Origin of the sequence: Bacillus sp. AFS002410, assembly GCF_002556365.1 — a bacterium.
GTDB lineage: Bacteria > Bacillota > Bacilli > Bacillales > Bacillaceae_G > Gottfriedia.
In genome coordinates this window covers 114159-171829 of record NZ_NUEU01000009.1, presented here as the reverse complement: position 1 = coordinate 171829, position 57671 = coordinate 114159, and the positions used below count along the sequence as shown (strand labels likewise).

The window sequence follows — 57671 nt, the reverse complement described above, 5'->3', positions numbered from 1 at the left end:
AATCCTGCTACTTATACTGGCGTATTTGATGATATTCGTGATGTGTACGCAGCTACGAATGAGTCGAAGGTACGTGGTTATAAAAAAGGTCGCTTTAGCTTTAACGTTAAAGGCGGTAGATGTGAAGCTTGTCGTGGCGATGGGATTATTAAAATAGAAATGCATTTCTTACCTGATGTATATGTACCATGTGAAATTTGTCATGGTAAACGATATAATAGAGAAACTTTAGAAGTTAAATATAAAGATAAATCAATCTCAGAAGTTTTAAATATGACTGTTGAGGATGCAGTTTCATTCTTTGAAAATATTCCAAAGATTAAACGTAAACTTCAAACGTTATTTGATGTAGGTTTAGGATATATTACATTAGGTCAACCTGCTACGACTTTATCAGGTGGGGAAGCTCAGCGTGTAAAACTAGCTTCTGAGCTTCATAAACGTACAAACGGAAAGACTTTATATATATTAGATGAACCTACAACTGGGCTTCATGTTGATGATATCGCTCGATTATTAGTTGTTTTACAAAGACTAGTAGATAATGGAGATACTGTGCTTGTAATCGAACATAATTTAGATGTTATTAAAGCGGGTGACTATCTTATTGATTTAGGTCCAGAAGGCGGAGACAAAGGTGGAACGATTGTAGCAACTGGAACACCTGAACAATTATGTAAAGTCGAAGCGTCTCATACAGGTAAGTATTTAAAGGTTGTATTAGAACGTGACAAAGCTAGAATGGAAAAACGAATGGCTTTGATGGAATCCTGAAGACAAAATTAAAGTAAAAACGTGATACAAAGAATGGGAGGAAACTCCTTTTTCTTTGTATTTGTTTTTAGTTAGGTTTTTTTAAGTAGTTGCTTTTACTTGAAAAGTAGTCCACATTTCTTTAATGTTTTAACATAGAATAAATAATGAAATAGAAAAATTTGTGAATATAAAAATGAGGACTTATCGATAGAGAGGAGATTTCCCGTGAAAAAACTATATCGATCTTCAAAAGATTCTATGCTTGCAGGAGTATGTGGCGGATTAGGAAAGTATTTTAATCTAGATAGTACATTAATAAGGTTACTTTTTGTTATATTATTTTTTATAGGATTTGGAGCACTTCTATTTGTATATTTAATTTGGATATTTGTTGTTCCAAAAGAAGGTGACGTGATTTAAATGAGATGGTTATTTTCACTAGCTATTAATAGCTTAGTTTTTATTGTAGTAGCCGGATTTCTACAACCAGATTTTTATGTGAAGAATGTTGCAACAGCTATAATTGCAGCGTTAGTATTATCAATCTTAAATACAATCATTCGTCCGGTCTTAATTTTAATAACTTTACCAGTGACCATTTTTACAATGGGCTTATTCCTATTTATAATTAATGCTTTTACGCTAGAGATTACTGATTATTTACTAGGGGATGCACTTAGGGTAAATGGTTTTGGAACAGCTATTATTGCATCAATTTTAATTAGTACATTCAGTATGTTAATTCAATACTTTATATTTGGCTCAAAAAACAAAAATAAGAATAGTCAACGCTAAAAATGGGAGTCTCTTAAGTTCAATTACTTTTGAGAGTCTCTTTTTTGCATTTATTAAATGTGTCAGAAATATGAACAAAAATACGGTTAGAAATCCTAAAATTCTCATTACGGTAAGACGAACAAAATGTGAATAATTTTGAAAAAATTTTGAACTCCGTTGATAAATGACTGGTTTTTGTTGATATAATGCTAAAACTGATTTGTAATTTGTTAAATCCCGCTGATCACAGTTTCATTTTTAAATTAATAATTTTTAATTTTTTGCGTGCAGTTATTAGCTTATCGACATTTTCCCACAAAGTTTAAAAATGGTACAATATGAAAGATAGTACATAATTATTAATCCTTAGGAGGCTTGTATGGCTAAATTACGTACAAAGAATTTAGTTGAGTATTTTAAATTAGAGGTTATTAGTGGAAGTGCGGGTTTGAATAAATCGATTAACACTACTGATTTATCTCGCCCTGGAATAGAGGTTGCTGGTTTTTTTACTTACTATCCATCGGATAGAGTGCAAATACTAGGGAAAACGGAATTAACTTTTTATCATAGTTTAACTGATGAAGAAAAGCATGATCGATTAAGAAAGCTTTGTGCTGACGATACACCTTGTATAATTGTTACACGAGGATTAGAGATACCAGCGGAACTAATTGAAGCAGGTGAAGAAACTGGTGTACCTATATTACTATCAAATAGTAAAACGACTAAGATGTATAGTAGACTAACGAGCTATTTAGAGGCGAAACTTGCTCCAACTACAGCATTGCATGGTGTACTAGTTGATATTTATGGGGTAGGGGTATTAATTACTGGTAAAAGTGGAGTTGGTAAAAGTGAGACTGCTCTTGAACTAGTAAAGCGTGGCCATCGATTAGTAGCGGATGATTCAGTTGAGATTCGTCAAACTGATGAAGATACGCTTATCGGTTCTTCGCCCGAATTGATTGAGCATTTATTGGAAATTCGCGGATTAGGAATTATCAATGTAATGACTCTTTTTGGAGCAGGATCTGTAAGAAATTACAAACGTATTACGCTAAACATCGACTTAGAGACATGGGACTCACAAAAAGTCTATGATCGAGTTGGTCTTGATGATGAAAAACTAAAAATATTAGATACAAGTATTTCGAAAATTACATTGCCGGTTCGTCCTGGACGAAATTTAGCAGTTATTATTGAAGTAGCAGCTATGAATTTCCGTTTGAAAAATATGGGTGTAAATGCGGCACAGCAATTTGCGGACCGTTTGGAAAAGGTAATTCAAGGTGGTAATAACGTAAGTGATTTAATTTAAAGATAAAGTGGGGAAATTGGAATGGAATCAAATATTCAGCCATTAAATAAAGTTTTTTTACATTTAGGTCCACTTTCAATAAAGTGGTATGGGGTATTGATTGGACTAGGTGTTGTTTTAGGGTTATGGTTGGCAATTCGTGAAAGTAAACGACGCGGTATACCAGATGATACATTCTTAGATTTAATTTTAGTAGCTCTACCTTCAGCAATTATAGGGGCTAGAATATACTATGTACTCTTTGAGTTAGACTATTATTCTAAGCATGTAAGTGAAATTCCAGCAATTTGGCATGGTGGATTAGCAATTCATGGTGGTTTAATTGGTGCATTTATTGCTAGTTATTTCTTTGCAAAGAAAAGAGGGATTTCATTTTGGAAGCTTGCAGATATTGCAGCACCAAGTATTTTAGTAGGACAAATGTTAGGACGCTGGGGAAATTTTATGAACCAAGAGGCTCATGGTGGACCAGTAACTAGATCGTTTTTAGAAAGTCTTCATTTACCTACATGGATTATTAATCAAATGTATATTGATGGAACATATTATCATCCAACATTTTTATATGAATCACTGTGGAGCTTACTAGGAATTATCTTCTTACTTATTTTAAGAAGAGTGAATTTAAGACGTGGAGAAATGTTTTTAACTTATTTAATTTGGTACTCAGTTGGACGTTTCTTTATTGAAGGTTTAAGAACAGACAGCTTAATGTTAACACATAATATTAGAATGGCTCAGTTTATATCAGTAGTCATAATTATCGTCTCAATTATCATTCTTGTTTATCGTAGAGCTAAAGGATTATCAAATGAACGATATTTAGATGCTTAAGTTTGTAAAGCAGGAGTGGTGAACACGGTGGAAACTTTAAAGAGAGGCTTACTAGTTGGTTTACAAACTTCTTGGAAAATAGGGAAAATCATTTTCCCTATTTCTTTCATTTTAACGATTATTAAGGAAACAGCACTAATGGACTGGTTTGTTAATTTGCTTGAACCATTAATGAGTTTTATTGGTTTAAAGGGAGATGCAGCATTAGTATTAGTGTTAGGTAATGTTTTAAACTTATATGCTGCACTTGGGGCTATGCTACCTATGGATTTAACTGTTAAGGAAGCATTGATCCTTGCTGTTATGTTAAGTTTTTCTCATAATCTATTTGTTGAAACGACTGTAGCAACTGCTGTAGGGGTTAGAGCATCATTTGTTGTTTTAGTAAGGATAGGATTTGCAATATTATCTGCTATTTGTATCCATTTTCTTTGGTCTGGTGGAACAGAAATTGTTCATAAAGGTATTGAAGTTGCAGAAGCGGCTAATCAATCAGAGTGGGAAATAATTTATACTGCATTCGTTTCGTCATTAATGGGTGTGTTAAACCTTGTTAAAATAGTTATTCCATTAATGCTAGTGATTCAAATAGCAAAAGATTTTGGATGGATGAATTATATAACTAAAGCATTATCGCCTTTTACTAAACTTATTGGTGTTGAAGCAAAAGCTGGAGTTACTTTAGCTGCGGGATTGTTTTTTGGATTAGCTTTTGGAGCTGGTGTTATGATTCAAGCTGTAAAAGAAGATGGTGTTTCGAAACGTGATTTATATCTCGTTTTCTTATTTTTAGTAGCTTGTCATGCTGTGGTAGAAGATACGCTTATCTTTATTCCTTTAGGTATTCCTGTTTTATATTTATTCTTAATCCGTTTCTTAGTCGCTCTAATTGTTACGTGTATAGTTGCAAGAGTAGTAGGCAAAGTAGGAAGGAAAACTGAATCAAGTTTAAACGTTGATGTGAAATAGAAAGGAAATATCTATGAAAATAAATACGATATTATTTGATTTAGACGGTACTTTAATCAATACAAATGAATTAATTATTGCTTCATTTTTGCATACTTTAAATAAATATTATCCTGACCAATATAAACGTGAACACGTTATTCCTTTTATGGGACCGACATTAACTGAGTCTTTTTCTACAGTAGATGAAGGAAGAGTTGATGAGTTAATTTCTGAATACCGCCGTTTTAATATGGAAATGCATGATGAATTTGTTGAAGAGTATGAAACAGTTTATGAAACGATTGAGACTTTACACAGATTAGGCTACAAAATTGGAATTGTAACTACAAAAGCGAGAAATGTAGTTGAGATGGGCTTAAGCTTCGGCCGGTTAAAGCAATTTTTTGACATAGTTGTTACAATTGATGATGTCCAAAATGCAAAGCCACATCCAGAGCCAATTCAATTAGCTCTAAAAAAACTTAATTCGATCCCTGAAGAGAGTTTAATGGTAGGTGATAATTACCATGATATTGAAGGTGGTAAAAATGCGGGAACGGAAACAGCGGGTGTTGCTTGGTCATTAAAGGGGAAAGAATTTTTAGCAACGTATAAACCTGATTTTATGCTTGAGAAGATGAGTGATATCTTATCGATTCTGGGAATTGAAGAGCATTGAGAAAAACGAAACGCTATCCAATTGAGGGTGAGAATTCACTTTGGCAATTGTACAAGACCGTTTCGTTTTGGAAAACATTTCGAAATGTTTTTGTAATTGAATTAGCCCGATACGTCCCATTCTTTAGATTGAAAAACTGGATGTATAGGAATCTAATAGGAATGAAGGTTGGAGATTTTACATCCTTTGCATTTAAAGTGACACCGGATTTAATGTTCCCTGAGTTAATCTCGGTAGGTAGAAATTCGATAATAGGCTATAATACGACAATCTTAGCGCATGAATATTTAATTAATGAATACCGATTAGGGAAAGTCATTATTGGTAATAATGTGTTAGTTGGTGCAAATACGACGATCTTGCCTGGTGTCACAATTGGCGACGGCGCAAAAATTTCAGCCGCAACACTAGTGAATAAAGATGTTCCAGCTGGTGCTTTTGTTGGAGGTAATCCAATGGTTGTTATTTCTTTGTCACAATCTGAAACTCTTTAAAAAAGTGGTTTCCATTATTTTTTTTTTCGGTTAGAATAATACTTTGACAACTTTATTTAGATAATGTGGAAATTGTACGTTCGTTTAAAATTCTTATAATTTGGACGGCGACTATTTCCTCTTTTTGTGTGATATACTGTGATAAGCTGGAAAAACTGGAGGATCGAATGTCAGAAAATTTGGGGAATCAAACAAATCAATTTCATAATGTCGTTTCGTTCTCGTTACCGAAAGATTATTTCTACGAAAAGGGTATGAAAGCTTATAATAGTAACGATACTGAGCAAGCGATTTATTACTTGAAAAAAGCTGCTGAAAATGAAGAAAATCAAACTGTTCTTGTTGATATTTCTAGGAAGCTTTTATCATTACATCAATATCAAACTACGATTACTATTTTAGAATATATTTTAGATAAATATCCAACTAATGAGGATGTATATTATTTATTAGCATTTGCATTTTTTGAGTTAGGGTTATTTCAAAAAGCAAATCTTTATGCTCAAAAGTATTTAGAAATTGGAACAGATGAAGAACAATTAGAAGAGCTAGAAGATTATTTAGACATCATTCATAGTGAAGAGGATGATGATTTAAGTATTAATGATGATTTACTAGTACTTCAAGAGAGAGTTACTAGCTATTTAGCAAATCATGATTGGAAATCAGCTAAATCCACTTTACTGAGCATTGTTGATAAATATCAAGAATTTTGGCCAGCATACAATAATTTAGCTTTAGTAGAGCTTCATTTAGGACATCACGATGAAGCTGAAAGAGTATTGGAGTATGTTTTAGAACAAAATCCAGGCAATTTATCAGCGTTAATTCATTTAACGATGCTAAAAAGGATCTTAAATGAACAAGAAGCTGCTCATGTTTATCTTGAAGGCTTATCAAATATCGTTCCGATCTCTGAAGAGCACCGTCATAAGCTTGGAGTACTTTTTTATCAATTCAAAAAGTATGAAGAAGCATATAAATTATTTAACTTACTTTATATGGAAAGACCTGATCGTGAAATTCAATTTTATTATATGTTATGTGATGCAGCTTATCGTTCAGGACGAATTGCGATTGCCGAGCGCATTTGGAATCAAGAAATGTCAAATGAGTTTGAAGAGCATGAAGAATTAGCACCATGGGCTGATAAAAAGCATTCATCGAACGAAATCGAGCAGTTAATGGCGGAAACTGAGTATCAAGCAAAACACTCTAATTCCAATAGTGAAAGATGGGGATTAATCTATTTCATGAAGGAGTATTATTACGAACAAAAGTTTAGTTCAATCCTTCAAGATATCGAACCGTTAGAAAATATTGGAATCGATGAGCAACTAGAACAAGTTCTTCTGAATAATATGTGCTATTTGGAGCCTCATCCATCATTAAATATTGCGATTAATGGAGCGAAAAAAGTTCAAGCAACTTGGGAAGAAGAATATATCATTCTTCGTAATCATCTTCAGTTATGGTTTTTCTCGATTTGTGAACTTACTTTAAAATATAAAGAGTTACCTGTAAATGAAGAAGTTTTATTAGCTGCTACACATTATCTTGTTGAAAATGAAGTAAAACGTGTATCACAAAAGAAAATTGCAGCAAACTATAATATCTCTACCTATTTATTAAATAAAGGCATCAGCGCCATTCGAAGCTTGTTTTAATACCAGATGGTGTTAAGCAAGCTTTCTTTATTTCACAAGAGATTAAGTATAAAGGCTCGTCAATCAACGAGTTTTCTATATTATGAGCATATGATTTGTTGTTTTATGTTGTCGCGTATTAGGATAGTGGTAGTTAAATGAACTAGGGCAATTAGCCATAAAAGTACAAGGAGTGATTAAGAAATGGAAGAAAAAATTTATGATGTTATAATCATTGGAGCTGGTCCTGCAGGGATGACTGCAGCTGTATATACATCTCGTGCTAATCTTTCTACATTAATGATGGAACGTGGTATTCCTGGTGGACAAATGGCAAATACTGAAGAAATTGAAAATTATCCAGGGTTTGATAGTATTTTAGGTCCTGATTTATCAAATAAAATGTTTGACCACGCGAAAAAATTTGGTGCTGAATACGCTTATGGAGACATAAAAGAAATTATCGACGGCAAAGAATACAAAACGATCGTTGCTGGTAAAAAAGAATATAAAACACGTGCAGTTATTATTACTACTGGTGCAGAGTACAAGAAAATTGGCGTTCCGGGTGAACAAGAACTAGGCGGACGCGGTGTATCTTACTGTGCTGTTTGTGATGGAGCATTCTTTAAAGATAAAGAATTAGTTGTCATTGGTGGAGGAGACTCAGCGGTTGAAGAAGGCGTATATTTAACTCGCTACGCTTCTAAAGTTACAATCGTACACCGCCGTGATCAATTACGTGCTCAAAAAATTCTTCAAGACCGTGCATTTGCAAATGAAAAAATTTCATTCGTTTGGAATTCAACAATCAAGGAGGTTAACGGAACTGACGGTAAAGTTAGTAGCGTAACACTTGTTGATACTCAAAATGGAGAAGAATCTGAATTTAAAACAGATGGAGTATTTATTTATATCGGAATGCTTCCATTAACAAAACCATTCTTAAGCTTAGGCATTACGAATGAAAATGGATATATCGAAACAAATGATGTAATGGAAACAAAAGTAGCAGGAATCTTTGCTGCAGGTGATGTTCGTGAAAAAACATTACGTCAAGTTGTAACAGCTACAGGAGACGGAAGTATTGCTGCTCAAGCAGTACAACATTATATTGAAGAATTAATGGAAGAGTTAGCTAAAACGAAGTAATCTACCATTAAAATATGATTGTTGCCAATTTATTTGAATTGTGTATACAATTGTAATATTCTGAAACTTACATGTAATTAGGGTGTAACTATACTGAAACATAGATACTGTAATATATTTAATAACCAGAGAGCCCCCTAATATATATAGGAACATGGATATGCGCTTGTCCATGTTCCCTTTTTTTGTGTAAATTTAGTTCCCCAACAGTATATCCAATTCTTGAAATTATTTCCAAATCCTAGAGCTTTTCCACCCCTAATTCCTGCTCCTAACAAGTTGTTGTTAGACAGGTTTAACGGTATAATATAGATTGGGCAGTTTCAACCAACTGCAAGTCGAAATTGTAAGTGAGGTATAAAAAATGCAAAGAGTTACACATTGTGTTTTGTTAAATGAAAATAATATCCTCTTGCTACAAAAACCTAGAAGAAACTGGTGGGTTGCACCCGGCGGCAAGATGGAGCCAGGTGAAAATATTAGAGAAGCAGTTGTACGAGAATATCGTGAAGAAACAGGTGTTTACTTAAAAAACCCAAAATTAAAAGGTGTTTTTACAATTATTATAGAAGAAGATGCTAAGGTAGTGAATGAGTGGATGATGTTCTCATTTTTGGCTACCGAGTATGATGGTCAAAATCAAGATGAATGTGAAGAAGGCATTCTTCGCTGGCATGCAATAGATGAAGTGAAGAAACTTCCTATGGCTGAAGGTGATTATCACATTATTGATTATTTACTTCAGGGTACAGAAATCTTGCATGGTACCTTTGTATATACGCCAGATTTTGAATTATTAAGATATCGATTAAATCCTAGTTAACCTAAATTCATAGAAAGGGTTGAATTAAATGCCTGCAAAATCACATGTGAAAATGGTTATAATAACTGGAATGTCAGGTGCTGGAAAGACTGTTGTTGTTCAAGCGTTAGAAGATATCGGTTATTTCTGTGTTGACAATCTTCCTCCGGCTTTACTTCCAAAATTTGTAGAGCTATTAAAGGACCCAGATCATAATACAACGGATAAAGTTGCTCTTGTAATGGATTTACGAGGAAGAGAATTCTTTGATCAATTAGGGAATTCGTTAGATCAATTAATGTCTACTCCTTCGATCATCCCTCAAATATTATTTTTAGATGCAACGAATGCTGCTCTTGTTACTCGCTATAAAGAAACGCGTCGTTCACATCCACTTTCTCCAACTGGTTCTCCGTTAAAAGGAATTGAGATGGAACGCACACTTTTAGCGGAAGTAAAAGGACGTGCACAATTAATTTATGATACTTCAGATTTAAAACCTAAAACATTAAGAGAAAAAATAATAAAACAGTTTAGAGAAAATGAGCAAGAAGGTTTTTCAGTAAATATTCAGTCATTCGGTTTTAAGTATGGCATACCGATTGATGCGGATTTAGTTTTTGATGTACGCTTTTTACCAAACCCATTTTATATTGAATCAATGCGTCCACTAACAGGCTTAGATGAAGAGGTCTCCTCTTATGTACTTAAATTTAATGAGACAACTGAGTTCATGCTGAAATTAATTGACTTAATTAGTTTTATGTTACCCCAATACAAAAGAGAAGGTAAACGTCAGTTAATAATTGCGATTGGATGTACAGGTGGACAGCATCGCTCTGTTACTCTAGCGGAGTATTTAGCTAACTACTATAAGGACCAATATGATACGAATATTAGCCATCGAGATGTTGAAAAAAGGAGCCATAAGTAATGGTTAGCCAACGTTCGAAAATAGTAATAATTGGAGGCGGAACGGGTTTATCTGTTTTAGTTCGTGGGTTGAAAAAACATCCCGTTGATATTACCGCAATTGTAACTGTCGCAGATGACGGTGGAAGTTCTGGACGATTACGTGATGAATTAAAAATTCCACCCCCTGGTGATGTAAGAAATGTATTGGCCGCATTATCTGATGTGGAACCGATGTTGGAAGAATTATTCCAGCATCGATTTGCTACATCTGGAGACCTTTCTGGACACTCACTTGGGAATTTAATGTTAAGTGCAATGACTGCCATTACAGGCGATTTTTATCGTGCAATCATTGAAATGAGAAGAGTATTAAATGTAAGAGGGAAAGTTATTCCAGCTGCTAACCAAAGTGTTGTATTAAAAGCGGAACTAGAAGATGGCACAATTGTTTCGGGTGAATCTAAAATCCCGTATTCAGGTAAAAAAATTAAAAGAGTATTTTTAGCTCCAAGCAATGTTGAACCTTTAAAAGAAGCCATTGATGAAATAGAACGAGCAGATTTAATTGTAATTGGACCAGGTAGCTTATACACGAGTATTCTACCAAATCTATTAGTTACTAAAATTGGGAAGGCAGTTGTAGCCTCAAAAGCTAAAAAAGTATATGTATGTAATGTTATGACTCAAGCTGGTGAGACATTGTATTATACGGCTAGTGATCACGTAAAAGCTTTGTATGAACACTTAGACTCAAGCTTTATCGATACAATTATTGTAAATGAAGGTACAATGCCAAAGAACATTTTAGAACTTTATAAAGAAGAACATGCTCAACAAGTAAAACCGGATTTGGATGAGCTAAATGCTTTAAAACTAGAAGTCGTTCATAAGTCAATCGTTAAATATGATGATAATGTAATCAGGCATGATACTGTAAAGTTAGCAGAAATTTTATGTGACCTTATCCCGACTAAAATAAAAGAATAATGAAAAATATTTAGTGTTCGAAGGAGGGGGTGATTCAAATGTCCTTTGCATCAGAAACGAAAAAAGAGTTAACAACAATAGAAATTAAAGATTGTTGTTCAAAATCGGAACTGTCTTCTTTAATTCGTATGAACGGTTCATTATCATTTGCAAATCGCCAATTTATTGTAGATGTAGTTACTGAAAATGCAGCTATTGCTAGAAGAATATATGTATTAATTAAACGTGTTTATGATGTGGACGTTGAATTACTCGTTCGTAAAAAAATGCGTCTTAAAAAGAACAATGTCTATATTGTTCGAATAAAAGAAGAAGCTAAGCATATTTTAAATGATCTTTATATAACAGGCGAAGGGTTTACTTTTACGAATGAAATAGCAAAAGAACTAATTGAAAAGAAGTGTTGCAAACGCTCCTACTTAAGAGGTGCTTTTCTAGCTGGTGGTTCAGTGAATAATCCAGAAACATCCTCATATCACTTAGAAATTTTTTCGCTTTATAAAGAGCATACAGAAGAAATTTGCCGTCTAATGAATGAATTCGGGTTAAATGCGAAGACATTAGAGAGACGAAAAGGCTATATCACTTATTTAAAGGAAGCAGAAAAAATCACTGAGTTTTTAAACATTGCTGGTGCTCATTCAGCCTTATTAAGGTTTGAAGATATCCGTATTGTAAGAGATATGAGAAACAGTGTTAATCGTCTAGTAAATTGTGAAACTGCGAACTTAAATAAAACAATTAGCGCAGCCTTCAGACAAATCGAAAATATTCGTTATATCCAAAGCTCCGTCGGTTTAGATATATTACCACCAAAACTCCGTGAAATTGCTGAGCTTAGAGTAGCGTATGAGGATGTAACATTAAAAGAATTAGGAGAAATGGTTTCTAGCGGTGCAATTAGCAAATCCGGAATTAATCATCGTTTACGTAAAATTGATGAAATTGCTGATAAGCTAAGAGCTGGGGAACCAATAAAAATAAAATAAATAAGTTAAGAGGTAAAAAAATGATTGAGAAAAAAGGGAGAGTACTATTAGAAACTGGAATACAGGCTCGTCCAGCGGCACAATTTGTTCAAGTCGCTACAAGATTTCGTTCAGAAGTATTACTAGCATATAAAGGTAAACAAGTGAACGTAAAAAGTATTATGGGCGTTATGAGTCTTGCTGTACCACATGGAGAAGAAATAGTAATTACTGTTACTGGTGACGATGAAGTTGAAGCAATGGAAGCAGTAATGGACTTTATTGGAGAAGAAATTTAATGATATTGGACATTCACTTAGGTGGATGTCCAATTTTTTTATACAAAAAAACTAGCCGGAAAATCACGACTAGTTTTTTAATTATTATTTAATAGCTGCAGTATTAGAAATTACTTTATCGATTAATCCGTATTCTAAAGCACGGTCTGCAGTCATAAAGTTATCACGCTCAGTATCACGCTCAATCGTATCTAATGGTTGACCAGTACGATCAGCAAGAATTTTGTTTAATTTATCGCGTAAGAACAAGATCCGTTTAGCTGCAATTTCGATTTCAGTAGCTTGACCTTGAGCACCACCTAATGGTTGGTGAATCATAACTTCTGCATTCGGAAGAGCATATCTCTTACCTTTTTCACCAGCAGATAATAAGAAAGCACCCATTGAAGCTGCCATACCAATACAAATTGTAGATACTTGAGGCTTAATGAAATTCATCGTATCATAAATAGCCATACCAGCAGTAATACTTCCTCCTGGGCTATTAATGTATAATGAAATATCCTTATCTGGATCTTCTGCTGCTAAAAATAAAAGTTGTGACACGATCGAGTTAGCTACGTTATCATCGATTGCACTACCTAACATGATGATGCGGTCTTTTAAAAGACGAGAGTAAATATCATACGCACGCTCACCACGACTTGTTTGTTCAATAACTGTAGGGATTAAATTCATTTTTTCTCCTCCTTGTTTAAAACAAAAGATTGATTAATACAATAATACCTTTAAGGTCAGAAAAGGTCAAATAAAAGAGATGCTTTATTTATGTATTCTTTTACCTAAAAACAATTGACCTTTTATAACATACTGATTATCTAATACTTCAACATCATTAACGACTTTTCCTATTATTAAACGTAACTTTATTTAGTTTTTCTTTTGAGTAGTATAAATTCTAATAAACTACGAAGAGCAGGAGAGGTAGGACTAGATATAGAAATGATTCTAAAAGGATTTTTTTAAGTATAATTCAATTTCTTCAGGAATGCTTCTTAGAAAATACGATCGAGTTAAAGTAGACAAAGTTACTAGAGGAGGAGAGCCAAATTGAATAAGTTACATTCCGCATTTCCAACAAATTTTCTTTGGGGTGGTGCAATTGCAGCAAACCAAGCAGAGGGTGCTTACTTAAAAGGTGGTAAAGGGTTAACGACTGTAGATTTATTACCGACTGGTAAAGAACGATTTTCGTTTATGTTAGGGAATATAGACTCTTTAACATTAAAAGAGGGAGTATACTATCCTTCACATGAAGCAATTGATTTTTACCATCGTTATAAAGAAGATATTGCACTGTTTGCGGAAATGGGATTTAAATGTTTAAGGTTATCAATTGCATGGGCAAGGATTTTTCCTAACGGAGATGAAGAATTACCAAATGCAGAGGGTCTCCAATTCTATGATGATGTTTTTGATGAGCTATTAAAATATAATATTGAACCAGTTGTCACGACTTGCCATTTTGATGTGCCAGTCCATTTAGTAGAGAAATACGGTAGTTGGAAAAATAGAGAAATGATCAACTTTTATGAGAAGTATACAAGAACAATCTTTGATAGATATAAAAACAAAGTTAAGTATTGGATGACATTTAATGAAATAAACATGCTATTACATGCACCTTTTATTGGAGCAGGGATTATTCTTAAAGAAGGTGAGGATAAAGACCAAGTTCTTTACCAAGCGGCACATCATCAACTTGTAGCTAGTGCTTTAGCTGTAAAAGCATGTCATGAAATTATTCCAAATAGCCAAATTGGCTGTATGCTAGCAGCAGGTGCAACCTATCCTTATACTTGTCATCCAAACGATGTTTGGAACTCAATCGAAAAAGACCGAGAATCCTACTTTTTCATTGATGTTCAATCAAGAGGGGAATACCCTGGGTATGCTAAACGATATTTCAGAGAAAATGATTTACATATAGTAATGGAAAAAGATGATGAAGAGCTATTAAAAAATAACACGGTGGACTATATCGGTTTCAGTTATTATGCAAGTCGTTGCACTAGTACTGATCCGGAAGTATTAAGTCAATTAACTGAAGGAAATATCTTTGCCTCCATAAAAAATCCATATTTAAAAGCCTCAGAGTGGGGATGGCAAATCGATCCTAAAGGATTACGAATAACATGTAATCAATTATACGACCGTTACCAAAAACCATTATTTATTGTGGAAAATGGCCTAGGAGCAATTGATGTAATTGAAGACAACGACACAATTAATGATGACTACCGAATCGAATATTTAAACTCACACTTTAAAGAAATGTCCGAAGCAATCCAAGACGGCGTCGAAATCATTGGCTACACAAGCTGGGGACCAATCGATCTAGTAAGTGCAGGAACCGGTGAAATGAAAAAACGCTACGGATATATATACGTAGACAAAGACAACGAAGGAAAAGGTACATTAAAAAGACTCAAGAAAAAAAGCTTTTACTGGTACCAACAAGTTATCAAAACAAACGGTGAAAACCTATAAAATAGTAACCAAAGAAGAGGAGGCACCAAAAGCACATCTTCTTCTTTTCATATTCTTAGAATATTTTCATACCCGAAAACAGACCTAAAACATTGCAGTCAGAACTTTCTAAAGATATAATTGACCTATATTGATTATGCGTTCCTAGCTCAGTGGATAGAGCGCGTCCGAATAAGCTTCGTAGCGAAACATCAGCGCACCAATCGAGCCACTACTTGCATAAGCTTTCTGAGATTGGGGCGACCTATACAATATACTTATCTACCCTTATAAAATATGCGTTCGTAGCTCAGTGGATAGAGCGTCGGTTTCCGGTACCGTGTGTCGCAGGTTCGAATCCTGTCGAGCGCGCTAAAAAGTAAAAAGCCGATTGATATTATCTGTTTAAAAACAGAAGTAATATCAATCGGTTTTTATTTTTTTCTACTGATAATCCTCCTCCTTCTAACCTACAACTAAAGATGTATCAAAACTCCATCCAATGAAGAATGGGTTCCCTTACCTTACTGTCATATATTTAAAGTAAGAAAAAGGAGGCCTTCAAAATGGATATAAATTCATGGTTTTTTGAGGAACTAGCAAAATTCAATAAAGAAGAAATGGAAAGAGAACTAAAATTCACAGAAACATATAAACTATACTCAACAACTAAGAAGAAAAAATACTTTATCGACCTAAAAATCATTAAATTCTGTATATAAAATTGAGGATGTTTAAAGCCAAAACAATACTAAGGATAATAGTGTCGCGTGATTCTAAAAGATTTGGCATGGGGTTTTTAATAGCTTGAATTTTTTTCCTCTACCATTTTTCAAAAATATATGTTATATTACTTATTGCGATGAGCTAATTTGAGTAAGACGAGAGATATGCGCAAGCTAAACGCGCGGATGTGGCCGCCCGGTCTCTCGCCTCAAACGCATCAAGACGTCTGCTGCGGCAGGCGTCTTTCTTTTTGTTCATTTCTTTGTGTATAATAGTACATATTAATATTGAAGGGAATGTTTTTGTGTTAACTATTGCAGAATACACTGTAGAAGAAATAAAAGATCCATTTGGCATCATTGAAGGGGAGCGATATGAATTTATTCTTTATATTGATGTACCAGAAGATGATGAATTATATAATGAAAAAGGAATATACATAAAAGCACTTTTTGGTGTAAATGGTGAAGAGTCTAGATTAATAAAATATGACTTGTTTGAGGTTGAATCAAATAGTTATTTAGATTTTGATTTGGAAGAAGATGAAGAGAAAGAAGTATTTGAATTTTGTAAGTCTCATTTAACAGTTGAAGAATAATTTTAATGTGTTGTAGTATAACACACTTTCGGTTTAATTAGGGTGTTTCGCATTAATTCGCCAACACACTACTATCTTTTAGCTAACACAGTACGATTTATGGCTACACACAAATGAAACACTAAAATTTAATAAAAATGATTAGTTTTAAAAACCTTGATTTCTCAAGGTTTTTTTATTGGGTTTTAAAATAAATAGATTTTTTAGAAAATTGGCACAGATTTTGCAATATTTAAATTGATTAAAAAACTTGTCCTTGTATCGCGTAATTCTTTTGTCATTATTTGTAAAAATGTAAGCGCTACAATGGCTGGGTAAATTTTGTAGGAGGTGGAGAATGAATATTCTATTAGTATGTTCAGCAGGTATGTCAACTAGTTTACTGGTCACGAAGATGGAACAAGCAGCAAAGGCAAAAGGGATTCAGGCCAACATATGGGCTGTTGCTGGTGATGAAGCGAAAGAAAATTTAGCTAAAGCGGATGTATTACTACTTGGACCACAGGTTCGTTATCTTGCCTCAGAGATGAAGAAGCTGGCTGAACCTAAGGGGATTCCAGTAGATACTATTAATCCGGTACATTATGGATTGATGAATGGTGAAGCTGTGTTAGAAATGGCTTTAAATTTGAAAAAATAAAACGGGGTATTAAAAATTTAGAGAGAAAAGAAGGTGTATCAGAATGATGCGTTTTGCTGAAAAGTATATAATGCCTGCAGCAGCGAAGTTTGGAAATCAACGTCATTTGCTAGCTATCCGTGATGCGTTAATTGGTATGATTGCAATTACGATGATCGGAGCATTTGCGACTTTAATTAATAATCTAGGTGGAGCAATCCACGGCTACGATCACATGATGGAAACTGTCTTCGGTGCTAACTGGAAAACATTAGGCGGCGATATTTGGTGGGGAACTTTTGCATTTATGACCGTGTTTGCAGTTGTAGGGATTGCCTATAAATTAGCACGTTCTTATGGCGATGAAGGTTTTGAAGCTATGCTTGTTGCATTAGCATGTTATTTTGTACTTGTTCCACAATCATTAGCTGCAGTTTCTGTTACATTAGACGGAGGCAAAACAGCTACAGGTAGTGCTTGGGGATTTATTAGCTGGAATTCATTAAACTCAACAGCTTTATTTACAGGTATTATCGTAGCGATTGTTGCAACTGAAATTTTTGTACGATTAGCTAGAGTAAAGCAATTAGTTATTAAATTACCTGATGGTGTTCCACCAGCAGTATCGAAAGCGTTTGCAAAACTATTACCAGGTATGCTAACAATCTTCATTGTAGCTTTAGTTGGTTTATTATTCAGATTGTATTTATCTGATGGAGTATACTTTAATGATTGGTTAAACTCAGTTCTTGTAAAACCATTAACTGATGCAGCTGATTCATTAGGATTTGCAGTTGCAATTGCATTCTTTGTTCATTTCTTCTGGGCACTAGGACTACATGGTCCGAATATTTTAGGTGGTATTACGACACCATTATTAACAAGTTTAGGAAATCATAATATTGACTTATACGCAAAAGGAGTTACTGATTTAGATAAGTACTCAGTTTTAGCAGGACCATTCTTAGATGCATTCGTGTATATGGGCGGATCAGGAACAACAATTGGTTTAATTATTGCAATGTTTATCGTTAACCGTAGACGTTATAAACAGATGATTGCTTTAGGCACACCTCCTGGATTATTTAATATTAATGAACCAATCATTTTCGGTTTACCGATTGTATTAAATCCAGTATGGTTAGTACCATTTATCCTTACTCCAATTGTATTAACAATTATTTCTTATTTAGCTGTTCAATCGCATATCGTATTCCCAGTTGTTTCAACTATTCCATGGGTAACTCCACCGGTTATTGGCGGATATTTAGCAACAGGTGGTCATTGGAGCGGAGCAGCTTTATCGTTAGTTAACGCCGTAATCTCTGTTATTATTTACTTGCCATTCGTAGTAGTTGCAGAAAGAATGGAAGCTAAAAGATCAACGGAAACTACGAGCAGTAACTCATTAAATGTTTAATAGAATGTAAAGGAGAAGAGTGCAGATGCCTACCGACACAAACAATGAACAAATTGCATTTCAGCTTATATTACATTCAGGTAATGCTAAAAGTTTATTAATGGAAGCGATGTATAAAGCTCGAGAGGGGGAGTTTGAGGAAGCTCGTAAGAAAGTAAGCGAAGCAAATGCTGAACTTAGGCTGGCTCATCATTCCCAAACTTCACTTATACAAAGTGAAGCGGGCGGGCAACACTATCAAATTAATATTCTTTTAGTGCATGCACAAGATCATTTAATGAACACTCTTACAACGAGGGACTTAGTGGAAGAGATTATATACTTGCATGAGAAAATCTCATAATAAACAAAAAGTGGTGTAGACAAGCTCTACATCACTTTTTTGTTCTATAAAAGTATATAATTTAAGAGGAATTCAATAGAGTTTTAAAACACTAAATTATTTGTGTGTCTATTCTGCAACACACTAGCGTGTAGTTAACACACTAATTCATTTTTAGAAAAATTATCAATTCTATACAACACACTAAGAAAATTAAGCTGCAGCCTTGAAAGGTTTAGAAAAAACCATTAATATTTTAAATCCTTGTAGGACAAGGACTTTAAGTTGAAAATAAATATTTTTAAAGCAATGATAAAAAGTTGGCACGCCATTTGCTATATAAAGAGTGTACAAAATAAAAAAATTGGTAGTTCCTTACTAAAGATTGTAAGCGCTACACATTAACTGATACTGGAGGAATTATAATGAATATTTTATTAGCTTGTTCAGCAGGGATGTCTACTAGTTTACTAGTAACTAAAATGGAGGATGCAGCAAAAGCAAAAGGAATTGAAGCAAAAATTTGGGCAGTATCAGGTGATGCTGCAAAAGAAAATTTAGATAAAGCCGATGTTCTTTTATTAGGGCCACAAGTAAGATATTTAGCTTCAGAGATGAAAAAAGTTGCAGAGCCAAAAGGAATCCCAGTTGATGTGATCAATCCAGTACATTATGGACTGATGAACGGTGAAGCTGTTTTAGAATTAGCTCTTAGCTTAAAAAAATAGCATTTATTGTTGCATGAATTATTAACAAAAAGGAGCCTTAAAAAATGATAAATTTTGTAGAAAGATATATAATGCCAGCTGCAGCAAAGTTCGGTAACCAACGTCATTTGTTAGCAATACGTGATGCGTTAATCGGTATGATTGCCATTACAATGGTAGGTTCGTTTGCAGTTTTATTTAATAATCTAGGCGGAGCGATAAAAGGCTACGACAAGATGATGGAAGCACTTTTTGGACTAAATTGGAAGACACTAGGTGGAGACATTTGGTGGGGAACATTCGCATTTATGACTGTGTTTGCAGTTGTAGGGATTGCATATAAATTGGCTCGCTCATATGGAGATGAGGGATTCGAAGCAATGCTTGTAGCATTAGCATCATATTTTGTGCTAGTGCCACAAACTTTAAATACAGTGACAGTTACATTAGAAAATGGAAAAACAGCTACTGGTAGTGTTTGGGGATTAGTAAACTCAACATATACTAATTCAACTGCACTATTTACTGGAATAATCGTCGCAATTATCGCAACAGAAATTTTTGTCCGCTTATCTAAAGTGAAAAAATTAGTCATTAAATTACCTGATGGTGTACCACCAGCGGTTTCTAAAGCATTTGCGAAACTGTTACCAGGTATGTTAACAATTTTGGTAATCGCAATTGTTGGTTTGTTATTCCGATTATATTTATCTGATGGAGTATATTTTAATGATTGGTTAAGCTCAGTGCTTGTTAAACCATTAACAAATGCTGCTGACTCATTACCATTTGCAATCGGTATCGCATTCTTCATTCATTTCTTCTGGATGCTTGGCCTACATGGACCAAATATTTTAGGTGGAATTACAACACCATTATTTACAGCTTTAGGGAATGAAAATATTGATTTAGCAGCAAAAGGTGTTACTAAGTGGAGCGAATACAATGTAATGGCTGGCCAATTCTTTGATGCATTTGTTTTCTTAGGTGGATCAGGTGCTACGATAGGGTTAATCATTTCAATGATCTTAATTAATAGAAAACGTAATAAACAAATGATTGCATTAGGAGGAGCACCAGGTTTATTCCAAATCAATGAACCAGTTCTTTTCGGATTGCCAATCGTATTAAATCCAATGTGGTTAATTCCATTTATAGGTACACCAATTATCTTAACAGTTATATCATATTCAGCGATTTCCCTTGGATTAGTTCATCCTGTAACAACAAGCATTCCTTGGGTAACTCCGCCAATTTTAGGTGGTTGGTTAATTACAGGTGGACATTGGACAGGTGCAGCTTTAGCCGCATTTAACTTAGTTATCTCAGTGGTTATCTATCTACCATTTGTGGCAATGCAAGGAAGAGTCGAAGCTAAAAAAATGAGAGAAGCAGCAAATAATCAAAGTGCTGCCATGTAACGCAGTTTGAGGAGGATACGAAATGAGTACTTTAATGACGATCGAGCAAACAGCAGTTCAATTAATCTTACACGCAGGAAACGCAAAAAGCTCATTGATGGAAGCAATGCAAGCTGCTCGAGCGGGTAATTTAGAAGAAGCAAACAGTAAGATTGAAGAGGCAAAAGTAGAATTAAATCATGCTCACCATACACAAACATCATTAATTCAAAGTGAAGCACGTGGAGAGAATATTCAGTTGAGTATTTTATTAATTCATGCCCAAGATCATTTAATGAATGCACTAACAATGAGAGATTTAGTAATGGAAATTCTTTTCTTACATGAAAAATTAAACAAATAAGAGAAATTAGAAAAGTAGTTTTGTAGAATGAACGAACTACTTTTCTTCTATTAAATAGAAGGAGTGAAGAAGATGAGAAACGGTATTAAAATAGCAACAATTGGTGGCGGTTCAAGTTATACTCCAGAATTGATTGAAGGATTTATTAAACGTTATGATGAGTTACCTGTTAGGGAGCTTTGGTTAGTAGATATTGAAGAAGGTAGAGAAAAACTTGAAATCGTAGGAAGTCTAGCAAAGAGAATGGTAGAAAAAGCGGGAGTTCCTATGGAAATTCATTTAACACTTGATCGTCGCGCTGCTCTAAAAGACGCTGATTTTGTTACTACTCAGTTCCGTGTAGGTTTACTTGAAGCTCGTATGAAAGATGAGCGAATTCCATTAAAGTATGGAGTCATTGGTCAAGAAACAAATGGTCCAGGTGGTCTGTTTAAAGCACTTCGTACAATTCCAGTTATTTTAGATATTGTAAAAGATATTGAAGAACTTTGTCCGAATGCTTGGCTAGTGAACTTTACGAATCCTACGGGCATTTTAACTGAAGCGATTTTAAGATATACAAGCTTCCGTAAAGTGGTAGGCTTATGTAATGTACCAATTCATATTCATATGAATATAGCAAAAGGTCTAGATGTAGAGCCTGAGCGTGTCCATATTGATTTCATGGGATTAAATCATATGGTTTACGGAACGAAAGTATTGTTAGATGGTGAAGATGTTACAAGTCGTGTTGTAAGTGAGTTTGCACGACCTACTGAAAGTATGACGATGCAAAATATTAAGGCAATGGATTGGAATCCAGATTTCATTGAAGCACTAGGAGCGATTCCTTGTCCGTATCATCGTTACTACTATCAATCTAAAGTAATGCTAGAGGAAGAACTAGAGGCTGCGAAAAAAGATGGCACTCGCGCTGAGGTTGTAAAAAAATTAGAAGAATCATTATTTGAATTATATAAAGATCCTAATTTAAGTATTAAGCCACCACAATTAGAAAAGCGTGGGGGAGCATATTATAGTGATGCTGCATGTCGATTAATATCATCTCTATATAACAATAAAGGTGATATTCAACCTGTTAACACAATGAATAATGGGGCGATTGCTTCTATACCAGATGACTGTGCAGTTGAAGTAAGTGCAGTCATTACAAAGGATGGCCCGAAACCACTAACAATGGGAGATTTACCAGTGGCTGTACGTGGTTTAGTTCAACAAATTAAATCATTTGAGCGAGTTGCTGCAGAAGCTGGTGTAACTGGCGATTATAAAACTGCTTTACTTGCAATGTGTATTAATCCACTAGTTGGGTCTGATAGTTTAGCAAAACAAATTTTAGATGAAATGTTAGAAGCGCACAAAGAGCATTTACCTCAATTTTTCAAAAACGAAAAAGTAGCAGCGAATTAACGTTTTAATCGATTAAAGTGAGGGATGTAACTCGAATGTGCGAGGGCATCCCTTTTTAATTAGTAGATTGAAGAAAAGGGGAATGAAAAATGACAAAGCTTATTGTAAATGCAGATGACTACGGATATTCAAAAGGTGTAAATTTCGGTATTATTGAAGCACATTTGAATGGTATAGTGAATTCTGCAACGATGATGATGAATATGTATGCTGTGGAGCATGGAGTTGAATTAGCAAAATTGCATCCTACGTTGGGACTTGGTGTACATCTTGTCTTAACAGCGGGCAAACCGTTATTAACTGATTTACAAACAATTGTAGATCAAAATGGCGTTTTCCTTAAGAACAGTTATTGGTACGATCATCCAGTTGTTGATATAGAAGAAGTAGAAAAGGAATGGGATGCGCAAATTCAAAAGTTCCTTTCGTTCGGTTTGAAGCCTACGCATCTAGATAGCCATCACCATGTACACATGATTCCTATTCTCCACCCAGTTATTGCGAAACTATCTCAAAAGTATGATCTTCCAGTCCGTGTTTCTCCCGAAAGCCAAATAGTCGGAATTAAACCATTTACTGATCAATTATTAACTGATTTTTATGGTAGTGAAATTCCAGCAAATTATATCGAGACAATAAAAGAAAGAATAAATAAAGGCGTAGAGTCAGTCGAGATTATGGTGCATCCTGCATTAGTTGATAATCATTTGAAAAATGGCACTTCGTATTGTTTTGAACGATTAACAGAACTTGATATTTTAACGAACTCAAATCTTCCAGAGGGAGTAGAGTTAGTAAAATATTAATATTGAATGTAGAAAAGCCAGTTCCTTCTAAATTATAGGAACTGGCTTCAGACTGTTGAAATAAAACCTAGTCAATATTGATAAATAAATTGAAGATACTTATGGTAAGTACCGTGAATATGAAACTTACTTCCTCAAGAAGGATATGAGTAGGCATGAAGCTGGTAATAACATACTCGTAAAGAGTCCATGAGTTAAAAAAAGAGAGGAAATATGAAAATACGTAACTCATAAAGGGTTCATGAATTAAAAAAGCCAAAATCTGAAAACATTGAAGTAGTTGATTGGAACGGAAGGAGGCTCGACTCCTATGGGATATGCGGGAAGGCTGAGACCCCACAGGCTCGCCGAGGAGGCTAAGGTCTCGCCCCATGTAAAGCGAGAATCCTGTAGTGGAAATCAACATCGTATCTCTTCCTTTACACTGAAAATATTACTGATTAATTGACAAGTTCTTTTTTAAACAACGAAAAGCCAGTTCCTTCTAATTGAAAGAACTGGCTTTTCTAGTCTATTTTAACAAATTGCTTTCTTTTTTCTGCTCCTCTTGTTCTTTGTCATTTCTAGAATAAAATTCCATTAAATAACATATTTCATCATCAGGTATGATAATGTCACAAGATTCCTCAATTTGTTGCAGTATTTTTTTTATTTTTAAATATAGCAGATAGTCACTGTTTATTTTATCTTCTTTGTCTTTAAACGGAATTAAAGGCTGTGAGTTTTGAATTCGATCAATCATGCAGCTCATATGAATAACAATACCCATCAAATCCTCATTTTTGAAAAACTTATCTGTTTGGACTTGAATATCATTTAGGGCGCGTCTAATCACACTGATTACCTTTTTAGCATCCTTTAAAGAAATCGTTTCTTGTAATGTTTCAGCCATTTTTAAGTACGTCTCTTCATATGTTATTAATTCCTGTATTTTCTTTGTAGCCTTCATGTTTAATACATCTTGTAAATGGAATGTGTTGAATGGAACGCTTATATCAAAATTTGAAACGATACAAACGATACTTCGTTCTTTAGAAATATCATTTAGCATTTTTTGTAATTCTTCTTTGTTTAAAAGACTAATTGGAACGATTTCTAGCATCTCTTTATCATAGACCAAGTTATTCGCTAGTATATTTTTAATGGCTATTGCACTTCCTTGACCAGTCAGACATGCAGTTAAAATGACTGAACGATTAAATTCTGGTTGTTTCGTTTTATTTGCATGTGAATTGATGAAGAAAGTAGTTAGGTTTCGTACATCTTGGTATAGTTCGTCCAAACTATAGCCTAATGTCGCTTTTCTAGATGCTTCTATTACATGTGCGGTACTTACCATTTGAATCACACGTACAGGGATCGAAAATTCGGCTTCAATAATATCACCAATATAAGCTAATGAACCCATATCAATACAAAGTAAAATGCCATTTAATTTACCTAATGATTTTATATAATCTTTTACGCGAATTAAGAAATCTTGTGGTGGTTCACTTAAAGGCATATCAATTCCGATAACTTCCTCGTTTTCTAGCAGTTCATTTGTTACATTGGCCATCTCTCTTGCAATTCCGTTACCATGAGCCAAAACAATTACTTTTACATTTGAACTAGGCACTTTAAAATCTTCGTTCCCATATACAAAAAACATCGTAATAAATGCTACTTCATCAAATGGAATTGAAACGTTTGAAAAATCTTCGATCATTTTTACACATTCGATTGAAACGGAAAACTCGTTTTTATATTGATCTCGAATTTGAGTTATATTTGGATGATGTATTTTCTTGTTTGACTGAATACGTTGTAATAGCGTTTGTATATGCAAGCTAAGAGCAACAAGTATTTTTTCGTTAAATCTCTTATTTAATTTTTCTTCTGCGAGTTTTAGTACTTTTTCACTTAATGTGACGATTTCAGGCTTTATTATTTTTTGGACATTTTCTTTACTAGATAGTTTTCGATTAATGGAGGTAATGTAATGCGTAAAGTAGCTTTCAATATCGTTTTCCATTAGTAAAGATAACTCGTCCTGGTTAACGCCACGTTGTTTAAGTTCTTCGTACTTTGTATCAATTCGGTCATAAATTGTATCCGCAGAATGATCCATTTGAGGATTACTGATTATGCCTTTAGTTGGCGAAAATTCGAAATACTCATTTAGCAGTGTGATTGAATGCTTTACCTTTTTTTCAATGAATAAGCCTTCTTTCACATACCAGTTTAAATCGGTGCTATGAATTCGGATTTTGTCATGCTTATGAGTGATAAAATCTGCATAGGCTTTGGCACAGGCTAACTGAATATCGGCTTTCAATTGACCGATATTATTTTGACACGGATAGAATAGGAAAGAACGAATCGTATTGGCACTTACAACGATTTCTTTGCCAAGACGAAGACTTTCTTCAGAGAAAAATCGCTTAATGAGTGTAAATCTTTCATCGTAAGTTCGATCTCTTAATGCCGGTAATGTAATGACCATAGGAATACGACGTGTAAATGTAGATAATAAAGTTGAACTAGGGTCTTCAGTAGTAGCCGAAATGATTAAAACATTTGATGTTCGCTCATTTTCAGTCTCTCCTAGTCGTCTATACAACTTATAATCAATAAATGTAAATAACATTTCTTGACCTTCAGGAGTAAGACGATGTACCTCATCTAAAAATAAAATTCCATTATTCGCTTTTTCAAGTAAACCCTTTTGTTCAGTTGCCCCTGTATATGCACCTTTTCTTACACCGAAAAGCTGTCCTAATAATAGCTGAGGATTATTAGCGTAGTCTGCACAGTTAAATATAATGAAGGGAGAATCCTTTCGCAAAACATTTGAACGAATTGCGAAGTCATGCATTCTAGCTGCAAAAGCAGATTTACCAACGCCTGTCTCACCAAGTATTAATGTGTGCATACCATTTGGTGGATAAAGAATCGCCGACCTTGCTTTTTCAATCGCTGGTCTTAAACTAATGTTTTCTTCATAAAAATATTCATACTTATATTCTGAATTTGCCGGATTGTTTTGAAAGTGATTAGTTTGTTGTAAAGTATGAGACTGAAGTTTAAAAACTACAGGTCTAGAATTCGTTTTAACCAATGAACCTTCTTTAACTAATTTATTTAAATCACTGCTAACGTTAGCTCTGTCTAAATTTAATTTTTGTGAGATCTCAATAGCAGTAAAACCTTGCTCCTTACTTTGTAGAAAAACTTCGTAAATTTGATTTTTTCTATTCATAATGGCCCCCCATCATAAAGAGTTGTATACTTTTACTATACAAGAAAAAGTAAACGGTTTCACCATTTTTTAATTAATACAACAATTCGTCAAGTACTATGAAAAAGTTAAATATAGAGTAAAATAGTATAAGGGAGTGAAGTAGTATGGAAATGAATTTAATGCAAAAACAATCATTGAAACTTGCAATGACTCAGGAACTACGACAAGCCATTACAATGCTTCAATTTAATGCCCAAGAGCTTACGGATTTTTTATCTGAACAATCATTAGAAAATCCCTTAATTGAAGTTGAAACCCCTTATAACGATTATCCTTCCTCAAAAATCAAACAACAAACTACTGTAGGCGGACAAGGAATGGAGTTATACACTCGAAGAACAGAAACACTACAAGAGGAACTTGTTAGTCAGTTAAATGAGCTGAAAATTGAGACTGAGGAATATAGAATTATTAAATATTTAATTTATAACTTAGATAAAAATGGATTCTTGATGGAGTCAGATGAAGAACTTATTCAAGAACTGAATATCTCTTTCGTTCAGTTACAAATCTGCATTGAAATGCTTCAGCGGTTTGAACCAGCAGGAGTTGGAGCAAGATCTGTTAAAGAATGTTTACTTATACAGTTAAATGGACTTGAAGCAGAAACAACAATTGCAAACCAGGTCATTGATCTGTATTTTGACCAATTTGTTAATAAAAATTGGAAAGAGATTGCAAAAAAACTTAAGATTAGTTTGCCTGAATTACAAAAGGAAATTGATTTAATTTTGACGTTGCAACCTAGACCAGGTTTAAATTATTTCCAAGACCAAGTAAATTATGTTGCCCCTGATTTATCGGTCGAAAAAATAGGTGGAGAATTCGTTGTACTTATTAATGATAAAATAATGCCACGTTTAAAAGTACTTAGTGAATATTCCTCCATTTTAAATGGTCAACATGAGAAGGAAGTTTCAACTTATTTAAAAGATAAAAACACACAAGTTAACTGGTTAATGAAAAGCTTAGAAGAACGAAAATCAACGATGTTAGCTGTAATGAATTGTATACTTAGAAAGCAAATTGCTTTTTTCGAAAAAGGTCCAGCTAATTTAAAAACATTGACATTAAAAGAGATTGCTGAAGAACTTTCATTACATGAATCAACGATCAGTCGTACTTGTAAAAACAAATATGTACAAACGCCATATGGTTTATTTGAAATGAAGAAATTTTTCCATCAAGGTGTAAGTGTTGATGGAGAAGAGCTTGCATCAACGAGTGTGCAAGTATTTATAAAGCAATTAGTAGATGAAGAAAATAAAGAGAAACCACTATCAGATCAAAAACTTGTTGAATTATTAGCACAAAAGCATGGAGTGGAGATTTCTAGAAGAACTGTAGCTAAATATAGGGATATACTTAGAATTCCTGGTTCGTCAAAACGAAAGCGCTTTAGTTAAAAGGAGAATTAGATGTCAATTAAGTTAACTTTATATACAAAAGAGAATTGTGGATTATGTGAAGAAGCAAAAGAATCAATTCGATTAGCCCAATCGGAATATACAATAGAAGTAAATGAAATTGATATTTATACTGATGACGCATTATTAGAGGAATATCAATTGATGATTCCAGTTATTCAAATGGACGGGGAAACAATTGCATACGGCAAAATTCATAAGATTGACATATTAAATGCAATAAATAGGTAGTTATCAGTTGAAAGAAATGAATGACCCTGTTACAATGTAAATGTAGCAGGGTTATTTCACTTCTGGAGTAAATCTTGTTCAAAAAAAAACAACGTTGAAAAACGCTGTAATTTTTTTAAAACAAGTGGGACATAATATGTCATAGAGGGACATAAAAAGACCCAAGTGAATACTCTGTGAAAGAGGAGATGAAAATGAACCACATTTTAAAGCTACAACAAAAATTATTACCTGATCTAATACCGGTTATCCAAAAAAGATTTCAAATCCTACAGTATATAAGAATTATGCAACCAATCGGTCGAAGAAACTTGTCTGCAAGCGTAGGATTAACAGAAAGAGTACTTAGATCAGAAGTTGCCCTATTAAAAGAGCAAAGACTGATTAATGTCGCATCTTCAGGTATGACATTAACGGATGAAGGACTAAGCTTACTTCTAGACCTAGAAGAACCAATGCGTGAACTTTTCGGCTTGAAAAATATTGAAGACTTGCTAAAAGATACATTTAATCTTAAAGAAGTAATCGTAGTTTCTGGCGATAGTGACGAACTGGACTGGGTAAAAAAGGAGATGGGTCGAGCAGCTGTTGGCTGTATAAACCAAAGAATAGAGACAAATAATATTGTTGCTGTTACCGGTGGTTCTACTTTAGCTGCTGTAGCCGAAATGATGAAAGATGACTCTAAAGACTTAAATCCCTTATTTGTTCCAGCACGAGGCGGTTTAGGAGAAGAAGTAAGAAATCAAGCGAATACGATTTGTGCAAAAATGGCTGAAATGGCTAAAGGTAATTATCGATTACTTCACCTGCCAGATGAACTTAGTGAAGAAGCTTATTTAACAATGATGGAAGAACCAAGAGTAAAAGAGGTTCTGAATTTGATTCGATCTTCTTCAATTGTAGTACACGGTATTGGTGACGCATTTACTATGGCTAAAAGAAGGCAGTCTTCATCAGAACAATTAGAAATTCTAACTGAATCTGAGGCTGTAGGAGAGGCATTTGGATATTACTTTAATGAAAATGGTGAAGTTGTTTACAGAGTAAGAACAATTGGTTTACAACTGAACGAATTGGAGAAAATACCTTATGTGCTTGCTGTAGCAGGAGGTTCTTCTAAAGCAAAAGCAATGGCATCATTCTTAAAGAAGGGCCATGTAAACATCCTCGTCACAGACGAAGGAGCAGCAAAAGAGTTAATTAAAGGATGTTCCCTTTAAAATAAAATATAATAAAAGCTTCTACCTATTAAAAGGAGGAAATTAAAAATGGCAACTAAAATTGGTATTAATGGATTTGGACGTATCGGACGTATGGTTTTCCGCGCAAGCTTAAACAACCCAAACGTAGAGGTTGTAGCAATTAACGACTTAACAGATGCTAAAACTTTAGCTCACTTATTAAAATATGATTCAGTACACGGTTCAGTAAACGCTGATGTAGCTGTAAACGGTGATTCAATCGTAGTTAACGGTAACGAAATTAAAGTTATCGCTGAGCGTGACCCAGCAGCTTTACCTTGGAGCGATTACGGAGTAGAGGTTGTTGTTGAATCTACTGGTCGTTTCACAGATAAAAAAGACGCTGAAAAACACTTAGGTGGATCAGTTAAAAAAGTAATTATCTCTGCACCAGCTTCTAACGAAGATATCACGATCGTAATGGGTGTAAATGATGATAAATACGATGCAGCTAGCCACAATGTAATTTCAAACGCTTCTTGTACAACTAACTGTTTAGCTCCATTTGCTAAAGTATTAGACGAAAAATTTGGTATCAAACGTGGTATGATGACAACTGTTCACTCTTACACAAATGACCAACAAATTCTAGATTTACCACATAAAGATTTACGTCGTGCACGTGCTGCTGCAATGAGCATGATTCCAACAACTACTGGTGCTGCTAAAGCAGTTTCATTAGTATTACCTCAATTAAAAGGTAAATTAAACGGTGGTGCTGTACGTGTACCAACTGCTAACGTATCTTTAGTTGACTTAGTAGTAGAATTAAACGCTGAAGTTACTGCTGAAGAAGTAAATGCTGCATTTAAAGCTGCTTCTGAAGGTGAATTAAAAGGTATTTTAGGATATTCTGAAGAGCCATTAGTATCAATCGATTACAACGGTTGCTCAAACTCTTCTACAATCGATGCATTATCTACAATGACTATGGAAGGCAACATGGTTAAAATCCTTTCTTGGTACGATAATGAAACTGGTTACTCAACACGTGTAGTTGACTTAGTAGCTCACATCGCTTCAAAAGGTCTATAATTTTAATAAAAATTAATATGAGGGTGAGGGGAAATTCCTCCCCTCTTTTATTTGATAAAAATCCTCTTTTGTCACGAATCCAACACATTTTAAAAAAATACTCTAGAAATAAATTCCAATTGATATACATAATCTGTTAAAATTGCGGTGACAATATCACAGAATAGATGCGACTTCAAAATGAGACGGATCGATAAGTGGAATTGAATATGGATGAATAAAAACGTACTGGAGGCACCTATTATGAACAAAAAGTCATTACATGACATTGATGTAAAGGGAAAACGCGTATTTTGCCGTGTGGATTTTAATGTACCAATGGCAAATGGTGAAGTAACAGATGATACACGTATTCGTGCTGCACTTCCTACAATTCAGTATTTAATAGAAAACGGAGCAAAAGTTATTTTAGCATCTCATTTAGGTCGTCCAAAAGGACAAGTAAATGAAGATTTACGTTTAAATGCTGTTGCTCAACGTTTAAGTGAAAAATTAGGTAAAAACGTAATTAAAACTGATGAAGCATACGGCCCTAAAGTTCAAGAAGAAATTAGCAAAATGAACGAAGGCGATGTTTTATTATTAGAAAACGTTCGTTTCTACCCAGGTGAAGAGAAAAATGACGATGCTTTAGCAAAAGAATTTGCTGCTTTAGCGGATGTATATGTAAATGATGCATTTGGTGCTGCTCACCGTGCGCATGCAACTACTGCTGGTATTGCAAAATATATCCCAGCTGTAGCAGGTTTCTTAATGGAAAAAGAAATTAATGTTTTAGGTAAAGCACTTTCTAACCCAGAGCGTCCATTTACAGCTATTATCGGTGGAGCGAAAGTTCGAGATAAAATTGGTGTAATTGAAAACTTATTAGAAAAAGTTGATAACTTAATCATTGGTGGCGGATTAGCTTATACATTCTTAAAAGCAAAAGGCTATGAAATTGGTAAGTCTCTTTTAGAAGAGGATAAAATTGATTTAGCGAATGAGTTTATGCAAAAAGCAGAAGCAAAAGGCGTTAAATTCTACATGCCAATCGATGCAATTATTGCTGACAAATTTGGTGAAGATGCTAATACGCAAGAAGTTGATATTGATAGCATTCCTGCAGATTGGGAAGCTCTTGATATTGGACCGAAAACAACTGCTCTTTATGCAGATGTAATTAAAAGTTCTAAATTAGTTATTTGGAATGGACCAATGGGCGTATTTGAAATCGATAAATTTGCACAAGGTACTATTGGAGTAGCACAAGCTTTAGCAGATTCAGATGCTTACTCAATTATCGGTGGAGGAGACTCAGCTGCGGCTGCTGAAAAATTCGGTTTAGCAGATAAAATGAGCCACATATCTACTGGTGGTGGTGCTTCTTTAGAATTTATGGAAGGTAAAGAACTTCCAGGAGTAGCATTATTAAACGATAAATAAGTCTAATAGCTTTACAATTTTTAGTAATTGAAATAGAGTAAGATTTTATGTCTTACCAATTGTTAGGAAGGTGTTTCTTATGCGTAAACCTATAATTGCAGGTAACTGGAAAATGAATAAAACGCTTAGCGAAGCGATGACATTTGTTGAAGAAGTAAAAAATAGCATTCCATCATCTGATAGAGTAGATTCAGCAGTTTGTGCTCCTGCTTTATTTATTGCACCAATGTTGTATGGTACAAAAGGAACGGAATTAAAAATTGGTTCTCAAAATGTAAGTGATAAAGATAGTGGTGCTTATACTGGAGAAATTAGCCCAGTAGCACTTAAAGATCTAGGAGTAACTTATGCTATTATCGGACATTCTGAACGTCGTGAATATTATGGCGAAACAGATGAGTTTATTAATAGTAAAACAAAAAAAGCTTTCGAACATGGTCTTACACCAATCCTTTGCTGTGGTGAAACACTTGAAGAGCGTGAAGGCGGTAAATTTGAGGAAGTTATTCGCACTCAATTAACAGCTGATCTTGCAGGTCTTACAGATGAGCAAGTAAAGAGTTTAGTTATTGCTTATGAACCGATTTGGGCGATTGGAACAGGTAAATCTGCTACAGAAAAAGATGCGCAAGATTCATGTAAATTTGTTCGTGATGTTGTAGCAAGTCTTTATGATGAAGCTGTTGCAGAATCTGTACGCGTACAATATGGCGGTAGCGTAAAACCTGAAAATATTAAAGAGTATATGGCTCAACCTGATATTGACGGAGCGTTAGTAGGTGGAGCAAGCTTAGAACCAGCTTCTTTCCTTGCATTATTGGAGGCTGTTAAGTAATGAGTAAGCAACCAGTAGCGTTAATTATCCTAGACGGATTTGGTTTACGCGACGAAACATTTGGAAATGCTGTTGCACAAGCGAAGAAACCAAATTATGATAGATATTGGAATAAATATCCTCATGCACAATTAACTGCTAGCGGTGAAGCAGTAGGTTTACCCCAAGGACAAATGGGTAACTCTGAGGTTGGTCATTTAAATATCGGAGCTGGACGAATTGTTTATCAAAGCTTAACGCGTGTAAATAAAGCAATTCGTGAAGGTGAATTTGAAAAAAATGATACATTCATCGACGCAATTAAAAGTGCAAAAGAAAAAGACAAAGCATTACATATTTTTGGATTACTGTCTGATGGCGGTATTCACAGCCATATTAATCACATGTTTGCTTTATTAAAATTAGCTGCTGAAGAAGGCATGAAGAAAGTATATTTACATGCTTTCCTAGATGGCCGAGATGTTGGCCCAACTACAGCTAAAAAATATATTGATCAAACAGAAGCTAAGTTTAAAGAATATGGTGTAGGTGAATTTGCAACAATCTCTGGTCGTTATTATTCGATGGACCGTGACAAGCGTTGGGATCGTGTTGAAAAATGCTATTGTGCTATGGTATATGGAGAAGGCCCAACTTATACAAGCCCTTACGAATTAATTGAAGATTCATATGCAAACGGAATCCACGATGAATTCGTATTGCCTTCAGTTATGGTTAAAGAAGATGGCACTCCAGTTGCGACGATAGGTGATGAAGATTCAATTATCTTCTACAACTTCCGACCTGACCGTGCGATTCAAATTTCAAATGTATTTACAAATGATGATTTCCGTGACTTTGATCGTGGAAGTAAGTTCCCGAAAAATGTTCATTTCGTTTGTTTAACACATTTTAGCGAAACAGTACAAGGCTACGTGGCATTTAAACCGACTAACCTTGATAACACTTTAGGCGAAGTACTTGCTCAAAATAACTTAAATCAATTACGTATTGCTGAAACGGAAAAATATCCACATGTTACATTCTTCTTTAGTGGTGGCCGTGAAGCGCAATTCCCAGGTGAAGAACGTATTTTGATCAACTCGCCAAAAGTAGCAACATACGATTTACAACCCGAAATGAGTGCTTTTGAAGTAAGAGATGCGCTAGTAAAAGAAATTGCTGCAGATAAGCATGACGTAATTATTTTAAACTTTGCAAATCCGGATATGGTTGGACATTCAGGTAAACTTGAGCCGACAATTAAAGCAATTGAAGCGGTTGACGAGTGTTTAGGCGATGTAGTTGATGCAATTCTTGCAAAAGGCGGAAAAGCAATCATTACAGCTGACCATGGAAATGCAGATGAGGAAATTACACCTGAGGGTGAACCTATGACTGCTCACACGACTAACCCTGTACCAGTTATTGTAACTGAAGAAGGTATTACGTTACGTGAAGATGGTATTTTAGGTGATTTAGCTCCAACAGTTCTTGCTTTATTAAAAGTAGAACAACCAAAAGAAATGACTGGTAAATCACTTATTAAATAAGTGAACAGTTATCTATAAATAAGTTACTAATTATGCGTATAAACGCAATAAAAGGAGAGATTTTATTATGTCAATGATTATTGATATTTATGCTCGCGAAGTATTAGATTCTCGTGGTAACCCTACTGTAGAAGTAGAAGTTTATACAGAAGATGGCGGTTTTGGCCGTGCATTAGTACCAAGTGGTGCTTCAACTGGTGAATACGAAGCAGTTGAATTACGTGATGGTGACAAATCTCGTTACCTTGGTAAAGGTGTTGAGAAAGCTGTATCAAACGTTAATGATATTTTAGCTGAAGAAATCGTTGGATACGAAGTAACTGACCAAGTTTCAATCGACCGTCGTATGATTGAAGTAGATGGTACTGAAAACAAAGGTAAATTAGGTGCTAACGCAATCCTTGGTGTATCTATGGCAGTAGCTCGTGCAGCAGCTGATGAATTAGGTTTACCATTATACCAATACCTTGGTGGATTTAACGCGAAGCAATTACCAGTTCCAATGATGAACATCATCAATGGTGGTTCTCATGCTGATAATAACGTTGATTTCCAAGAATTTATGATCTTACCTGTTGGTGCTGATAGCTTTAAAGAAGCAATCCGTATGGGTACTGAAATCTTCCACAACCTTAAAGCTGTTTTACATGACAAAGGTTTAAACACTGCTGTAGGTGACGAAGGTGGATTCGCTCCAAACCTTGGTTCAAACCGTGAAGCTTTAGAAGTAATCATGGAAGCAATCGATAAATCTGGTTACAAAGCTGGCGAACAAGTATTCTTAGGAATGGACGTTGCATCTTCAGAATTCTTCAACAAAGAAACTGGTAAATATGATCTTGCAGGCGAAGGACGTACTGGCGTATCTTCAGCTGAAATGGTTGATTTCTATGAGCAACTTTGCAATGACTTCCCAATTCTTTCAATTGAAGATGGTTTAGATGAAAACGACTGGGATGGTCACAAATTATTAACAGAACGTTTAGGTAACCGAGTTCAATTAGTAGGTGACGATTTATTCGTTACAAACACTAAAAAATTAGCTGAAGGTATTGAAAAAGGTATCGCTAACTCAATCCTTATCAAAGTTAACCAAATCGGTACATTAACTGAAACTTTCGATGCAATCGAAATGGCTAAACGTGCTGGTTACACAGCTGTAGTTTCTCACCGTTCAGGTGAAACTGAAGATAGCACAATCGCTGATATCGCAGTAGCTACAAATGCTGGTCAAATCAAAACTGGTTCTGCTTCTCGTACAGACCGTATTGCTAAATACAACCAATTATTACGTATTCAAGACGAGTTAGGCGACAGCGCAGTATACCAAGGATTAAAATCTTTCTACAACTTAAGAAAATAATTTAATCAAAACTAAGTGCATTAACAAAAAACATAATCCATTATAGACACGTAAAAAGAGAAGGATCGTCACCTTCTCTTTTTTTTTTTGATTTTTTTGTTTCTGTCCTTTAAATAAGAAAAAGTGAGTACATCTAAATAAAAGGATTGATTGTTAAAGAAATTTAATGTTAAAATGGGAATATACGTTCTTATAAATAGTGATTCATATGTCATAAATTTTTATTCAAAATTGGAGTGTATTAAAAATAAGAGAGGGGAACAAATGAATACAACTACTTCAACAGCTTCAAATCCTTCAATGGCTTCTTTGCTAAAAAATCCTTTCATCCAGACAATTCTTGCAGCGGGTTTGTTTATTCAAGTAGGTATTTGGATTCGCAATTTTGCAATCTTATTATTTGTTGTGGAAAAGACAAATGGTGATGCAACAGCGGTATCACTTATTTCAGTTGCTGAATTTGCGCCGATTTTTATTTTTTCTTTTATCGGTGGAACCTTCGCCGATCGTTGGAAACCAAAGCGTACTATGGTGTGGTGTGATCTTTTAAGTGCTGCATCTATTTTTGTTATACTGATTGCCCTATTATATGGGAGCTGGAAGTTTATATTTTTTGCTACATTAGTTTCAGCGATATTGTCTCAGTTTTCTCAGCCTTCTAATATGAAATTATTTAAAGTTCATGTACCAGGTGAGCAAGTGCAAGCTGGTATGTCCATCTTTCAAACGATGATGGCAATTTTTATGATTTTAGGACCAGTTTTAGGTACTTTTGTATTTCAACAAGCTGGAATGTATGTTTCGATGGCAATTGTAGGTATAGCTTTTCTTATGTCAGCTTTAGTGTTAACAAGGTTACCGAAAGACCAAGAAGAAGAAAAATCAGAGCATACTTCATCATTAGTAGAAGAGATGAAGCTAGGATTCCAATACGTTTGGTCTCGAAAAATACTAGTCTATTTAGGAGGAGTATTTGCAGCAGCCGGATTAGGGATAGGTCTAATTCATCCACTAGCAATTTTTTTAGTAACGGAACGACTAGGACTAGATAAGGGATATCTGCAATGGTTATTCGCTGCAAATGGTGCCGCAATGATTATTGGTGGTGGTCTAATTATGGTAATTTCTAATAAGTTAGCACCGCATGTTTTATTATTTATTGGTATGGCAGTTAATGCAATTGGGATCTTTGTAATAGGTTGGTCAGAAGTATTTTGGCTAACGCTATTATCCGAATTTTTTATCGGGTTGTTTATGCCTGCACTGCATATCGGTATTAATACAATTATTTTAAAAAATACTGATGAAAAGTTTGTAGGTAGAGTGAACGGTATACTAACACCTTTATTTATGGGGGCTATGGTCATTACTATGAGCTTAGCAGGAGTATTAAAGGAACATTTTTCATTAGTTTCTATTTATCAAGTTTCAGCGTTATTGTTTGTTATTGGAATTATCATTATGGTACCGATGTTCAAAATCGTGAAAAATGCCGTAGTCGAAGCGAAATCATAAAGTAAGTTCATTTAAACCCTGATTATTTTAAAATAGTCAGGGTTTATTTATTTTTTGTTATTTTTATGTAAATTGAATGTAAGAATAATTGGGTATAAAGTATGGTTTGACTTAGGGAAGTGAGTTTAGTCCCTATCTATTGATATAATGAAGGAAATAGAAAGTTAACTAAATTTTTAAATAAAGGATGATAATATATTGAAAGAGAAATACGCGATCATTGATATAGGTTCGAATACAATGAGACTTGTTATTTATGAACAAAGTAAAAGCGGTCGTATAAAAGAAGTCGAGAATATTAAAATGGTAGCTCGATTACGTAAATATTTAAATGATAAAGAAATCTTGAACAATGAAGGCGTGAATATTCTACTTAAAACACTTCTTATGTTTCAAGAGATTACTCGTCATCATAAAATTAATCAAATTAAATGTGTTGCGACTGCAACGATTAGACAGGCTATTAATCGAGATAAGATTATTAAACTAGTTGCGGAAGAAACTGATTTTACATTACAAGTTTTGTCGGGGTATGAAGAAGCATTTTATGGATTTCTTGCTGTTGTAAATTCTACTCCAATTCAAGAGGGAGTTACAATTGATATTGGTGGAGGTAGCACTGAGGTAACTTATTTTAAGAATCGAGATATGATTCATTATCATAGTTTTCCATTCGGAGCATTATCTTTGAAACAGGATTTTGTATCAAATGATATTCCAACTATAGAGGAAATGAAAGAACTTACTCAATACTTACAAAAGCAATTTGAATCATTAGAGTGGCTCAGAGGTAAGAAAGTTCCAATTGTTGCGATAGGAGGAAGTGCTCGTAATGTAGTGCAAATTCATCAAAGTTTAGTTGATTATCCAATTTCAGGTATACATCAATATGAGTTGAATTTTGAAGAAATTAGCTATATTAAAAATCACCTCTCAACGTTGTCATTTGATGATTTTCTAAGAATTGATGGTTTATCAAAAGATCGTGCTGATATTATCCTTCCAGCAATTGAAGTTTTTAAAGAGCTTTATTCAATCGTAAATGCTAAAAACTTTATTCTAAGTAATAAGGGTTTAAGAGACGGGATCTTTATAGAAGAGTTTGTTTTAAAGGGACGAAAATTGCTTCCTTGCGTGCTGGATAAAAGTTTTAGCGATTTAGAACAAGATTATGAAATAAATAGTAATCACGTAGATCATATAAAGATTTTAGTAAATCAATTAGTGGAACAAATTAGTAAAGCTAACCTATACCCGCTAAGGCCTGAAGATTTTTTAGATATAAATCTAGCGGCACGAGTTTATAATATTGGGCAATACATTGAAGAGGAATCAAGTAGTCAGCATACGTTTTATTTATTAGCTAATCGTACAATTGAAGGATTGAGTCATAAAGAGCGTATAAAAATAGCATTAATAGCTTCTTATAAAAATAAAAATAGCTTTAAGCAATTTAGTAAACCGTTTCTTGAATGGTTTACATCAGACGAACTTAAGAATTTACGATTTTTAGGGATTCTTTTAAAATTTGCTAATAGTTTAAACGCCTCTAAAAGAGAAGCAGTGAAGAAAATTGAACTTAAAGTAAATGGCGAGGATCTTATTCTGCAACTTAAATGTTTAGGTGATTCGACTGCTGAAGAAATAGAAGCTGAAAAAAGTAAAAAGCAATTAGAAAAATTATTAAATAAGACAATACGAATTTTTTTCGAAGAGCACAAATCTGAGTAATCGGATTGTGCTTTTTTGTTACATATTAAGAAAGTATAAATTGGCAACGGTGAAGAAATATCTGCAATTTTAGGTAGATGTATAAGTACAATTACGCTCCATCTTCTCCTAAAGGCTCGACAAGCGGCGAGTTTTCTTTATAATAAAAATGGTAGAAATTAACAATTCTTTCATATATTTACAATAACTTAACATTCTATTAATATTGCATAAATTTTAGTATTGTAGGATTAATTTGTAGAAAAAATAAATTAAAAATAGAGTAATTATAACTAGAATATGTTCAAAAAAGGGTGTAAATGATGATAGCGACTAAAGAGGTAAAGGAAAAGAAGATCGAGTTAGCAGATCCGCAATATTATAATAATCGGGAATTAAGCTGGCTTGCTTTTAATGAGCGTGTTTTAGAAGAGGCTTTGGACGTACATAATCCTTTGCTTGAACGTTTGAAATTTTTGGCAATATTTAGTTCGAATTTGGATGAGTTTTTTATGGTGCGTGTTGCTGGATTAAAGGATCAAGTGAAAGCAGGGTTTAATAAGCCAGAAAATAAGGCTGGTTTAACACCAAAGCATCAGCTTTCACAAATATCAACAGTTGGTCATGAACTAGTGAATTTGCAATATAAAACATTCCGAGAAACATTAATACCAAAATTAAAACAAGAGAACGTTCATTTAGTAAAATATCATGAACTTAGTGATCGACAAAAAAATTATTTAGAACAATATTTTGAAGAGCAAGTACTCCCTGTTCTAACACCTATGGCAATTGATGCGTATAGACCATTTCCAATGCTATTAAATAAAAGTTTAAATTTGGCAGTTTATTTAGAAGACTTGGCAGAGGAAGAAGAAAAACGTAATAAATTTGCGATTGTACAAGTACCTTCATTATTAAAAAGATTTATATCAATACCAACGCTTGATGAAAAGCATTGTTATATATTATTGGAAGATGCAATCACTGCATATATCCACCTTTTGTTTCGAGGATTTATCGTACGAGAAGTAGCGCAGTTTCGCATTACTAGAAATGCGGATATGACAATTCATGAAGAAGGAGCTAGAGACTTACTTCTTGAAATAGAAAAAGAATTAAAAAAGCGAAAATGGGGTTCGGCAGTTCGACTAGAAATAGGACAATCTGGGGCGAGCGATTACATTTTGAACTATTTATTGGAAGAACTAGACGTACATGGCAAAGATGTATATGAACTAGATGGACCGTTAGATTTAACATTTTTATTTAGTTTTTATAAGGAATTAGAAAAATATAAAGAGCACTTGGTTTACGAAACATTAATCCCACAGCCTCCACAAGACCTTGAATCCGATGAGGATATATTTGAAAAAATAATGGAACAAGATATATTGCTACATCATCCATACGAATCATTTGAACCGGTATTAGATTTTGTATTAGATGCTGCAAATGATCCAAGCGTCCTAGCGATAAAACAAACCTTGTATCGAGTAAGTGGTGATTCCCCAATTATCGAGGCATTAAAACGTGCAGCGGAAAATGGTAAGCAAGTTACTGTTCTTGTTGAGCTAAAAGCTCGATTTGATGAGGAAAACAATGTGCATTGGGCAAAGGAATTAGAAAAAGAGGGTTGCCATGTTATTTATGGAATGACCCATTTAAAAACCCATAGTAAAATCACTCTTGTTGTTCGTAAAAAGAATGGAAGAATTGAACGATTTGTCCATTTAGGTACGGGTAACTATAATGATGCAACTGCAAAAATTTATACAGATATGGGACTAATGACTGCTAATCGTCAAATTGGAGTAGATGCAACAAATTTTTTTAACTTTCTAAGTGGATTCATGGAAAAACCCGATTTTAGGCATTTATCAGTCGCTCCTTATAGTATCCGTCACGATTTTATTCGAATGATTGATGAAGAAATTGCATTTCATAGGCAGTATGGAAATGGGCGAATAATTGCTAAAATGAATTCTTTAACCGATAAGCAAATTATTATGAAGCTATATGAGGCGTCAAAAGCTGGTGTGAAAATTGATTTAATTGTTCGAGGAACCTGTTGCTTGCGTCCACAAATAAAAGGTGTAAGTGAAAATATTCGCGTCATTAGTATTGTCGGGCGGTTTTTAGAACATAGTCGAATCTATTATTTCTACCATAATGGAGAACAGAAAATCTTTTTATCATCTGCGGATTTAATGACTCGTAATATGGAAAAACGTGTTGAAATCTTTTTCCCGATATTTGCTGACCATATAAAAAAGCGAATTATGAACATTCTACTTATGATGCTCTTCGATACTGCAAAAGCACGTGAGCAAGATGAAAATGGTGTTTATCACTATGTAAAAGGTATTGGAAATGAAAAATATAATAGCCAGAATGAATTGTTTAATTTGGCATATAATGTGCGCGAAGATGAAGAATAACTCGTAGAATTGAACAATTAGATAAAAAGACCCGCGAGGAAACGGAATAATCCTGCGGGTCTTTCATTATATTACACGTCTTTATTTTTCTTTCTTGACCTTCTAGCATTCCAAAATGCAATAATGAGTGCGCCGACTGAGTCTGCAATTATATCTGTCATTGTGTCAAAATTACCTCCACCTTGAGTATTAGTTCCAAGGAATTGATCGCTACTAAATTCCCAAATTTCCCACATGGCTCCGCAAAATACGCCAAAAGTAAATACAAATAAAAAAATAAATCCAGCAGACATTTCACTCTGAGACTGTTTTGTTGTCAATTTTCCCATTAAATCAATTGCTAAAAACGCGACTAGTGTTCCACTTAGGAAATGTAAAAACGTATCCCACCATCCTAAATGATAAAATCTGAGCATTGAACCAAGACATAATGAGCCTATTAAAAAAGCAAAATAAGAGAGGATAAACGGTAGTGCAAACCGGACATTAAAAATCTTATCTAATATGAGTGGAACGAGCGCACAAGCGATGCCACCTAACGCAATTGGGTATCGATAATGATCGTCTCTCATGATAAAAATGACAAATAAGACTAGCATGACAATAGAAAAGCCAATGCTTAAAAATGTTTGTACGCCTCTTTTCATTTCGAATCCCCCATTCATTTTGTTTATTTATCTCTTTTTTAAAATTAATGCCAAACTTGTTTTCGTAAAAAATCTTCAAAAATATTACGCAACTTTGACATAAAAAATTCACTAAATGGATGAAAAATTGTTAGAAAATTACCTCAAGAAAAATAAAAATTGAATTAATATTGAATTAGGGATATGGGTGACGAATAGTTGGGAGGATAATTATGAACTTTTTCGCATACTTAAAAGATTTTATTTGGTATACTATTAAAACATATTTACTTCCATTTATTATTGTTATTCTTTCAATAGCAATTGTTTTTTGGAGACTATTAGGTGATGAATTTTCATTTATTAACATACGAATAGAAATAATCTATTTCATTTGTTTTTTCTTTTTAGTATCTTTTACAACATATGAGATGAAGGGGCATAAAAATGAATAATTGGGAAGGATTAATTTCGGCGAAGGATCGAACTAAAATCTATTTGCGAAAGTATATTCCTGCTGAACCAATTGCTGTAATTCAAATTGTACATGGAATGGCAGAACATGGTGGAGCTTACGAAAAATTTATTGAATATTTAGTTCATAATCAGTTTGCAGTCTTTATTCATGATCAAAGGGGTCATGGGAAAACAGCGGCAATTGAAGATGATCTTGGTTTTTTTGGTGAAGAAATCGGCTGGGAAGAAGTAGCTAATGATATAATTTTTATTAGTAAGATGATTAGAAAAGAATTAAAGGATATTCCGTTGATTTTATTTGGACATAGTATGGGATCTTATTTAAGTAGAAGAGTTGTTCAATTAAAAGGAAATTTATATGATGGCCTAATTATTTCTGGAACTGGATGCGATCCTGGAATGTTAAGAAAAATGGGGGTATTTATTTCAAGTGCAGAAGCATTTTTAATTGGTGCTAGCAAGAGGAGTAAAGTATTAGATTTTTTAACTTTTGGGAACTTCAATAATCATTTTAAATTTCCAAAAACGAGATATGATTGGTTAACTAGAGATGAAGCCGAGATTGATCGATATTTAAAAGATCCGTTCTGTGGTTTTATCTGTTCTTCCAGCTTTTACCGTGAACTGTTAAGAGGCATTGGAACGATACATCGTAAACCAGAAATAAAGAAGACGCCGACTTCTCTTCCAATCTATATTTTTTCAGGAGATAAAGATCCAGTTGGTCAAAATGGCGTTGGTGTAAAGAAGGTCTATCAGCTTTATAAAGATATTGGATGTACAAATATAAAATTAAAATTATATGAAGAAGGTCGCCATGAGATGCTTCATGAAATCAATAAAGATGAAGTTCATCATGATGTAAAAACTTGGATAGAAGAAACTATATTAAATCAATAAATAAGTATTGTACTCACATATTGAAGTATAGTATTCTTCATAGTAGAATAGGAAGTAACAGTATTTTACTGTGGAGGTGAAGAAATGCATACGTTTTTATCTGTACTATTAATTATTGTTTCAGTACTTATGATTGTTCTTGTTCTGCTTCAATCTAGTAAAAGTAACGGCTTATCAGGTGCGATATCTGGTGGTGCTGAGCAACTGTTTGGCAAGCAAAAGGCTCGTGGTTTTGAGTTGGTTTTACAACGAATAACAGTTGTTGTAGCAGTTTTATTCTTCATTCTAACAATTGCTGTAACGTATTTTAAACTGTAATAAACAAGCTGCCTAAAGAGGTGGCTTTTTTATTTTTACTAAAATTGTAATAAATCGGACACCTATATGGGTGTCCGATTTATTATACTTGAGTTAGGTAAAATGGAATTCGATTTTGTAATACGAAGCATAAAGTTAGTAAATACTTAACAACAAATAAGTAGAAAAATTAGGTGAAAAGAATGAAGAAAAAATACAGTACAGTAACGTATTTAGTATTAGCAATCGGAATATTTATAACTGGTTGTAGTAGTAATAAAATTAATCGACCTATTCTTTCAAAAGAAGAAGTAGTATCCAAAATAGAAAAAGATCCAAATAAAGTAGTCACAGATATTGATAAAGAAAATAATTCTACATACGAAGTTGAAGTATTTGAGAAAAACCATAAAAAAACGCTAATTGTAAATGCAAAAAATGCAAAAATTAAAAAAGAAGAAAAAGACCGAGATCTCTTAGACGATCAAGCGCTAAATCTATTATATAAAAATGAATTTGTTATTACACTTTCACAAGCAAAAGATATTGCATTAGACCAAGTAAATAATGGTACGATTACTGAAATTGAAAAGGAAAAAGACGATAATGAATACCATTACAGTGTTGAAGTAATGAAGGACCATATTAATCATTCTATGGAGATTGATGCAAAAACAGGAAAAATTACTTCTCTTAAACAAGAAGATATTTTTCTTAATGACTAGGAGTAAGAAGTTGTCTCAAAAATTGATGATAGCTCGCGAGGAAGTTTTGGATTCCTAGTGGGCTTTTTGTGATTTTCTATAATTTTTAGGCAAAACAGACGCCACTATATAAGGCCAAACGGTTTTTCAACAAAAATTAGAGTTATATCAACAAATTTCTGTTGTTTATCAACAAAAAAGTGGATATATCAATAAAGTTCACAACTTTATCAACAAAAGGCATAATTTGTTCGTATTTCTTTTGATAATTCCTCAGAATTTCAAGGGGAAGCAGCTACTTATCCACATATCAATTAAAAGCACGAAAAAAGACAACCGTTAAATAGGTTGTCTTGATTTTCCAAAAAAATTAACCTCTCATTGCAGCCCATTCTTCTTTACTTGGACCATACATTCCTGGAACAGCTAACCCAGCTTGTCTCATTAATACAGTCATTTGGCCACGGTGGTGAGTTTGGTGTTGAATTGCCATACGTAGTAATGCGTGAATCGGCATTTCAAGGAATCCAAACGCGTTAATAATTTGTTTTAGATCATTGTCTTTCCATTCATTTTGTGCTGCTTCGATCATAGCTTTACTTACTTCAGCGTATTTTTCTGCTAATTCTTTCGCTGTTCCAGGCATATCTTCTTTATTCGTAGATGCTTCGAATTGTAAACCTGATTGTGATATGATTGCTTTAATGGCTGTCGTAATATGCCAAGCTAATTCGCCTAAAGAACTAAAATCCTCACCAATTGCCTGATCAAGAGATTCATCTGTCATAGCATTAAGTAATTTGATTGTGCTTTCTTCTTCAAGTTTCCATTCAGTAATAAATTCTTCAACATTATTAAACATAACGTATCCTCCTTAAGTTGTTTAAATTACCAACATTATTATTACCACACCTTTTATTAAATCATAACAAGTTATTTAAAAAAACTGTTTATTGGTAAATAATTGAATTGAAAGGTAAAATAAAATGACAATTTCTTTACGTAAAATTAGTTAATTCTTATTATTGATTATTTAATATTGAATTGAACGATTATAGGTAAAATATGAAGTAACGAAAGAAAAATGGATAGAAAAGTTTTGGAGTGAGTATATATGAGAGTAACAATGCCGAAACCATTTACATTTGAAGGTGGAGATCGAGCAGTTTTATTATTACATGGATTTACAGGACATTCAGCAGATGTACGTATGCTTGGACGTTTTTTAGAAAAACAAGGATATACTTGTCATGCACCACATTATAAAGGTCATGGTGTACCACCAGATGAGCTTGTTCATACAGGTCCTGAAGACTGGTGGAAGGATGTAATGGATGCTTACCAATTCTTAAAGGATAAAGGCCATCAAAAGATAGCGGCAGTAGGATTATCATTAGGTGGAGTTTTTGCATTAAAATTAGGCTATACGGTTCCGTTGAATGGGATTGTTACGATGTGTTCACCAATGTACATAAAAAGCGAAGAAATTATGTATGAAGGTGTTTTAGCATATACAAGAGAGTTTAAAAAACGTGAAGGGAAAACCCCTGAACAAATTGAAGTAGAAATGGAAGAGTTTAAAAAAACTCCGATGAATACATTAAGAGCACTTCAAGGTTTAATTAAAGAAGTTCGCGAAAATGTTGATACAGTTTATGCACCTACATTTGTCGTACAATCTACTGTAGACGAAATGATTAATACAGACAGTGCAAACATAATTTACAATGAAGTACAATCTGATCAGAAAAAATTAAAATGGTATGAAAACTCTACCCATGTTATAACGCTTGGACAAGAGAAAGACTTGTTACATGAAGATGTACTAGCATTTTTAAATGAATTGGAATGGTAGAATGATATCTTTCTGGACAAACTTAAACTAAATACCCTTTAAACGAAAAAGGAGGGAAAAGTATGAATCAACAATGGAAAGAAAAATTATTGGAATTAATGAAAAGCGCTGACTATATGCCTTTAAATATACAAGGTATAGAAGAGGCTATGGGTTTAACAGAAGCAAGTGACTTCCGAGAAGTAGTAAAAACGCTCGTCATTTTAGAAGATGAGGGTTATATTGTACGTTCTCGAAATAATAAATATAGCTTACCTGACCAATCAAATTTAGTACGAGGTAAATTGACGGGCCATGCTAAAGGCTTTGCTTTCGTCATTCCAGAAGAAACTGGAGCAGAAGATGTATTTATTCCACCATCAGACTTAAATGGTGCCCTGCATGGAGATATCGTTCTCGCTCGTATTACAAAAGAGAAAAGTGATGCGCGTAGAGAAGGAACAATTGTAAAAATTATAGAACGTGGTCAAACAAAAATGGTTGGTACTTACCAAGCACAGAAAAGTTTCGGTTTCGTAATTCCTGATGATAAGCGATTTGGAAGCGATATTTTTATTACAAGAAGTAATTCTCAAGGGGCTGTGGAGGGCCACAAGGTTGTTGTAGAACTTACTCAGTTTCCTGAGAATGGGAAAAACGCAGAGGGTATTGTCGTTCAAATTCTAGGACATAAAAATGATCCTGGTGTTGATATTTTATCAGTTATTCATAAATTCGATTTGCCACAAGAATTCCCTAAAGAAGTAATGGATCAAGCAAATGCTGTTCCAGATGAGATTGATGAGTCAGCAATTGGTACTCGTCGTGATCTTCGCGATGAACAGATTGTAACGATTGATGGAGCAGATGCGAAGGATTTAGACGATGCTGTTACCGTTACAGCGCTTGAAAATGGTCATTATAAACTAGGTGTACATATTGCAGACGTTTCATATTATGTGACTGATAGTTCTCCAATTGATCAAGAAGCATATGACCGAGGAACAAGTATTTACTTAGTTGACCGTGTTATTCCGATGATTCCGCATCGTTTGTCTAATGGTATTTGTTCATTAAATCCTAAAGTAAATCGATTTACCCTTTCATGTGAGATGGAAATCGATCAAAAAGGTGAAGTTGTTAAACACGAAATTTTTGAAAGTATCATTAAAACAACTGAACGAATGACATATAGCGATGTTAATAAAATATTAGATGACCAAGATACTGATTTACGTGATCGCTACGAACCGTTAGTGCCGATGTTTGAAGAAATGGCTAAGCTAGCAAAAATTTTGCGTAATAGACGTATGACACGCGGCGCAATTGATTTTGATTTTAAAGAAGCAAAAGTGCTTGTTGATGAAGAAGGTCATCCAACTGAAGTCGTAATACGCGAGCGCTCAACTGCAGAAAAACTGATTGAAGAATTTATGCTTGTAGCAAATGAAACAGTTGCTGAACATTTCCACTGGCTAAATGTACCGTTTATGTATCGAGTGCATGAAGACCCGAAAGAAGAAAAACTTCAACGATTCTTTGAATTTATCGCATCATTTGGCTATACAGTAAAAGGTGCCGGTAACGAAATTCACCCGAGAGCGTTGCAACAAGTTCTTGATATGGTTCATGGGCAACCAGAAGAAACTGTTATCTCAACAGTAATGCTTCGTTCAATGAAACAAGCTAAGTATGAGGCTGACAATCTGGGCCACTTTGGTTTAGCAGCGGAGTATTATACTCATTTCACATCGCCGATTCGTCGTTATCCAGACTTAATTGTCCATCGATTAATTCGAAATTATTTAATCGAAGGAAAAATGGATAGTGAGACAAAGCGTGAATGGGATGATAAACTTCCTGCAATCGCTGAGCATGCTTCTAATATGGAACGTCGTTCAGTTGAAGCAGAGAGAGAAACCGATGACTTGAAAAAAGCAGAATACATGCTTGATAAAGTTGGCGAAGAGTATGAGGGGATTATTAGCTCTGTAACAAATTTCGGTATGTTTATTGAGCTACCAAATACGATCGAAGGATTAGTTCGAGTTGCTGATTTATCCGATGACTACTATAACTATGACGAGCGTACGTACGCGATGATTGGTGAAAGAACAGGGAAAGTATTCAGAATTGGTGATGAAGTAGCTGTTCGCGTAGTGAATGTTAATAAAGAGGAACGAGCAATCGATTTTGAGATTGTTGGCATGAAATCGAATAAACCTCGTAGAAGCGGTGGCAGAGGACCAGTTAATCTTGGCGGTGGCTCTGGTGGCGGTAGAGGACGTGGCGGTCGCGGCGGAAGAGGCTCATCAGACCGAAATGGAGATAGTTCTCGCAGTGGTCGTTCTCGTGGAAAACGAGGAGATAGTTCACCAAGAGGAGAAAGTTCACCTCGAGGAGAAAGTACTCGAAGTGACGAAAAAGATAGTGGACGTAACGGAAAATCGTCAAGGAATAAACGTGACGATCGTTTTAATCCAACGAAAAGTAAAAGTAAGAGTAAAAAGAACAAACCTTTTTACGATAAAGTAGCAAAAGGTAATAAAAAACGATAATAATCATAAAGGCAGTGGACATCTTGTCCACTGCTTTATTGACTATTTTAGGTTGAATTATGGTAAAATAAGTAAAGATAGAGAGGTGTTAATTATGCCAAAAGGTGAAGGGAAAGTAATTGCTCAAAATAAAAAAGCGTATCATGATTACTTTATTGAAGAAACGTATGAAACAGGTATCGTATTACAAGGTACTGAAATAAAATCACTACGTGCTGGAAAAGCTAATTTAAAGGATTCCTTTGCCCGCGTTCAAGGTGGAGAAGTATGGCTTCATAATATGCATATAAGTCCATATGAACAAGGTAATCGCTATAATCACGAGCCATTACGAACTCGAAAATTATTACTACATAATAGAGAAATTGTGAAGTTAATCGGTTATACAAAAGAAACTGGTTATACTTTAGTACCTTTAAAAATCTATTTAAAAAATGGCTATGCTAAGCTATTACTTGGATTAGGTAAAGGTAAGAAACAATATGATAAACGTGATGATTTAAAGAAAAAAGAAGCAAAACGCGAAGTAGAACGTGCTTTCAGAGATCGTCAAAGAATCTAATTGGATAAATGTTGAAGCATTGGAATTTTAGGTTTTCTTTAGAAACAATTGTTAATTGCAACTTGAGATGGATATGCTATAATAAGTTTGTAAGTTAATCACCAACAAAAATTTAGCACGATGTGCAGATTTTATAGATTATGAAGCCTTTGCTTTATGCTTCGTAAGTCACTCATAGCGAACATGACTGAATAAGTTTTGTGAGCATTTTATATGGGGGCGTTACGGATTCGACAGGGGTAGTTCGAGCTTAAGTCGCGAGTCGAGGGGTCGGCCTCGTTAAAACGCAAAAGCCAATAACTGGCAAAAACAACAATTTCTCTTTAGCTGCTTAATTGCACTAAAGGCTCCTCCTATGTATCGCCCATGTGCATAGCTTAGAGGGGTTCACTCATTAGTGGGCTACGCCGGACCTCGCCGTCTGAGGGGAATGGAAGAGATTAATCAGACTAGCTATCAGGAAGCCTGTCATTGGGCCGAATGGTATGCGAAATTCTAATACAGTGACTACGCTCGTAGAAGCTTAAGTGCCGATATTCTTGGACGTGGGTTCGACTCCCACCGTCTCCACCAATACATACTGTTTGGTGGTTTTTTTATGTTTAAAAATATGAAAAGTAAAAGCTTCTTAAAACACTGATTGTGGATGTTTTAGGGGGTTTTTCTATTATGTTAATTATTAAAACTAGTCCTTTTTAATGTTTTTATAACCATTTTAACGAAAGAAAATAATGGAATTTAATAAAAATAAATTAAAAATTTTAGAAAAAATAAAAAATTCCCCCAAATTAGACTGTTTTTTCTTAATTTTAAAATAATAGTGATTTCACTGAGGAATAGGGTCTGTAGAACTAAAATATTAAGATAATTTAGAAAAAATAGATAAAAAGAAAGTTATATTACATAGTTATAGATGAAATAGAAGGTCATTTTGTTCGTCAGATGGTGACAATTTACTGCAAATTCCCCCAATATAAGATAACGATTTTGTGAAGTATTATTGAGTAACGGATTAGTAATTTAAAAATATTTCTTAATATTTTTAATACCTAATTAACAGGACGACTCAAATGGGGGGATAAGTATGAAAAAGAGACAAACAAAGCGAAAAGCGATGTCAGCTGTAGCATTGAGTGCAATGTTGTTCAATGCTGCTTTGCCTTCGGGAGCGGTTTTAGCCAGTACCGACTCATCGGTTGAGCAAAATAAGCCTTCGAACGGATTTTCAGCAGATGAAGTGAATCGCATTTTGGCAGGCCTTACAGACGAACAAAAGGCTAATATAAATAAATTGACTGGTGCAGACAATACACAAAAAAATCATGTCGACCAGAAAGATTTAAAAAGTGGCAAGAATATCGATGTCATTGTTCAATTCAAAGTAGATCCAGCAAAAATCCAGATGATTAAAAAATCGTTAGCAAATGGCGGGGCAAGCGCACAAAGCTTTGCGGCTGACTACTCGTCTGCAAAACAAAAAGTAGCGGATGCACATAAAGTATTTAAGACATTCGTGAGTGCACAGCCAAATCAATCGATCATTGGTGGGAAACCAGTGGCTTCTCGCATCGCTATTACAAGAGAATTTACCGATTCATTTAATGGGGTTTCATTAAATATACCGGCAAATCTTGTTGATACGATTACGAATCGACCAGAAGTAGCATCAGTTTGGTCAGTGATTGATATGAGCATCCCAGACGGAACACCAAGTGGGGTAAATGTATCAACGAATGAAGCTACTCCGACAACTGGTGGAAAACCAACAAGTGGATTAAAATGGCTTGGTGTCGATAAGTTGCAAGCAGAAGGGCACACTGGGATTTTTGAGTCTGGCGCACGAAAAGGGCAACGCGTAAAAGTTGGGGTACTTGATACAGGAATTGATTACAATCACCCTGATTTATATAAAGTAACACATGATGAAAACGGTCATTTATATGAAGGGCACGACTTTATCAACGAAACAGTCGATACAGATGGAACTGTGACACAAGTTGATGACCACAACCCAATGGAAACAATTTATCCGGATTGGGTGGATGCAAGAGAAAACCCAAATCCATTAGAAGGACAACCTTCAGCTAATTATAAGGACTATGTGACGTTACATGGTACGCATGTATCAGGAACGATTGCAGCAAGTACGACAAATAATAATAGCATCTACTCAGCAAACGGTGTGGCACCTGATGTTGAATTACACGGATACCGTGTACTTGGTCCAGGCGGACACGGTTCATCTTACTCGGTATTAAGTGGGATTGAACAGTCTGTGAAAGACAAAATGGATGTGATCAACTTATCACTAGGTGCGACAATCAATAACCCGTTCTACCCAACGAGTATTGCGATTAATAATGCGACACTACAAGGGGTTATTTGTTCGGTTTCAGCAGGAAATGCTGGTCCAGGTGCATCAACGGTTGGTTCACCAGGGACATCACCACTTGCAATTACAGTTGGTGCGAGTACGATTCCAGAAGAAATTCCAGTTCAAACATTAAAGTTTGGGAATCAGTCATACCAATCTCGCTTATTTGGTAAAAACTTTGCGGATGCAGACGATGCGTTTAAAGGACAGAGTATTCCGATCATCGATGTCGGGATGGGAAGTTCAGGTGACTATAGCGGAATCGATGTAAAAGGAAAAATCGTTCTTGTCAAACGCGGTGTGGACTATTTAACAACAAAAATGCAAAACGCAGCAAATGCTGGTGCAAAAGGCATGATAATTTGGGATAACCAATCAGATGAAGAAACAGAAGGTTACATTCCAAACTTTTTAGGTATTAATAATGAAAATATCTATTCGGTCTCTATTACAAATGCACAAGGTCAAGCGTTGGTTGACGCAATTAAACAAGACAAAGAACATGCAGCCATTACGTACCCAATGACACTAGATGCACCGATTCTGAAACCTGCGGATCAATTGGCAGATTTCAGCTCAACAGGTCCAGTAAAAGATTGGAGCATTAAACCAGATATCATTTCACCAGGTGTGGATATCATGTCAACGATTCCATATGATATTTGGGAACCAAACGCAGAAAAAGACTATAAATACTCATATGAGTCTGAATCTGGCACATCAATGGCAGCACCACACTTAACAGGGGTTGCAGCACTAGTACTAGCAGCACATCCTGATTACACACCAGCCGATGTAAAAACAGCAATTATGAACACAGCAAAAGATGTGAATACAGACAAAAAAACATACAGCGTGTACCAAGTCGGTGCAGGTCGTGTGGATCCAGTTCGTGCGATTAACTCCGAAATCAAAATTCAAGTTTTAGACAAAGCAACAAGTATTGAAAACGTGGATGGTAACGATCAATACACACAAATTGATAACGTCACAGGTAGCTTCTCGTTTGGTTTTAAAGGGCGCGGTGAAGGCGCAACAAACGGTTCGGATGATGTAGTTTCATCAAAAGATTTTGAAATCACGAACCAAGGAACAAACAATAAAACATTTAAATTAAGCTCTTCGTTCATTTCAACGAAATTCGCTCAATCGAATTCAGTTGGAAAAGGAACAGGGAATGATGTAAAGATTAACTTCTCACAAAATGGCTCGGATGTATCATCAATTAGTGTAGCAGGTGGTCAAAAAGCAAAAGCAAAAGCGTCGATCGTTGTACCTGCAAACGCATTGGATGGAACATATGAAGGGTATGTGAATGTTGTGAATGCAAATGATGCAACAGAAAGCTACCGTTTACCATTTACAATTACGATTGCGGAAAAAGGAATTGATTTTAAAGTCAATATTAAAGCCATGACGCTAACTGAGCGTGATACAGGAAATTACAGCCCGAATACAGACGGTCAACCAGCTTCTGCTTATACGTTTTCAGTAAATAGTGCGATGGAAAGTATCTATATTTTATTAAAAGACAAAGACGGAAACTATATAGGTCTTGCGCAAAATGCGTCGAATATTGCTGGCGCAGGTCCAGGGGTTCAATATGGTCCGAATTTAGTGCTTTATGGCGGCTATTATCTTCCGTTCACTAAACCGTACAATGGCAGTATTGATGCGTCAGGTCTTGCAACAAAACCAGAATTGCTTAAAGATGGCGTTTATTCGCTTGAAATTGTTGCGACTGATAAAGATGGGAAACAGTATAAAAAAGAAGAATCTGTTTACGTTGATTACAATGCACCAACGATTAAAATGGATGATGATTCAAAACCAGGTATTTATGAAATTGATCCAACAGGTTACTTACCAGGCCAAGAAATCAAAGCGTTTTATGGGACGGTGTACGATTCAAATATCGACCGTATGAAACAAAATGGTGAGTCTGCTGTTCCAAGTCTTGATGATATAAGTAAAGACGCACCAGTCGATCAAGCGTTAAACATGGTATGGGGATACCAAGACGGTCCATTCTTAACAACGATTCTACGAACAAACAAAGAAGGTCGTGTTCATTTTGGATTATCGCCTGAAGACGTAACGTCAAAAGGTAGCAACTTCTGGTTCTATCCGAGTGACTACTCAGGTGCTGGGGACATTAATACAACGCAACAAAACTATTACTTTATTAAAAAAGGTTCGCCTTATGTAAAAGTTTCATCAACTGATGGCGTTGACACAGTAAATGATAAAGTCGTGGTGGAACCGAACAAACCGTTTAAAGGAAACATCACATCGAAAAATGCAAAAGGCATGACGGGTGGAACGTTTACACTAAACAGTCAGGCATATGAATTCTCGAACATCCGTCTATCAGATGAATACAAACAGTATTTACAAAACAAGGGCATTACTCCAACGCTAACAGTCAGTCAGCCATACGATGATCAACACGAAGGTGGAAAATCAACGGATATCACGATTTCAGGTATACCGGCATCAGGTGCGTTAGTGAATGATATGAAACTGTTAGATTATGATGTCACATTAAAAGTAAATGATGTGGTGGTTGGTCCATTTAGTTACTTTGTGACAAAAGCAAGCTTCACTTATGATGGAGACAACAAAACAATTCCAGCTTTCAATGCAAACTGGCCGTACGTGAAACAACCAGTTTCGAATATTTCAGGTGGATTATTCGCAGAAAGCTTCAAAGCGAACAGCTTAAGTGGTAGCTTTGCAAATATCACAACCGATACGGGTGCAAAAGTAACCGCAACGGATGATAAAGGAAATACGTTCACGACAAATAACCCGACAAGTTCAACCAATACAGTTCAGTACGGAAATGCAACTGGAACGTATATGTTGACAACAAATGTGAGTGATAAACCATATAAAGTTGTCACATCAATGCCAGGACATTTCAAGGGGTATCAAACAACGCCAGTCATTGGAAATGAGCGATATGGTTACCAATCAGGTAGTTCCTATGACTTCCCATCAATGGATACACCTCTGTTACTTGCTGGAGATGTAAACGGTGACGATGTCATTGATATGAATGACCTTGTTTCGGAAATTCAAGCGTATGCGGATTATGATTTCTTAAAAGGTGTATTAGCACCTTCAGCTGAAAAGGCAGCATTCTTTACCGATTCAGCACAACATCGTAATAACGATATTGCTTATGCATTTTCAGGACAAAACCAAGTAGGTGGCTATTCATTTAGTAATATTGATTACAATGATTTTTACTATATATTTAAAAACTTTGGAAAACAAAACCAAAGCGCAATTGCGGCAGGGAAAACTGTTCCAACGCCTCAGCTAACGGTTCCACAAAATCTGAGCATTGCTTCAAATCGTGGGACTTATACAGGTGCTTCATACGATTCAAAAGTAAAAACGTATAATTTAACAGCTGGAAATAGTTTAGCAGATGTGATGAATACCTTAAATTTTGCAGGTCCAACACAAAAAACGTCTGTGACAACGATACCGACATTAAATGAATTAAAAGCAGGTTCATCGATCACGCTTGTACCTACAAGTACAACGATGTTAGATGATGAAGTGTGGCGTAAGGCGATTTCAAAAGTTGAAGTAGGTCTTGGTGGCGTGTTCACGGATGTGACAAATGCTATTGTACCGAATACGTCGAATCAAGCAGTGACTGTATCAGCAGGTTACACTTATTTTGATTCTCAAAAAGGACAAACCTATGTTCCTGCAAGAATCGGATTGAATGGTTCATTATTTGATAAAACAGGTACGTACACAGTTCGCATCACAGCTAAAGGATACGCACCGGTGAATGCAAGCTTTACTGTAACAGAGGTTCCAATTCCAACGCCAACAATCGGGATGATTGCAGACCCAGCAAAAGCGCATATTGGAAACGATGTCACATTCAATTTTACGGATGATGCAAAATGGCGCGAAGGAATTAATAAAGTCGTATTAACAACAACTTCAGGTAAGAGTACAGTTGATTTATCAACGATAGCAAATGGTAGTTCGTACTACGATATTAGTAAACCAGGACAAATTACGTTTAAGAAGGATTTATTTAAAACAAATTCGACTCTAGATCCTGCAACGACTAGCACGTATCAAAATGCAACAATTAATCCGGGTGGAGCAAACTATCTACCGACAAATTACAAAATAGATATCTACTCAACAGGTCAAGATGGAACCATTTATCCAGTTGTATCGATTGGTGCAGATTCAACATTTACTGCAATGCAATCGGTAGGATATGGCATTACGTTTGATAGTAAGGGTGGTTCAGGGGTTGGTCAAATTGCAGTTGGCTATAAACCTTCTAATAGCCGATATGGCAGTTCATCACTTTTAATTGCAAATAGTAATCAACTTACTAATAATAGTAGTAATCCAAAACCAACAAGACAAGGCTATGTGTTTGCTGGTTGGTATAATGTGGATCCAAACACAAATGAGTTAACAACTTTATGGGATGCAAATAAAAATATTGCAAGTGACATTAAGTTAGCAGCAAAATGGCAAGTAAACTATACGCAAAACTTCGCGCAAGTTGATAAAACAAAGCCAGACGGAGCGGTATTTAATGCAAACGTGTATGGTGAAGGACCACTTGAAATTAGTATTCCAGACTATAACACGACAACACCATGGTTAACAGATAAGAGCAAAATTGACAAAATCGAAGCAACGTATCGAAAAATTAAATCAGATGGTACAACTGACACGGTTGATACAACAATTACCTTAGATCCATCGACATATAACTTTGTCGACATCGGAAACGGTAGTGGAAAACTGACGTTTACGACAGCGACAGAAAAGTATGCATCGGAACATCCTGGTGAAAATTTTGCATTTGGTGGCGCAAACGGAACAGCAAGTTCGAATGGGTACCAAATCAAAGTAACAGGAAAGTTAGGTGACAGCATCAGCATACCAAATGTCAAACTAGCTTATCGACGCCATGTTGATTTGAATGGCGGAGTATTAAAGGATCCGAAAGAAACGTTCTTTGATGACAAGCTTGTCTATGGAAAAGTAAGTGGAATTAATATGGATTCAGCTGCATTAAAAGTTACAAAAGGCAATCTTGCGATGATGCCAAGTTTATACTATGATGCAGCAGGTTCAACAGGTCAAAATGTTCCAATCTCTCTAACAGATAGTATGATGATCCATGATAATGCAACATACTACATTGGCTGGGTAAAAGCAGCACCAGCTGTCGGAACTGACACGATTGGTAATGTAGTTGGAAGTGACATCACGTTACCATTTACAGATGATGGAACATGGCGCAACAACATCAAATCAGTAAAAATTGGTTCAAAAGAGTTAAGCCAGACAACTGATTACACGATTACGTATGATCAAACATCGAAAAAAGGGTCAATTAACTTAAACAAAGCATTATTCACGGCTGGACAAAAAATAAATATAACAATTGCATCAGAAGGTTATTTGGATGCAACTGTTGTCGACCAAATCATTGGTCACCTAGTTTCATTCGAAACAAATGGTGGAGATGCGATAGCACCGAAAGTCGTTGATTCTCGTTTGACAAAGCCAGAAGAACCAACAAAAGTTGGTTACAAATTTATCGGCTGGTACAGTGATTCAGCGTTAACAACACCATTTGATTTCACAACAATTATTACTAAATCGACGACGCTTTATGCAAAATATGCATTAGCAACATCGATCGTCACTACTGATACAAGTGATAATGCTGTAGGGAACAATATAACGCTTGAGTTTACAGATAAAGACTGGGCTCGTGCAATCACAAGCATTCAACTTGGCGGTTCAGTGATTGACCAATCGAAATACAATGTAGATTTAGCAAACGGTACAATTACGCTAGATAA

General features: G+C 34.9%; 49 protein-coding genes, 1 tRNA gene and 1 other RNA gene (2 of these 51 cut by a window edge). 47 read left to right on the top strand and 4 right to left on the bottom strand.

The window, feature by feature from the left end:
- The 15 genes from uvrA to CN692_RS08425 all read left to right on the top strand — a co-directional run.
- Positions 1 to 774, top strand: the 3' end of a protein-coding gene (uvrA, locus tag CN692_RS08495; protein WP_098119107.1) for an excinuclease ABC subunit UvrA. Its footprint begins 2085 nt before the window's first position; only the last 774 of its 2859 coding nucleotides appear in the window; the start codon falls outside the window, past its left edge; its stop codon occupies positions 772 to 774.
- A gap of 207 nt (positions 775 to 981) precedes the next feature.
- Entirely contained in the window at positions 982 to 1176 is a 195-nt protein-coding gene (locus CN692_RS08490) for a PspC domain-containing protein (RefSeq protein WP_098118724.1), read from the top strand.
- Positions 1177 to 1551 (top strand): phage holin family protein, encoded by a 375-nt coding sequence (locus tag CN692_RS08485; protein WP_098118723.1) that lies wholly within the window; start codon positions 1177 to 1179, stop codon positions 1549 to 1551. It abuts the gene before it with no gap.
- A gap of 361 nt (positions 1552 to 1912) precedes the next feature.
- Complete coding sequence (gene hprK, locus CN692_RS08480) at positions 1913 to 2854, top strand: HPr(Ser) kinase/phosphatase (RefSeq protein ID WP_098118722.1); 942 nt, start codon at positions 1913 to 1915, stop codon at positions 2852 to 2854.
- Between the two features lie 21 nt (positions 2855 to 2875).
- The gene (gene lgt / locus CN692_RS08475) at positions 2876 to 3688 is read left to right on the top strand and encodes a prolipoprotein diacylglyceryl transferase (RefSeq protein WP_098118721.1); all 813 of its coding nucleotides are present in this window, start codon (positions 2876 to 2878) and stop codon (positions 3686 to 3688) included.
- Between the two features lie 27 nt (positions 3689 to 3715).
- Entirely contained in the window at positions 3716 to 4657 is a 942-nt protein-coding gene (locus CN692_RS08470; RefSeq protein ID WP_098118720.1) for a nucleoside recognition domain-containing protein, read from the top strand.
- 13 nt (positions 4658 to 4670) lie between these two features.
- The gene (ppaX, locus tag CN692_RS08465) at positions 4671 to 5318 is read left to right on the top strand and encodes a pyrophosphatase PpaX (protein WP_098118719.1); all 648 of its coding nucleotides are present in this window, start codon (positions 4671 to 4673) and stop codon (positions 5316 to 5318) included.
- Positions 5315 to 5812: an acyltransferase gene (locus CN692_RS08460; protein ID WP_098118718.1), complete on the top strand. Its 498-nt coding sequence runs from the start codon at positions 5315 to 5317 to the stop codon at positions 5810 to 5812. The genes ppaX and CN692_RS08460 overlap by 4 nt, the downstream gene beginning before the upstream one ends.
- 167 nt (positions 5813 to 5979) lie before the next feature.
- Positions 5980 to 7479 (top strand): tetratricopeptide repeat protein, encoded by a 1500-nt coding sequence (locus CN692_RS08455; RefSeq protein WP_098118717.1) that lies wholly within the window; start codon positions 5980 to 5982, stop codon positions 7477 to 7479.
- A gap of 183 nt (positions 7480 to 7662) precedes the next feature.
- Positions 7663 to 8610: a thioredoxin-disulfide reductase gene (gene trxB, locus CN692_RS08450; protein WP_098118716.1), complete on the top strand. Its 948-nt coding sequence runs from the start codon at positions 7663 to 7665 to the stop codon at positions 8608 to 8610.
- 364 nt (positions 8611 to 8974) lie between these two features.
- Positions 8975 to 9433 (top strand): NUDIX hydrolase, encoded by a 459-nt coding sequence (locus CN692_RS08445; protein ID WP_098118715.1) that lies wholly within the window; start codon positions 8975 to 8977, stop codon positions 9431 to 9433.
- Between the two features lie 28 nt (positions 9434 to 9461).
- Positions 9462 to 10346 (top strand): RNase adapter RapZ, encoded by an 885-nt coding sequence (gene rapZ, locus CN692_RS08440; RefSeq protein WP_098118714.1) that lies wholly within the window; start codon positions 9462 to 9464, stop codon positions 10344 to 10346.
- On the top strand, positions 10346 to 11314 hold the full coding sequence (locus CN692_RS08435; RefSeq protein ID WP_098118713.1) for a gluconeogenesis factor YvcK family protein: 969 nt from the start codon (positions 10346 to 10348) through the stop codon (positions 11312 to 11314). The genes rapZ and CN692_RS08435 overlap by 1 nt, the downstream gene beginning before the upstream one ends.
- 38 nt (positions 11315 to 11352) lie before the next feature.
- Complete coding sequence (whiA, locus tag CN692_RS08430; RefSeq protein WP_098118712.1) at positions 11353 to 12303, top strand: DNA-binding protein WhiA; 951 nt, start codon at positions 11353 to 11355, stop codon at positions 12301 to 12303.
- Between the two features lie 20 nt (positions 12304 to 12323).
- Entirely contained in the window at positions 12324 to 12581 is a 258-nt protein-coding gene (locus tag CN692_RS08425; RefSeq protein ID WP_025568719.1) for an HPr family phosphocarrier protein, read from the top strand.
- An 84-nt stretch (positions 12582 to 12665) separates the two neighbouring features.
- Here the strand turns inward: CN692_RS08425 and clpP are convergent, their stop codons facing one another.
- Positions 12666 to 13259 (bottom strand): ATP-dependent Clp endopeptidase proteolytic subunit ClpP, encoded by a 594-nt coding sequence (clpP, locus tag CN692_RS08420; protein ID WP_025568718.1) that lies wholly within the window; start codon positions 13257 to 13259, stop codon positions 12666 to 12668.
- Positions 13260 to 13631: 372 nt separating this feature from the next.
- On the opposite strand from clpP, the gene CN692_RS08415 reads away from it, so the two are divergent.
- From CN692_RS08415 to chbG, 12 genes are all read left to right on the top strand, one after another.
- A complete protein-coding gene (locus CN692_RS08415; RefSeq protein ID WP_098118711.1) occupies positions 13632 to 15071 on the top strand; it encodes a 6-phospho-beta-glucosidase in 1440 nt (479 codons plus the stop codon).
- A gap of 278 nt (positions 15072 to 15349) precedes the next feature.
- Positions 15350 to 15422, top strand: a tRNA-Arg gene (locus CN692_RS08410).
- A 194-nt stretch (positions 15423 to 15616) separates the two neighbouring features.
- The gene (locus CN692_RS26095) at positions 15617 to 15772 is read left to right on the top strand and encodes a hypothetical protein (protein ID WP_179874397.1); all 156 of its coding nucleotides are present in this window, start codon (positions 15617 to 15619) and stop codon (positions 15770 to 15772) included.
- Between the two features lie 308 nt (positions 15773 to 16080).
- The gene (locus CN692_RS08405) at positions 16081 to 16374 is read left to right on the top strand and encodes a DUF6509 family protein (protein ID WP_098118710.1); all 294 of its coding nucleotides are present in this window, start codon (positions 16081 to 16083) and stop codon (positions 16372 to 16374) included.
- A 337-nt stretch (positions 16375 to 16711) separates the two neighbouring features.
- Positions 16712 to 17014 (top strand): PTS sugar transporter subunit IIB, encoded by a 303-nt coding sequence (locus CN692_RS08400; protein ID WP_098118709.1) that lies wholly within the window; start codon positions 16712 to 16714, stop codon positions 17012 to 17014.
- Positions 17015 to 17057: 43 nt separating this feature from the next.
- The gene (locus tag CN692_RS08395; RefSeq protein ID WP_098118708.1) at positions 17058 to 18413 is read left to right on the top strand and encodes a PTS sugar transporter subunit IIC; all 1356 of its coding nucleotides are present in this window, start codon (positions 17058 to 17060) and stop codon (positions 18411 to 18413) included.
- Between the two features lie 25 nt (positions 18414 to 18438).
- Positions 18439 to 18756 (top strand): PTS lactose/cellobiose transporter subunit IIA, encoded by a 318-nt coding sequence (locus CN692_RS08390; protein WP_098118707.1) that lies wholly within the window; start codon positions 18439 to 18441, stop codon positions 18754 to 18756.
- 404 nt (positions 18757 to 19160) lie between these two features.
- Complete coding sequence (locus CN692_RS08385; protein ID WP_098118706.1) at positions 19161 to 19463, top strand: PTS sugar transporter subunit IIB; 303 nt, start codon at positions 19161 to 19163, stop codon at positions 19461 to 19463.
- Positions 19464 to 19507: 44 nt separating this feature from the next.
- The gene (locus CN692_RS08380) at positions 19508 to 20863 is read left to right on the top strand and encodes a PTS sugar transporter subunit IIC (protein WP_098118705.1); all 1356 of its coding nucleotides are present in this window, start codon (positions 19508 to 19510) and stop codon (positions 20861 to 20863) included.
- A gap of 22 nt (positions 20864 to 20885) precedes the next feature.
- On the top strand, positions 20886 to 21206 hold the full coding sequence (locus CN692_RS08375; protein WP_179865602.1) for a PTS lactose/cellobiose transporter subunit IIA: 321 nt from the start codon (positions 20886 to 20888) through the stop codon (positions 21204 to 21206).
- A 72-nt stretch (positions 21207 to 21278) separates the two neighbouring features.
- Complete coding sequence (locus tag CN692_RS08370; protein ID WP_098118704.1) at positions 21279 to 22616, top strand: 6-phospho-beta-glucosidase; 1338 nt, start codon at positions 21279 to 21281, stop codon at positions 22614 to 22616.
- Between the two features lie 89 nt (positions 22617 to 22705).
- On the top strand, positions 22706 to 23422 hold the full coding sequence (gene chbG, locus CN692_RS08365) for a chitin disaccharide deacetylase (RefSeq protein WP_098118703.1): 717 nt from the start codon (positions 22706 to 22708) through the stop codon (positions 23420 to 23422).
- A 511-nt stretch (positions 23423 to 23933) separates the two neighbouring features.
- Here chbG and CN692_RS08360 read toward each other — a convergent pair.
- Positions 23934 to 26663, bottom strand: coding sequence for a sigma 54-interacting transcriptional regulator (locus CN692_RS08360; RefSeq protein WP_098118702.1), 2730 nt, complete (start codon positions 26661 to 26663; stop codon positions 23934 to 23936).
- Between the two features lie 146 nt (positions 26664 to 26809).
- Here CN692_RS08360 and rpoN point away from each other — a divergent pair, with 146 nt between their 5' ends.
- The 11 genes from rpoN (at position 26810) to CN692_RS08305 (ending at position 41463) form a co-directional block, all read left to right on the top strand.
- Positions 26810 to 28111: an RNA polymerase factor sigma-54 gene (gene rpoN, locus CN692_RS08355; protein ID WP_098118701.1), complete on the top strand. Its 1302-nt coding sequence runs from the start codon at positions 26810 to 26812 to the stop codon at positions 28109 to 28111.
- Positions 28112 to 28129: 18 nt separating this feature from the next.
- Entirely contained in the window at positions 28130 to 28363 is a 234-nt protein-coding gene (locus CN692_RS08350; RefSeq protein WP_098119105.1) for a glutaredoxin family protein, read from the top strand.
- A gap of 194 nt (positions 28364 to 28557) precedes the next feature.
- On the top strand, positions 28558 to 29586 hold the full coding sequence (locus CN692_RS08345) for a sugar-binding transcriptional regulator (protein ID WP_098118700.1): 1029 nt from the start codon (positions 28558 to 28560) through the stop codon (positions 29584 to 29586).
- A gap of 48 nt (positions 29587 to 29634) precedes the next feature.
- Positions 29635 to 30642, top strand: a complete 1008-nt coding sequence (gene gap, locus CN692_RS08340; protein ID WP_098118699.1) for a type I glyceraldehyde-3-phosphate dehydrogenase — start codon at positions 29635 to 29637, stop codon at positions 30640 to 30642.
- Positions 30643 to 30885: 243 nt separating this feature from the next.
- Positions 30886 to 32067 carry a phosphoglycerate kinase gene (locus tag CN692_RS08335; protein WP_098118698.1) on the top strand — a complete coding sequence of 394 codons (1182 nt, stop codon included), beginning with the start codon at positions 30886 to 30888 and terminating at the stop codon, positions 32065 to 32067.
- Positions 32068 to 32146: 79 nt separating this feature from the next.
- On the top strand, positions 32147 to 32902 hold the full coding sequence (gene tpiA / locus CN692_RS08330) for a triose-phosphate isomerase (RefSeq protein ID WP_098118697.1): 756 nt from the start codon (positions 32147 to 32149) through the stop codon (positions 32900 to 32902).
- Positions 32902 to 34434 carry a 2,3-bisphosphoglycerate-independent phosphoglycerate mutase gene (gpmI, locus tag CN692_RS08325; protein WP_098118696.1) on the top strand — a complete coding sequence of 511 codons (1533 nt, stop codon included), beginning with the start codon at positions 32902 to 32904 and terminating at the stop codon, positions 34432 to 34434. Before tpiA ends, gpmI begins: the two co-directional genes overlap by 1 nt.
- A 67-nt stretch (positions 34435 to 34501) precedes the next feature.
- Positions 34502 to 35797 (top strand): phosphopyruvate hydratase, encoded by a 1296-nt coding sequence (gene eno / locus CN692_RS08320; protein WP_098118695.1) that lies wholly within the window; start codon positions 34502 to 34504, stop codon positions 35795 to 35797.
- Positions 35798 to 36061: 264 nt separating this feature from the next.
- Positions 36062 to 37312: an MFS transporter gene (locus CN692_RS08315; RefSeq protein ID WP_098118694.1), complete on the top strand. Its 1251-nt coding sequence runs from the start codon at positions 36062 to 36064 to the stop codon at positions 37310 to 37312.
- A gap of 198 nt (positions 37313 to 37510) precedes the next feature.
- Complete coding sequence (locus tag CN692_RS08310) at positions 37511 to 39043, top strand: Ppx/GppA family phosphatase (protein WP_306659895.1); 1533 nt, start codon at positions 37511 to 37513, stop codon at positions 39041 to 39043.
- A 299-nt stretch (positions 39044 to 39342) separates the two neighbouring features.
- Positions 39343 to 41463 carry an RNA degradosome polyphosphate kinase gene (locus CN692_RS08305; protein WP_373605026.1) on the top strand — a complete coding sequence of 707 codons (2121 nt, stop codon included), beginning with the start codon at positions 39343 to 39345 and terminating at the stop codon, positions 41461 to 41463.
- A gap of 71 nt (positions 41464 to 41534) precedes the next feature.
- Here the strand turns inward: CN692_RS08305 and CN692_RS08300 are convergent, their stop codons facing one another.
- Complete coding sequence (locus tag CN692_RS08300; RefSeq protein WP_098118692.1) at positions 41535 to 42110, bottom strand: hypothetical protein; 576 nt, start codon at positions 42108 to 42110, stop codon at positions 41535 to 41537.
- 212 nt (positions 42111 to 42322) lie between these two features.
- Here CN692_RS08300 and CN692_RS08295 point away from each other — a divergent pair, with 212 nt between their 5' ends.
- The 4 genes from CN692_RS08295 to CN692_RS08280 all read left to right on the top strand — a co-directional run bounded on the left by CN692_RS08295 (position 42323) and on the right by CN692_RS08280 (position 44488).
- A complete protein-coding gene (locus CN692_RS08295) occupies positions 42323 to 42544 on the top strand; it encodes a hypothetical protein (protein WP_098118691.1) in 222 nt (73 codons plus the stop codon).
- Positions 42537 to 43466 carry an alpha/beta fold hydrolase gene (locus CN692_RS08290; protein ID WP_098118690.1) on the top strand — a complete coding sequence of 310 codons (930 nt, stop codon included), beginning with the start codon at positions 42537 to 42539 and terminating at the stop codon, positions 43464 to 43466. The genes CN692_RS08295 and CN692_RS08290 overlap by 8 nt, the downstream gene beginning before the upstream one ends.
- 84 nt (positions 43467 to 43550) lie before the next feature.
- Complete coding sequence (gene secG / locus CN692_RS08285) at positions 43551 to 43784, top strand: preprotein translocase subunit SecG (RefSeq protein ID WP_025569105.1); 234 nt, start codon at positions 43551 to 43553, stop codon at positions 43782 to 43784.
- Between the two features lie 182 nt (positions 43785 to 43966).
- Positions 43967 to 44488 carry a PepSY domain-containing protein gene (locus CN692_RS08280; protein WP_098118689.1) on the top strand — a complete coding sequence of 174 codons (522 nt, stop codon included), beginning with the start codon at positions 43967 to 43969 and terminating at the stop codon, positions 44486 to 44488.
- Positions 44489 to 44837: 349 nt separating this feature from the next.
- Here CN692_RS08280 and CN692_RS08275 read toward each other — a convergent pair whose 3' ends face one another.
- Positions 44838 to 45329, bottom strand: coding sequence for a DinB family protein (locus CN692_RS08275; RefSeq protein ID WP_098118688.1), 492 nt, complete (start codon positions 45327 to 45329; stop codon positions 44838 to 44840).
- 252 nt (positions 45330 to 45581) lie between these two features.
- Here CN692_RS08275 and CN692_RS08270 point away from each other — a divergent pair, with 252 nt between their 5' ends.
- From CN692_RS08270 to CN692_RS08250, 5 genes are all read left to right on the top strand, one after another.
- On the top strand, positions 45582 to 46322 hold the full coding sequence (locus tag CN692_RS08270; protein WP_098118687.1) for an alpha/beta hydrolase: 741 nt from the start codon (positions 45582 to 45584) through the stop codon (positions 46320 to 46322).
- 62 nt (positions 46323 to 46384) lie between these two features.
- Positions 46385 to 48859, top strand: a complete 2475-nt coding sequence (rnr, locus tag CN692_RS08265; RefSeq protein ID WP_098118686.1) for a ribonuclease R — start codon at positions 46385 to 46387, stop codon at positions 48857 to 48859.
- A 94-nt stretch (positions 48860 to 48953) separates the two neighbouring features.
- Entirely contained in the window at positions 48954 to 49421 is a 468-nt protein-coding gene (gene smpB, locus CN692_RS08260) for an SsrA-binding protein SmpB (RefSeq protein WP_056469927.1), read from the top strand.
- 215 nt (positions 49422 to 49636) lie between these two features.
- Positions 49637 to 49994: a transfer-messenger RNA gene (ssrA, locus tag CN692_RS08255) on the top strand.
- Between the two features lie 511 nt (positions 49995 to 50505).
- Positions 50506 to 57671: the 5' portion of an InlB B-repeat-containing protein gene (locus CN692_RS08250; protein ID WP_098118685.1), read on the top strand. It continues 1405 nt past the right edge of the window; only the first 7166 of its 8571 coding nucleotides appear in the window; it begins with the start codon at positions 50506 to 50508; its stop codon lies off the right edge, out of view.

Excerpts from the sequence above, each read along its gene's own strand:
- CN692_RS08295 (WP_098118691.1), top strand. The coding sequence starts at position 42,323 with ATGAACTTTTTCGCATACTTAAAAGATTTTATTTGGTATACTATTAAA.
- CN692_RS08360 (WP_098118702.1), bottom strand. The coding sequence starts at position 26,663 with ATGAATAGAAAAAATCAAATTTACGAAGTTTTTCTACAAAGTAAGGAG.
- CN692_RS08445 (WP_098118715.1), top strand. The coding sequence starts at position 8,975 with ATGCAAAGAGTTACACATTGTGTTTTGTTAAATGAAAATAATATCCTC.
- CN692_RS08455 (WP_098118717.1), top strand. The coding sequence starts at position 5,980 with ATGTCAGAAAATTTGGGGAATCAAACAAATCAATTTCATAATGTCGTT.
- chbG (WP_098118703.1), top strand. The coding sequence starts at position 22,706 with ATGACAAAGCTTATTGTAAATGCAGATGACTACGGATATTCAAAAGGT.
- CN692_RS08425 (WP_025568719.1), top strand. The coding sequence starts at position 12,324 with ATGATTGAGAAAAAAGGGAGAGTACTATTAGAAACTGGAATACAGGCT.
- rapZ (WP_098118714.1), top strand. The coding sequence starts at position 9,462 with ATGCCTGCAAAATCACATGTGAAAATGGTTATAATAACTGGAATGTCA.
- CN692_RS08335 (WP_098118698.1), top strand. The coding sequence starts at position 30,886 with ATGAACAAAAAGTCATTACATGACATTGATGTAAAGGGAAAACGCGTA.
- rpoN (WP_098118701.1), top strand. The coding sequence starts at position 26,810 with ATGGAAATGAATTTAATGCAAAAACAATCATTGAAACTTGCAATGACT.
- gpmI (WP_098118696.1), top strand. The coding sequence starts at position 32,902 with ATGAGTAAGCAACCAGTAGCGTTAATTATCCTAGACGGATTTGGTTTA.
- CN692_RS08300 (WP_098118692.1), bottom strand. The coding sequence starts at position 42,110 with ATGAAAAGAGGCGTACAAACATTTTTAAGCATTGGCTTTTCTATTGTC.
- lgt (WP_098118721.1), top strand. The coding sequence starts at position 2,876 with ATGGAATCAAATATTCAGCCATTAAATAAAGTTTTTTTACATTTAGGT.
- CN692_RS08270 (WP_098118687.1), top strand. The coding sequence starts at position 45,582 with ATGAGAGTAACAATGCCGAAACCATTTACATTTGAAGGTGGAGATCGA.
- smpB (WP_056469927.1), top strand. The coding sequence starts at position 48,954 with ATGCCAAAAGGTGAAGGGAAAGTAATTGCTCAAAATAAAAAAGCGTAT.
- tpiA (WP_098118697.1), top strand. The coding sequence starts at position 32,147 with ATGCGTAAACCTATAATTGCAGGTAACTGGAAAATGAATAAAACGCTT.
- CN692_RS08370 (WP_098118704.1), top strand. The coding sequence starts at position 21,279 with ATGAGAAACGGTATTAAAATAGCAACAATTGGTGGCGGTTCAAGTTAT.
- gap (WP_098118699.1), top strand. The coding sequence starts at position 29,635 with ATGGCAACTAAAATTGGTATTAATGGATTTGGACGTATCGGACGTATG.
- CN692_RS08305 (WP_373605026.1), top strand. The coding sequence starts at position 39,343 with ATGATGATAGCGACTAAAGAGGTAAAGGAAAAGAAGATCGAGTTAGCA.
- CN692_RS08385 (WP_098118706.1), top strand. The coding sequence starts at position 19,161 with ATGAATATTTTATTAGCTTGTTCAGCAGGGATGTCTACTAGTTTACTA.
- clpP (WP_025568718.1), bottom strand. The coding sequence starts at position 13,259 with ATGAATTTAATCCCTACAGTTATTGAACAAACAAGTCGTGGTGAGCGT.
- CN692_RS08485 (WP_098118723.1), top strand. The coding sequence starts at position 1,177 with ATGAGATGGTTATTTTCACTAGCTATTAATAGCTTAGTTTTTATTGTA.
- hprK (WP_098118722.1), top strand. The coding sequence starts at position 1,913 with ATGGCTAAATTACGTACAAAGAATTTAGTTGAGTATTTTAAATTAGAG.
- CN692_RS08275 (WP_098118688.1), bottom strand. The coding sequence starts at position 45,329 with ATGTTTAATAATGTTGAAGAATTTATTACTGAATGGAAACTTGAAGAA.
- CN692_RS08345 (WP_098118700.1), top strand. The coding sequence starts at position 28,558 with ATGAACCACATTTTAAAGCTACAACAAAAATTATTACCTGATCTAATA.
- CN692_RS08395 (WP_098118708.1), top strand. The coding sequence starts at position 17,058 with ATGATGCGTTTTGCTGAAAAGTATATAATGCCTGCAGCAGCGAAGTTT.
- CN692_RS08290 (WP_098118690.1), top strand. The coding sequence starts at position 42,537 with ATGAATAATTGGGAAGGATTAATTTCGGCGAAGGATCGAACTAAAATC.
- eno (WP_098118695.1), top strand. The coding sequence starts at position 34,502 with ATGTCAATGATTATTGATATTTATGCTCGCGAAGTATTAGATTCTCGT.
- CN692_RS08390 (WP_098118707.1), top strand. The coding sequence starts at position 18,439 with ATGCCTACCGACACAAACAATGAACAAATTGCATTTCAGCTTATATTA.
- secG (WP_025569105.1), top strand. The coding sequence starts at position 43,551 with ATGCATACGTTTTTATCTGTACTATTAATTATTGTTTCAGTACTTATG.
- whiA (WP_098118712.1), top strand. The coding sequence starts at position 11,353 with ATGTCCTTTGCATCAGAAACGAAAAAAGAGTTAACAACAATAGAAATT.
- ppaX (WP_098118719.1), top strand. The coding sequence starts at position 4,671 with ATGAAAATAAATACGATATTATTTGATTTAGACGGTACTTTAATCAAT.
- CN692_RS08435 (WP_098118713.1), top strand. The coding sequence starts at position 10,346 with ATGGTTAGCCAACGTTCGAAAATAGTAATAATTGGAGGCGGAACGGGT.
- CN692_RS26095 (WP_179874397.1), top strand. The coding sequence starts at position 15,617 with ATGGATATAAATTCATGGTTTTTTGAGGAACTAGCAAAATTCAATAAA.
- trxB (WP_098118716.1), top strand. The coding sequence starts at position 7,663 with ATGGAAGAAAAAATTTATGATGTTATAATCATTGGAGCTGGTCCTGCA.
- CN692_RS08400 (WP_098118709.1), top strand. The coding sequence starts at position 16,712 with ATGAATATTCTATTAGTATGTTCAGCAGGTATGTCAACTAGTTTACTG.
- CN692_RS08380 (WP_098118705.1), top strand. The coding sequence starts at position 19,508 with ATGATAAATTTTGTAGAAAGATATATAATGCCAGCTGCAGCAAAGTTC.
- CN692_RS08280 (WP_098118689.1), top strand. The coding sequence starts at position 43,967 with ATGAAGAAAAAATACAGTACAGTAACGTATTTAGTATTAGCAATCGGA.
- CN692_RS08315 (WP_098118694.1), top strand. The coding sequence starts at position 36,062 with ATGAATACAACTACTTCAACAGCTTCAAATCCTTCAATGGCTTCTTTG.
- CN692_RS08375 (WP_179865602.1), top strand. The coding sequence starts at position 20,886 with ATGAGTACTTTAATGACGATCGAGCAAACAGCAGTTCAATTAATCTTA.
- rnr (WP_098118686.1), top strand. The coding sequence starts at position 46,385 with ATGAATCAACAATGGAAAGAAAAATTATTGGAATTAATGAAAAGCGCT.